Below are 57,671 nucleotides of genomic sequence, written 5' to 3'. Positions count from 1 at the left end.
CGAATGAAAGGATGGATATACTTAATTTCTTTAGCATGTATATAGCTCCTCCTTCATTTATCCATACAATTAAAAGTTATAAAATTATGTTTTAATTCACTTTTCTCTAAAACACAAATAAACGGAATGATTGGCGCGTCCATTCCGTTGTGCGATTAAATAGAAATATCAATCGCTTTCCCTAAAGTTGGGTGTGGTGCATCAACTGATTGCATCGTTTCAACCATTTGTTGTGTTTGTACTTGTTGTTGCTCCATTGCCATATCAGAAACAGCTAATGATACATTTTGCATTAGTTGTGACTGATTCATAGCAATTGATAATGCTGCGATATCCATAGTAGTGGCACCTCCTACTCTCTTTATCGACAAGATTATCTATTCATCAAGTAATTATGATGAATTCTTCATAAAAAAATCGCCATTACATATCGTAATGACGATTTTTCAACTATTCCTTAGTTACATACGACCTTCAATTTCAGCCCATGCTTGTTCAAAGCCAATTCCCTTCTCAGATGAGAACACGATTAATGGATCTTGTTTATCCATCTGCAATGTTTCTCGCACAACTTTTTTATGCTTATCCCATTTACCTTTCGGGATTTTATCGCATTTTGTTGCAATGACGATACATGGGATATTGTAATGCTTTAAAAAGTCGTACATCATGCAATCATCACTCGTTGGTTCATGACGTAAATCAACAATGAGTACAACCGCTTTTAATAAATCACGGCCGGTAAAATACTTTTCGATCATTTTGCCCCAAGCTGCTCGCTCGGTTTTTGATACTTTTGCATAACCATAACCCGGTACGTCCACGAAAAATAATTGTTCTTCAATTTTGTAGAAGTTCAATGTTTGTGTTTTACCCGGTTTTGAAGATATACGCGCTAATGCCTTACGCCCTATCATACGGTTAATGAATGAAGATTTCCCGACGTTAGAGCGCCCTGCTAGCGCAAATTCAGGAAGTCCATCTTCAGGGTATTGCTCTGGTCTAACGGCACTAATGACCATTTCGACATTATGGACTTTCATTTTTTCTAAAACCCTCCATCAAGCGCCAGTTCAAGCACATCCTCCGCTTGTGACACTAATTTAAATGACAACTGCTCGCGAATAATTTCTGGAATATCATCAATATCTCGCTCATTGTCCTTTGGTAAAATAATGGTTGTTAAGCCTGCCCGGTGTGCACTTAACGATTTTTCTTTTACGCCACCAATCGGTAATACACGACCGCGCAGCGTCACTTCCCCTGTCATACCCACTTCACGTTTAATCGGCTTTTTCGTGATAGCTGAAACGATAGCTGTGACAATGGTAATCCCAGCTGATGGCCCATCCTTCGGCACTGCTCCTTCTGGCACGTGGATGTGTAAATCATGCTCTTCAAAAAATTCTGCTTTTACACCGAGTTGAGATGTTAATGAACGCACATACGAAAGAGCTGTTTGCGCAGACTCTTTCATGACATCACCCAGTTTCCCTGTTAGTTGTAACTTCCCTTTACCAGGCGTTAACGACACTTCAATTTGCAATGTATCGCCACCAACTGTCGTATAGGCTAAACCTGTTGCTACACCAATCTGATTTTTTGTTTCAGCTTGCCCGTAACGGAAACGATGCTTACCAAGCATTTCCACAAGCACTTTAGAAGAAACCGTTACACGCTTCTTCTCCCCGGTCACAATAATTCTAGCCGCTTTACGACAAACCGTTGCGACTTGACGTTCTAAGCCACGCACACCTGCCTCGCGTGTATAATAACGAATTAAATCAAGGATTGCTTCATCCTTCACAGTTAACTGGGACTTTTTCAAGCCATGTTCTTTCATTTGCTTTGGAATTAAATGATTTTTCGTAATTTCTGTCTTTTCAATCTCTGTGTAGCCAGCAATCGAAATGACTTCCATACGGTCTAAAAGTGGGCCTGGAATTGTACTTAAATCATTTGCTGTCGCAATAAATAATACATTGGATAGATCGTACGGTTCTTCAATATAATGATCGCTAAACGTATTATTTTGCTCCGGATCTAGCACTTCTAGCATCGCTGCTGATGGGTCACCACGGAAGTCGTTTGACATTTTATCGATTTCATCAAGCAAAAATACGGGATTGACCGTCCCTACTTTTTTCATGCCTTGAATAATACGCCCTGGCATTGCCCCAACATACGTGCGTCGATGCCCACGAATTTCAGACTCATCGCGCACGCCACCAAGTGACATACGCACAAATTTACGATCTAAGCTTTCCGCAATTGAGCGCGCTAAACTTGTTTTACCAACACCCGGAGGTCCAGCTAAACAAATAATCGGACCACGCAATGAATTCATCAATTGACGTACAGATAAGTATTCCAAAATACGCTCTTTTACTTTATCTAAACCTGTATGGTCACGATTTAAAATTTCTTCAGCATAGTTGATATCTAAACGATCTTCTGTTTTTACGTCCCACGGAATCGATACTAACCATTCTACATAGTTTCGAATTACGCCACTTTCTGCACTTGCAGCTGGTAATTTTTCATAGCGGTCTAATTCTTTTAACGCTACTTGACGTGTTGATTCAGGCATATTGGCTGCTTCAATACGCTTACGTAAATCAGAGACCTCACCTGTCTTACCATCCCGATCTCCAAGTTCTTGCTGAATTGCCTTCATTTGTTCGCGAAGGAAATATTCTTTTTGCGTACGTTCCATCGCTTGCTTTACTTTTGTATTAATTTTCTTCTCAAGCGCCATTACTTCCTGCTCATCGTGCAAACGAATAATTAAGTAGTCCAAGCGCTTTTTAATATTAAAAATACTTAAAACTTCTTGCTTCTCTGCTACTTTCAGTGGTAAATGAGAAGAAATAACATCTGTTAAACGACCCGGCTCTTCAATATCTTTCACAGATTCAATTGTTTCAGTTGTAATCTTATTGGACATTTTAGCGTACTTCTCAAAATAGCTACCTAATGTACGCATTAATGCTTCTATTTCTGCATCTTTCGTTGTTGAATCTTCGTACAGTTCAATATCAGCAGACGTAAATTGATCTCCTTCTTGATAATTCACCATCTTTGCCCGTACAATGCCTTCAACTAAAATACGTAAAGTACCATTTGGCAATTTCAACATTTGCTTTACATTTGCCACTGTACCTACATCATACAAATCATTTTTCTCCGGCGACTCTACACGCATATCCTGTTGTGTAGCTAAATATATGCGGCTATCGTTTAACATTGCATGTTCAAGCGCTGCTACTGAGCGTTCACGGCCAACATCAATATGTAGCACCATTGATGGAAATACTAGCAATCCCCTTAAAGGGAGTAACGGAACATTTTCTTCGATTTTTTTCACGCGGGTATTCACCTCCATCCAAAATCAATACGCAACAACCCGCAATTGTAGTATGTGTGTAAATACGATTTTCATAATCAAACTATGTATAGCGGACTGGAACAAAAAGCTGACGTCGACTGTGCTAAAAGCGACACGTACGAAGCCAGCTTTTTATAATGTCCATTTTTTAGAGAAAGATTCGAGTAAAATTACTTTTGCATTCATGCATTGTTTTTTTACTGCTATATCAATCCATTGACATAAACCATAACTTTTTATTTATGCAGAAGTTTTTTCATTATCTTTTTTATATACTGTCCCATCCGCTAAAAGAAGTTTGGGTTCAGCTTTGTTCGTAATTGTCTCAGCCGTAATAATGCATTTTACAATATCATCACGCGATGGTAATTCATACATTACATCTAACATTGTTGCCTCAATAATCGAACGTAGTCCACGTGCTCCCGTTTTACGTTCGATAGCAAGTTTAGAGATTTCTACTAAAGCTTCCTCTTCAAACTCTAGTTCAACATTATCCAATTCCAACATTTTTTGATATTGCTTCGCTAATGCATTTTTTGGCTCTGTTAAAATACGTACTAATGCATCTACATTTAGCTGCTCTAAAGAAGCTAATACTGGTAGACGACCAATAAACTCTGGAATTAAACCAAATTTTAATAAGTCTTCAGGAATCAATTGAGAAAGTAATGAACCTTCCACTTCCTCTTGCTTATTGGGATTGGATCCAAAACCAATTACTTTTTCGCCTTGACGACGCTTAATAATTCCCTCAATACCATCAAACGCACCACCTACGATAAATAGGATATTCGATGTATCGATTTGTAAAAATTCTTGATGTGGGTGCTTACGTCCACCTTGTGGAGGCACACTTGCTACTGTACCTTCAAGAATTTTTAATAATGCTTGTTGTACACCTTCACCAGACACATCCCGTGTAATGGATGGGTTTTCTGATTTACGCGCTACTTTATCAATTTCATCGATGTAAATAATCCCTTTTTCTGCACGCTCGATATCATAATCTGCTGCTTGGATTAGTTTTAATAGGATGTTTTCTACATCTTCTCCTACATAACCCGCTTCAGTTAAAGAAGTTGCATCAGCAATAGCAAAAGGTACATTTAAAATTCGTGCTAATGTTTGTGCTAGTAATGTTTTACCGCTACCAGTTGGCCCGATTAACACGATATTTGATTTTGATAACTCTACATCATCGATTTTTGAATTTGAATTAATGCGTTTATAGTGATTGTACACGGCAACGGCTAACGCTTTCTTGGCACGTTCTTGTCCAATTACATACTCATCTAAAATACCAAGAATTTCTTTTGGTTTTGGAATATCTTTAAACTCAATCTCTTCTTCCACACCTAGCTCTTCAACGACGATTTCAGAGCATAGCTCGATACATTCATCACAAATATATACGCCTGGACCTGCAACCAGTTTACGAACTTGTTCTTGTGGTTTTCCACAGAAAGAGCACTTTAAATTGCCTTTTTCATCATTAAATTTAAACAATTTGTTTCACCCCTATTCAAGCAACAATCTTACAAGATTCTGTGACCTTTATCAAATATATTGACTGTCAAAATCATTGCCTCTATGTATACTGTTAAAAATTATGTATAAAAATTGAAGATAAATGTGATAAAACAAGGCACGGGAACTCCGTACCTTGTTTTTTACTTATAAAGTCCATTTTATACAACTTGCTACTAGCTGTCGTATATTTCCAGTCAATTACTCAGAGATTTTAGCGTTCTCTACTAATAATTCAACTGTTTTCTTTGTTTTGATGTCGTTTTCTAGGATAGCAGTGCCACCTAAAGCTGTTTTGATTTGCTCAACTGTCATACCGAATTGAGCAGCCATTGCATCTAATTCTGCAGTGATGTCTTCTTCAGTTACTTCCATGTTTTCTGCTTTTGCGATTGCTTCTAAAGTTAATGCAACGCGTACGCGGTTTTCAGCATCAGCTTTCATTTGCTCACGTAAAGCTTCTTCATTTTGACCTGAGAATTGGAAGTATAAATCTAGGTTCATACCTTGCATTTGAAGGCGTTGACCGAATTCTTGAACCATACGATCTAATTCTGTGTTAATCATACCAGCTGGAATTTCCATTTCAGCGTTTTCTGCTGCTTTTTCTACTAAATCATCACGTAATGCACCTTCTGATTCAGCTTTCTTTTGCTCAGCAGTTTGCTCTTTAATTTTAGCACGTAACGCTTCTAAAGTTTCAACTTCTGGATCGATTTCTTTAGCAAACGCATCGTTTAATTCTGGAAGTACTTTTGTTTTTACTTCTTTAACTGCTACTTTGAACGTAGCTTCTTTACCTGCAAGTTCAGCAGCGTGGTATTCTTCTGGGAATGTTACAACTACGTCTTTAGATTCGCCAGCTTTAACACCTACTAATTGCTCTTCAAAGCCTGGAATGAATGAACCAGAACCGATTTCTAGTGCGTAATCTTCACCTTTACCACCTTCGAATGCTTCTTCACCTAGGAAACCTTCGAAATCGATTACAGCTGTGTCGCCTTCTACGATCGCGCCGTCTTCTTTAATTTCAAGTTCAGCTTTTTTCGCTAATTGCTCTTGAATTTGTGCTTCTACTTCTTCATCTGTTACTTCAGTTGGAAGTTTTGTTACTTCTAAACCTTTGTATGCGCCTAATTTTGGCTCTGGCTTCACTGTTACAGTCGCTGTGAAAGTGAATGCTTTACCTTTTTCGAAGTTTTCTGTTCCAGCGATTTCTGGGTAGTCAACTGGCTCGATACCTGCTTCATCAATTGCATTTGAGTATGCATCTGGAATAACGATTTCTAAAGCATCTTGATAAAGCGCTTCTACGCCATATTTTTTCTCGAATAGTGGACGAGGCATTTTTCCTTTACGGAAACCTGGTTCGTTGATTTGTACTACAATTTTTTTGAATGCTTTGTCTAAAGCTTTATTTACTTCTTCAGCAGAAACTTCAATTGTTAATAACCCTTGGTTTCCTTCTTGTTTTTCCCATTTTACTGACATATAGATGACCTCCAAAATAAGTTTAAGGTTGTGTACCAATTGTTTCGTTTTATACGATTTGACAACCATTTTAGTATAACATAGATGAGCTGAGTTTCAACTTTTTTCACATATGTTGTAATTCTGTTAACTTTTCTAACTGTTGGAGAAAGTCGATTATCTCATAATCCATCTCCTGTACTTTGCCAAACATTTGTCGAACAAAATCAATATAACCTATCGCCACGTCTTCATCATCATAATCGAGCCATTCAAACGGATACGTTGCAATGGCATGTTTTGTGATGAGATGTTGCACAAGCTCTAATGTAGATGGTTCTTGATGTAATTGTTCTAAAATAATCGTTGTAATGGCCTGAAAATGAGGTAATCCTGTTGGCAATTCAAGCTCAACTGGATTGACTATTCGGACTCGATTAAACTTCTTAACCTCAATATCTATTGCCACCTCTTGCTCGACTAATAAAATAAGAAGCAAACTTTTAATAAACGGATGGGTCTTTTCATGTTCAATTACTTCCTTTAGTACCTGTGCAATCGGTCGAACATTGATGGTTGTTAAATCTTGCGCCATGACAAGCTGTTCCTCAGTTGTTTTTTCAAGAAATTGTGCTGTTGACAACTCATTGTCGATGATTTCTTGGGCGGTTATTTGTTCTTCTTGCACGCGCTTCTTTTCCACAATATCAGCATTTAAATTTTTGAGCCGTAGAAATTTGTCAAGTTGTTCGTTTGGGATTACTTCTTCTTCTAACAACGATTCAATAATCTTTTCTACTTGTTGAAATTCGCGTAATTGCATACAAATCGTTAAGTATAACTCCATCGCCTCAAAGTACATAGAAGGACCTATTTCTAAAAGACGTTCACAAATTTCTTTTGCCTTCTCGAAATCACGCGCTTCATATAATGAATAGGCATACACACTTAACGTCGTTTCATCTCCGTACGTATACTGCAAGGCTTCGGCAAATTTTTGGTTCGCTAAATCATATTGATATTGTTCTGCGTATTCATGTGCTTGTGACAACAATTGCTCTACTGTGCCAGGAAACATTACGACATTTTCAAACACTTGCAGCCCTTTTTTCTTCTTCTTCAAAACGTCTTCACTCCCGATCCTGACCTTTATATGTACCCATTTTACAAAGGAATGCCCGATTGAACAATTATTAGTCACAATCTCGTTCTTTTTATTTCCCTCAACGCTTCGTATTTGGTATACAGGCAAAAATATTACTGTGCTATAGTCTACGAGATTAAAAGGAGCAAAACAATACATTACGGATTTATTGATCTTAATAATATAGTAATAGGCAGTACAAAAGGCATGTTTAAATTATAGCTCTTAATGATCAAAAATTTATCCTAAAAACACCATTTAAATAGTAAAAGGTTTGTATCATAGCCTCCGCGCTTTGCCACAGCCTACACAGGAGCTAAAACAGGCGCGGCCTGTTTGGATCTCCTGTTACGGCTCCTGTGGCGATGTCGCGCTACGGCAAAAGTCAACGCTTCTTGATGTCCTAGAAAAATATTTCTCTTATCTAAAAGAAATCATTTTGTCTCTATTTGCAATTATAATTACCCAGTCTCTACCGTCATGCATGAGCATCTTTCTTTATTTTTAGCCAAGTGTGTTGATTAACAAAATATTTCCTTTATAGAAGCGTGTTTTTTAGCAAAACGTGATCAAAAATGACTTGCCAGTTGATTGTAGCGGAATCGGCGAGACTCCTACGGGAATAGCAATAAAGGAACGAAGGCTAAAACCGTCACGTCCTGTGACAACGCCTTCGTGACCAACATCGTGTTGGCCTGAAGACCCCGCAGGAAATTTATTTGCGACGAAAGCGTAGCGACAGGAGCACCGAGGTACGAGCGACGAGGAGGCTGAAGCCATGCCCGTGGAAAGCGAGCCGAATGGAGCGGAAAGCAACGGTTACCCAAATGGTAATATATTTCAAGGTTTGCTCATTCTAAGTTATAGTAAAAACTTATGCAATTCAAACTTGCACATTGCTGTAACAGCCGTAATGAAAAAAGACGATCATTTACAATAAATCGCTACCCGTTAATGCGGGATAAATAAAAGGGTGCTACTTCAATGACAAAGTGCACCCTGATTTTAGACAGATAGAAAATATCCATCATTATTCGTATAATGTATCATCGATAAAGCCAATATTTTTCTTAAATTTTTCACGCCCTAAAATACCTACATATAGTGCGAGTAATAATCCCATAAATAGAAGAGAAGAGAGTTCAAAATAATTCAGTGCAGTTTGTTGAACAAAATCTGCAATTTGTCTTTCAACCCTTCCTGGTACACCTACTTGGGGTAATGCGTTCATACAAAAATACGTAAAGAGTTGAACCGTCGAAAGGGCAATTAAAAATCCAAATGTTGATAATTTAACAATATACTTCCCCTCTACGATGACCCGATAAATAAAGTTAACCATTAATACCGTGACAATAACATGTACTAATATGCTCATCAGTAACAGTGGTAAATACAGGGGATGCATTACTTCAGCAAAGCCTTGAAGTGCTATTTTCGGAATAATATTTCCCGTACTTACACTAACCATGACAAAAAATAAAATAAAAACTGTGTAACTTAAAGGGTTAAGCATTCGACTTAAAATAAAACCTAACATAAACACTCTTGACATCCTCATCACCTTCTTTTCGTATTAATAGGTTACATATGGGGGATTCTTTTCATGGTATTTTACACTTTATGCTCTACTGCTTTTTTCAACAACTCGTAGTACTATACAAAAGCCGAAAACGAACATTTTCACTTTCGTTCTTTATGTACGTTTTTTTCTGTATTATACAATATTTTTCTAAAATTTTTCCAGTTGTTTTTCTTTTTATTATTGGCTTTTCACTACTAAAAATACACCTATTTTTTGTTGGTAAAAAATCATTGCTAGCACCGTAAGTATTCTGTATAATCAATCTTGTTTTAAATACTGACACACTAGGGAGCGTGACAAGAAATTGGGTAAAGCATTGATTATTGGAGCTGGCGGTGTTGCTAGCGTAGTGGTACACAAATGTGTGCAAAACTCTGAAGTATTCGAAGAGATTATGATCGCGAGTCGAACAAAATCAAAATGTGATGCTTTAAAAGAAAAATTAGACGGCGGTAAAACAATCATCCATACTGCACAGGTGGATGCGGACAATACGGACGAGCTAATTGAACTAATCAATGGATTTAAACCAGATGTGGTAATTAACGTAGCTTTACCATATCAAGACTTAACTATTATGGATGCATGTTTAGCAACAAAAACGCACTACGTAGATACTGCTAACTACGAGCCGTTAGATACTGCTAAATTCGAATATAAATGGCAATGGGCTTATAAAGAGCGCTTTGAAGAAGCAGGCATTACTGCACTTTTAGGCTCTGGTTTCGACCCAGGTGTAACAGGCGTATTCACAGCGCATGCACAAAAACACCATTTCGATGAAATTCACTACATCGATATCGTTGATGCAAACGGTGGCGACCACGGTCTTCCGTTCGCAACAAACTTCAACCCAGAAATTAACATTCGCGAAATTACAGCAAATGGTCGTTTCTGGAAAGAAGGAGAATGGGTAGAAACTGAGCCATTAGAATACAAAATGGTATACGATTTACCAGAGATTGGTCCAAAAGATTGCTACCTTCTGTATCATGAGGAATTAGAATCTTTAGCGAAAAACATTAAAGGCTTAAAACAAATTCGCTTCTGGATGACATTTGGTGAAAAATATTTAACGCACTTACGCGTGTTAGAAAACGTTGGAATGACTTCAATTGAGCCAATCGAATTTGAAGGTCAAATGATTCAACCAATTCAATTCTTAAAAGCGGTTTTACCAGACCCAGCAACACTTGGACCACTTACAAAAGGTAAAACAAACATCGGATGTATCGTTCGCGGTATTAAAGATGGCAAAGAAAAAACGTATTACGTATATAACGTATGTGACCACCAAGAATGTTACCGTGAAGTTGGTTCGCAAGCGATTTCTTACACAACGGGTGTACCAGCAATGATTGGTGCAATGCTTGTTATGAATGGCGAGTGGCAAAAACCTGGCGTGTGGAACGTAGAAGATTTCAATCCAGACCCATTCATGGATGCGTTAAACAAATGGGGTCTACCATGGCAAGAAACTGAAAACCCTGAACTAGTCGACTTAGACTTCACTTCAAAAGAAGAGGCTAAATAAGATGAAGCAAATCGATTGGAAAGCAGCTCCATCTCCTTCTTTCGTAGTAGATGAGCGCTTATTAAAACGCAACTGGGAAATTTTAAAATCTGTCCAAGATCGAACAGGCTGCGATATTTTACTTGCTCTAAAGGGCTTTTCAATGTGGTCGACTTTTCCGCTAGCACGTAATTATCTGGCTGGTATTACATCGTCTTCTTTATTTGAAGCGCGACTAGGGTTTGAGGAATTCGGTAAAGAAGTTCATGCCTATGCACCTGCATACGCTGAGCATGAAATTGATGAATATTTAACTTATGTTGACCACATTGTATTCAACTCATTCGACCAATTAAACAAGTATAAAGAAAAAGTGTTAAATCATGAAAAAAATATCTCAATTGGTTTACGCGTAAACCCTGGATATTCCGAGGTAGAAACACCACTTTATGATCCTTGTTATATTAACTCTCGTCTTGGGATTCCGTTCGAGTCGTTTCGTCCCGATGAGCTTGATGGTGTTGAAGGCATTCATTTCCATGCAATGTGTGAACAAGGTTCAGATGTACTAGAACGTATTTTAGTACACTTCGAGGAAAAATACGGGCAGTACTTACATCAAATGAAATGGGTAAACTTTGGTGGTGGTCACCATATTACGCGCGAAGACTATGATGTAGAATTATTAGTCCAACTGATTAACCGTATTCAGGACACATATGATGTCAAGGTGATTTTAGAGCCTGGTGAAGCTTGTGCCTTAAATACAGGGTACCTTGTTGCTACTGTACTTGATACGATAAAAAATGGTATGGATTTAGCGATTTTAGATACATCCGCTACTTGTCATATGCCAGATACGCTTGAAATGCCGTATCGTCCGATGATTATCGGTTCTGGCATGCCAAACGAGAAAAAGTATACATACCGTTTAGGTGGTATGACTTGTCTTGCTGGTGATGTAATTGGCGATTATTCATTCGATGAACCATTAAAGCCTGGCGATCGCTTAGTATTTACAGATATGGCCCATTATACAATGGTAAAGACACATATGTTTAATGGTGTTAACTTACCAAGTATTTGTTTATACAATGAAGAAGAAGGCATGAAAGTCATTCGTACATTCCACTACGAAGATTATCGTAACCGCCTTTCATAATTTAAAACCAACCTCGTTTGATGCGAGGTTGGTTTTTTAGTTTTCCATCATGCTACAAGCTGTATTCCTCTACATTTTGCAAGTAAATACGCCCTATTCGCTTGCATTTTTGATTAAAATAAATGTTTTTCATTCAAAATAGGATGCTCTACGATTAGCTATTGTGATAAAAAAGATAGAAATATACTAAAAAGGAATCGCGTGCGGAAGGAGAAATTCAGTGGAAACACGTATCTTTTGGGAGGAAAAATGAAAAAAATCAAGCTGTTTTTTGAAAATACACAGTGTCATTCACCGTAGTTAATATAGATCTTTATAATGTGAGTATCTATTAAAATCATAATCTTTTCTCTATAACGATTAAAATAAATCAAAAGAATTATAAGGTTCAATACTAGAATCTGTTCTTGATATTGATCTAAAAGCACATGCAGTAAAGGGCGGCGACTCCTGCGGGAATAGCTTGAGCTGAAGACCCCGCAGACGAGCATTTGCGAGTCGAGGAGGCTGAAGCCAAGCCCGCGGAAAGCGTCCGCCCGTAACGGAATGTGCGGTCAAGTACATATTTTGGTGAAGAGCCAATTATAAACTTGTTTTAAAAAAACGCTTAAATATACATTCATCGTTTTGGATATACAACTTAATTAAGAATAAGCGCCATTTAAGTAAATAGACTCCATTTGACACTTATTTAAAATTAAGTTGTATATAAATTTTGTGATATACCCTAATCATGGCTTACAAAATCATTCATTTTGATAAATAGAAGTAACAAAATCTACTCCTGTTATTAAAGCTGTAGGCACAAAAAACTTTGTAAAAATTTCATTCAATTACGTCAAAAAAGCTTTACTCTTCTTTAATTGTCTCTGTAAATTCTTTACGTGCTGCACTGAGCTTCTCAATGTATACTTCAATCGAAGCAATAGAATCCGCATCAAGTGGTACTTGCCCATCTTTCTCTACCTGTTTCCAATGCTTCACGTTTTGTTTATATGCGTAATTGGATAAATTATAAATATCGATATTATTTTTCAATGCATGTTGATACGTTTCCTCCACCTTTTTTTCAACTTCTTTTATGACGGTTTCTTGTATTTGTTTTTTCGTAATCTCTGTGTGAAAGTCACTCGCAATCGCATCTAGCTTAATTGTAACATCGAACACAAACTTTTCATTTTTGGGCGTTGCTTTCACATTCACTTTAATGTTTTCTACGACTACTGTTACAGGCTTATCATTAATGGAATATGTTAACTGTCCTCGCTTTGTTTCGTTGTTCATAAACCGTAAACCTTCAATTTCTTCCTCTTTAAAAATTTCTTTTAGTCCGTCTCGTGCCGTAATCGCCACACCTTCGAATTCGATTGCCTTTTGTGTTTCCTTTTGAGATTTCCAATCTTTAGATAATTTTATATAGGGTATCGCAATACTATAATTTGGCTCGTTTAATGCAATATTAAATTGTCGAAAATCAATCGGTACAAGAAATGAATCTTGGGAGAAAGAGTTAAATGGTATCGTTAATTTAGAAAGAGAAATCGGTTTATTTAAAACAGGTGCCACTAACATCAGTTCTGATAAATCATCGCCTGTTCCATATACCCAAATTTCATACCTTGTTTCTCGGTAACGATTAAAAGAATCCACTACTAAATTGGCTCTACCTTCTTTAAGTGCCTCATTTGACAATACAACAAACGATAAATGCCCCCAAAATAGACGCATATCTAATGAATGGTACATATTAAAAAATGCCTTTGCTATCGTTGCACCACGAGCAATCCCAATCTCCGTTTGAACTACTTCTGGGTTGGGCTGTTCCGTTTTCGCAACATTTGTAAAATCAATCAGTTGCATGTAGACTATATACTCTTCATCCACATAATCTACACCTACACCAAAAACATAATACATTCTTTCCGGCTCCCTTACATCCCAGCAACCCGACATTATTATTGCACTTAATACAATACTCCACCATTTCTTCATTTTGTATGATCACTTCTTATATTTGCTTTTATTTTGAATATCATCAATCACTTTGATAGCCCCTATCACCGAAATCAATTATGGCTCGGTGTGATTGCATCCAAATTTCACTTTGCACTAAAGCTCACAGGATGTTGGAGGGCAGTTGCTACAGTCTTTTTTTTACAATAAGAGCCTACCTTAAACCTCGGTAACCTTGACATATGGAGCACTATACAAAATTTTATAATTCACAATTATTTGTAGTAAGGGTTAGCAAAAAGATTAATTTTCTTTAATCGTTTCTGTAAATTCTTTACGTGCTGCGCTAAGCTTTTCAATGTATACCTCAATTGAAGCAATTGAATCCTCATCAAGTGGTACTTGCCCATTTTCCTCTACTTTTTTCCACTGTTTTACGTGTTGTTTGTATGCATAGTTAGATAAATTATAAATATCGATTTCCTTTTTTACCGCTTTTTCATACGTTTCCTTTACTTTTTTTTCTACTTCTTCTATCACTTTTTTCTTGATTTGCTTCTTTGTAATTTCTGTATGAAAGTCACTCGCAATCGCATTTAGCTTAATTGTAATATCAAACAGAAACTTTTCATTTTTTACGGTAGCCTTCACATCCACTTTCACATTTTCTATAACTACTGTGACAGGTGCACCGTCAGTGAAATACGTTACTTCTCCCCGCTCCGTTTCATTCTTCATAAAGCGTAAACCACTAATTTCATCCTGTCTAAAAATGCCTTTTAGCCCGTCTCGTGCCGTAATAGCAACACCTTCGAATTGGATTGCCTTTTGTTTCTCTTTTTCCGTTTTCCAATTTTCGGATATTTTTATATAAGGTATCGCTACACTATAACTCGGTTCATTTAGTGCTACAATAAATTGCCGGAAATTGACGGGTACCAAAAAGGACTCTTGGGAGAAGGAATTAAGCGGTATAATTAATTTAGAAAGAGCAAACGATTTATTTAATACAGGTGTTGCCAACATGACCTCTGATAAATCACTCCCTGTCCCATATACCCAAATTTGATACCTTGTTTCCCGGTACCGATTAAACAGATTAACAACCGTATTGGCTCCCCCTTCCTGAAGAGCCTCTTCCGACAATACAACAAAGTTTAAATGTCCCCAAAATAGACGCATGTCCAACGACTTGTACAAATTGAAAATTGCCTCATCTAACGTTTTACCACGAGCAATGCCCCGCTCATTTTGAACTGCTTCTGGATTCGGCTGTTCTGTTTTCGCGACATTGGTAAAATTGCCTAACTGCATGTAGAGTACGTATTCTTCGTCAACATAATCTACACCTACACCCAAAACATAATACATCCTTTCAGGCTCCTTTGAGTCCCAACAGCCTGCTAGTATGGTTGTGCTTAGAACAATAATCCACCATCTCTTCATTTTGCATCATCACTTCTTATAATGTCTTTTAGTTTTAACATATTAGGTACTCTTTTTATAATCCCTCTGTTGCGAATTGAGATCATGTCGTTACAATATAAGCCTTTGTATTCATCACTCAAAGAAGCATTAATTTTCTTTAATTGTTTCTGTAAATTCTTTACGTGCTGCGCTGAGCTTTTCAATATATATGTCAATCGAAGCGATCGAATCTTCATCAAGTGGCACTTGCCCGTCTTTTTCTACTTTTTTCCACTGCTTCACATGTTGTTTATAGGCATAATTAGATAAATTGTAAATATCAACATTCTTTTTTAGTCCGTTTTTGTATGTTTCCTCTACTTTTTTTCGAATTTCTTTTATGACGGTGTCTTTGATTTGTGTCTTTGTAATTTCTGTATGAAAGTCACTCGCAATCACATCTAGCTTGATGGTAATATCAAACACAAACTTTTCATTTTTGGCTGTTGCCTTCACATCTACTTTAATATTTTCTACAGTTACGGTTACCGGCTTATCTTTAATGGAATATGTTAAAATTCCTCGCTCTGTTTCGTTCTTCATAAACCGTAAACCTTCAATTTCTCCCTCTTTTAAAATTACTTTTAGCCGGTCTCGCCCTGTAACGGCAACACCGTCAAATTCGATTTGCTTTTGCGTTCCCTTTTCGGACTCCCAATTTTCAGACACTTTTATATAAGGTATTGCTACACTATAATTTGGTTCATTCAATGCAATAATAAATTGCCGAAAATTAATTGGTACAACAAAGGACTCTTGAGAGAAAGAATTGAGTGGTATCGTTAATTTAGAAAGAGAAATCGATTTATTTAGTACAGGTGTCACTAACATTATTTCTGATACATCATCCCTTGTTCCATATACCCAAATTTGATACCTTGTTTCTCGGTAACGATTGAAGGCATTTACGACTGTATTTGCTCCCCCTTGTTGAAGAGCGGCTTCTGAAAATACAACAAAGGATAAATGCCCCCAAAATAAGCGCATATCCAACGAATGATACAAATTAAAAAACGCCTCATACATTGTTTCACCATATGCAGTCCCAATCTCAGTTTGAGTTGCTTCTGGATTAGGTTGCTCACTTTTAGCGACATTCGTAAAATCAATTAACTGTACATGAATTTTATATTGACTATCAATATAATCTACACCTACACCATAAATATAATATATTCTTTCAGGTTCTTTCGCGTCCCAACAGCCTGCTAGTATCATTGTAATGACAAAAATAAACCACCATCTCTTCATTTTGCATCATCACTTCTCGTACTATCATTGGGCTTTAACATACTCGGTCTCTTTTTATAGCTTGTTGGTCCTAATCGAAATAATGTTTTTGCAATGGATTGTATACTTAAATCCGCTGAAATGTTAATATACGGAACACCGAACACCTTAATATGGCTTACATACATTAATGTAAAAAAAAGAGAAGCAAAAAACCCAAAGAGTCCAAAGAATGCTGTAACGATTACAAAGGCTATACGAAGTAAACTCATTGTTGCCATAATGGATTGGTTAGAAAGGGTAAAAACAGCAATAGTTGAAATAGCAATCACTACAACCATGGCAGGGCTCGTAACACCCGCGCGAATCGCTGCATCCCCAATGATTAACCCTCCTACAACGCTAATTGTTCCACCAATCACGGATGGTAACCGTAAACCGGCCTCTCTGAACAACTCAAAGAACAAAAGCATCATTAGCATTTCAAGCGAAGATGGAAACGGCAAACCTGTATTCGCTTGTACGATTGTCGCGAGTAACTGAAGTGGAATTTGATTTTGATGAAACGTCGTAAGTGCCAACCAAAACGAAGGAAGTAATAAGCCTATAAACAAACCTAATAAGCGTAACACACGTTCAAACGAGCTATACAGGACGGTCGTTTCATTATCTTCTCCCGATTTAAGAAGCACGAAAAAATTGATTGGTAAAATAATGGCGTATGCTGTGCCATCAACGAAAATAATATAGCGACCCCTTGTCAACGCTTGTATAACAGAGTCTGGACGACCCGTATAATCACAGCGCGGGAACGCAAACATGCCATTATTAATACTTTCCATCAGGATATTACCTGAAAAAATAACATCTACATCGATATTTTGTATTTGCTGTTTAATTTCTGTTAAAATTTTTTTATCGACCACATCATCGAAATAGAGGATAGCAATATTTGTCTTTGATCTTACCCCAGCTTGAACCTTTTCAACAATAAGGGAATTGGTAGGGAGTCGCTTTCGAACAAGCGCGATATTCGTACCAATATCTTCAATAAAATTATCCCGTGGTCCATTGATTGCTACCTCAAGATTCGTCTCTTCCGGCGTCCTGTTTGGTTTATTTGCAATGTTAGTAGCTAACAATAATTGATTGCTTGTCAGCATGATTAAACAATGTCCGCTAAATAATAAGGAAATACAACTGTCAATATCTGATACTTTCTGCAATTGGGGAAGTGGCAATATCTCTTCAATATTTGGATTACCTTTATTATTCTTGCTGCTCTCTTCTAAGGTAGTCTTATTTTGTTGAGTATCACTAATATTTTCTACCGTTTTTTTTAACTCAGGAATGACAAATTCATACAGTAAACGCTCATCGATCATTGCTTCACACGTGACGATATGCACCGTTTCATTTTGAAAAACAAAATGCTGGAACTTCACATCACCAGAATGTTGAAATGTTTGCTTCAGCTCATTGAACGTAATTGCCTTGTTTTGGTTTTGCATCGCTTATATCCTCCTGCCTACGTCCCTTTTTACGCCCCGTAAGTAAAGCAAAAATAAAGCCTAGCAGTAGTAATAAAATACATGTTGAAATTAAAATATGATAATTATTGATGTTTAAAAATGTTTGCTCATCTACCAACATTAGCATGAGACAAATAATACCAAAAGGAGGTGCTATATAATACCACACCTTTTTAGTTTCTTTCTGTACACCCCAAAGCTCTGTCACAATATATAAATAAAAACCGATCCGTATAAATGCCCCTGTCATCCATTGATACACGGACAAGAAATCCATATGACTAATAAATTGACCAATACTCGCTAATCCCCATTCTTCATAAGCGGGATAGCGCTGTTTAGATGCTTCTTCAGGACCAAATTCAACAATGGCCCCGATTAATGGCCCCATCGTCAGACCAACAAGTATAAGTAACATAAGGACAAAATGCTTATACTTTATTTGGCTCTTCACGTGGTGCTGAATAAAAATTAACAATAAAAGCTCCGTAAATCCTGCCGCCGGAAAAACGACGGCTAATAACACCGGTCCCATTCCATGCTCTAGCATCGGTTGAAGTAAGCTATAATCCTTTACTTTGATATTGACAAAGGCGACTAGAAATCCGAATATAATGACACCAAACAATACGACAACATTTAAGATGACCATTGTTTGTAAGCCTCTTGTAGCAAGCGTGATACAAAGAATAAAATATACACCAAATAAAATTAACATCGGTGTTGTCGGTAAAAATGTGGTGTTGATCCATTGAAGCATTTCAACCATTGTAAAAGCACCTAACACTAAAACCAATAAACTAATGAGCCATTTAACAAACACTGCGATAGACTTACTTTTTTTTTCTAACAAGCTCATAAATGACTCATTCTCTAGCCTTTTTGTAATAATAGCTAAGAGCAACAACCATGGAATGAGAATGCCCGCCGCGATTAAGACACTCATCCACCCGTCACGCTTTGCCTGTTCTAAAATAGGAGGTAAAATCGTCACATGATTTTTCAACCCAATCACAGTCATACATAAAAAAATAACGTGTAACATACTAAATTTCACAGATTTATTCATATTATCTACCTAACATTCATTTTCGTTTTAGTATTGTCAATACATGGAGATAATATTCGATATCCAAAAAATCAACTAGTATCCATTTCTATGCACATCAAGTACAATAGCGCCTTTCATTTTAGATCGGCTATAGTAAAACCGGGGCTAAAAGCGATGTTAGTGTACATGAATAGTAATGATACTTTTCAACAAAACAGGGGCTTTTCACGATTTACTTTTCCCCCTATACCGTCGCTACTTATTGTGCATCTGCGATAATCCAATCAACTGCATCGATGAGACTTGGAAACACCGCATCTGCAAGTGGATCACTTTTCCCTAAAAACACCCCTTTTGTTCCAGCATTTTTCCCAGCAATAATATCGGTATCTGTATCCCCCACCATGTAAGAGCGCGATACATCCACCTCATATTTTTGGGCAAGATCGATAATCAACTTACTTTTAGGTTTACGACATTCACAATTAGCACGGGGCTTATGAGGGCAATATACCGCTTCATCGATAATCGCGCCTTGCTTTTTTAATTGGAAGATCATAAATTGATGGATTTCTTGTAGCTGAGACTCCTTCATAAACCCTAAACCAACGCCACCTTGATTTGTCACGACAAATACATAATCAAAGTATTTATTTAGTTTTTTGATTGCTTCTGGCACGCCTGGTAAAAAATACAAATCTTCTGGCTTATTAACAAATTTCACACGATCCGTTAACACTTCATTTATGACACCATCACGGTCTAAAAATATCGCTTTCTTCACTTACTTCACACCTTTTTCTATTTATGAAATGAAAGAACTTCATTACCTTTATGTCTATTTTTTAATAAAAGCTCCTTCATTATGCATAAGAAAAAGAAAATGTATATACTTTTTAGTCGTTACTTCACTTCTTGCTATCCAATGCGTTATTTTCTCCAAAAAAAACTACACGCTCACTGTTAAAGTCGCTTAACAATGTACGTGTAGTTGATGAAAATTTAACGTTTTTTAGGTGCCAGCATAACATCCGTTAAAAACTTGACGCGGGATAATGCACCGATGTAAAAGGCTAATACATACCCTGTAAAAAATAATGCTACTAATTCTACAATGTATAATTTATAACCGAAAAATACTTGTTGTAAATTTGTTAATTGCTCTGTATTGGTAAATGCCTCTAGTGGTATGTTTGTATAACAAAAGAAACTCAATAGCTGAATCAAGCTAGCTGCTATGACAAATGATAATGTTTTTTTACGAATGGCATAACTTTGATATTGTAAATACTTCCATAAAAACCGAAATACTATGAAACACATCACGATATTTACAACTATACTTACGTAACGAATTGCCACATAATACGGATTAACTGCCTCTGCCACAAAGTCCACGAATTGAGAAGGAAATACGTTTAAAATCATTATATAAAATATAGCGTAATATAGAGTAAATGCAATAAGCCCCCAGCGACTAAACGCGAAAAATAAAATCGTAGCAAATCTTTTCATCGTTGATTTCCTTTCCTTCCGTCTATCAAACAATCTGATTATTTTATTATAACGTGATGTTAATAGGTTAGAAAAGTACATCTTTAGTGTACGAAGAAACATTAAAAAAGTTGCGTAGAAATTCCACGCAACTTCTTTATCATGACTATGGCATAAAAGTTGGCTGCCAAATTCCATCCTCATTTTGCATCATATGAAGACTCATTTGTCCAGGAGCGTTATAAGTTGGTGTGAATTCAATATAGCCGTGACCATATTTCGCCTCACTGAACTTCCCATTTTCTAGTCCATTATATTTATACGCATTCGACAGTTTTGTCTCAAGTGAGCTAAAGAGCGGTCGCCCCTCATCAGTTCCCACAACCTCCTCTAGCCACTGTGTAAAATCCCCTTTTTTATTTTTTAACAATGTATAATTCGTTCTCCAATCGTGTTCTGAAGCAGCGATGAGATGTATTTTTGCAATAGTAAGAGGAGATATATCACGTAATAATTCAAGTTGATAGCTTTCTTTAAATTGTGTATAAAGTTGTTGCTCTTCTGCTGTTAGTGTATACGTTGGTGTAATTTGCTGAATGGCTACAACTTTCCCTTTCACATGATTTAATGTCCACTTTTCTAATGTTCTATCTGTTACAATAACGAATTCATCGCTCGCTAATTTGTCAAAAGTTACATGCTGTTCATTTATAGAAGCTAATGGACTTAAATAAACGTGCCATTCTGTTCCTGTAATCTCTTTTTCATAAGAAACTTTCCCCACTAGATTCGGCAAAGCAAGTGGTTGACCATTCACGGTTACCCGCCCTTCTTCCAATGTCACTGTATCTCCAGCTGTTCCAACGATTTGCGCTACCTTCATCATTCCATGTTCATCCAACATCACATAGTCACCAATTTCATAGGTTAACGATCTTTCCACAATCATCGGTAAATGTCCAAACTTTTGCTGATAACCATTTATATAGGAGGTCACAGGCGTGATTACTTCCTCATTATAATTTTCTTCCATATATGGAAGAATGGTTTCGTTTTTCTTTAATAACCTCACCAGTTCACCTATGTCACTAGGTAGTGCTGAAACAGTATACGGTGTGACTGGTTGCCGATTAATCGTAAGGAAAATAAATAGAGCAATTACTCCGATAAACATAGAGGAAACCGCTGGAATATGCCATCTACGTTTTCGTAGTGGCTTTCTCAGCAGGATTCGCCCTTTTACTTCTTCTGTAAATGGGGCATCTTGCCGCAATTCATGGCGTAACTGTTCTTTAAAATTGCCCATCTAGTAACACTTCCCCTTCGTTTGTCAATTGTTGCTTCAATAGCTCGCGCCCTCTTCTTAACCTCGTCCGAATCGTATTTTCTGAAATGCCAAGTAGACTTACTATTTCATTTATCGTAAAGTCCTCATAATAATAAAAAATCATTACTTCTCTATAATGCACAGGCATATTCCAAACCGCTTCCTTTAATGACTCCCCCTGCACTTTGGCTAATACTTCTTGCTCTGCTGAACGCACAGTTTTCATAAATGGCAAGATAGCCTGTAGCACGGTTTGTCTTTTCATCTTCCGCAATTCATCATGACTTTTGTTGATCACGATACGCGTTAAGTATGTTTTAATCGATGCATCCCCACGAAACTGATTTCTTTTCACACTGTATGTATAAAATACATCTTGGGTAATCTCTTCTGCGACTTGCTTATCTTTTACATATAGGTAAGCAAGGTGATAAATATACTCACCATATTCTTCGATTAGCACTCTCAAATTATGTCACCACCTTTGCTTTTACTGCTTAGACGACTATAATCCAAAAAACCGTTCAAGTTCCTTTAAATTTTTTTACAGTTTCCTGTTAACGCATTTTTATACACAACCTTTTATAAACTTCATCTTACTTATATGTCTCTCCTACCTATACCTTTCAAAAAAAATTTATTTTTTATATAAAGACATTATTTTCTCTTTTATTCAGAAAAAATTTTTTTCGTTCCATTTTTTTGTTTTTTTATTACTACCACCTCTGTTATATATACCCTATGTAACAACTAAACCCTTTTAAAATCAGCATTTTAAAGCCCTGTCTCTCTTCTGTTATAAAACAACTGGACACTCAAATTATTCTACAAAAGGATCACTTTTTTCTATTCCACGAAACTATTTTATGTAAAAAAACTATTGCGCAATTATTACACTTGATGGTATCTTGATATCTAGAATTATTCGCGAAAAAATTCAGGCAACTATAAAATAAAGGGGAAAACGAGAAATTATGAATAAAAATAGATGGTTAATTGCGCTTTCGGCTATCGCCATCCATTTGTCAATCGGTGGGGCTTATGCATATAGCGTTTATAAAAATCCAATTACAACACAAATGGGTTGGAGCGAAACAAATGTAACAATCGCCTTCACAATCATGATGGGACTTGCAGGGTTTTCTGCCGCTCTATTTGGTAGCTTCGTTGAAAAACAAGGTCCTCGAAAATCTGCGATGCTTGCTGCTGTATTATTTGGTTTAGGGCAAGCAGGAGCTGGTGTAGCGATTGCCATTGACTCTGTTGTACTTTACTGGTGTACTTACGGCTTACTAAGTGGTCTTGGGATGGGGATTGGTTATATCTCACCTGTTTCAACGCTTGTGAAGTGGTTCCCAGATCGCCGTGGTTTAGCGACAGGAATGGCCGTTTTAGGATTTGGTTCAGGGGCCCTGATTACAGCACCAGTGGCGACAAGTTTAATGGAACAGTTTGGTATTTCAAACACATACTTTATTTTAGGAATTAGTTATTTTACATTAATGTTACTAGGTGCTTTATATATTGCACCACCAAAGCAAGAAGGAGCATTAAACGTATCGAAATACGGTACAACAGGCAAAGCACTGGCACAACTATCTGCTCGTGAAGCAGTTCGTACAAAACATTTTTGGATGCTTTGGGCCATGCACTTAATTAATGTAACAGCGGGGCTCATGATGATTTCAGTAGCTTCTCCAATGGCACAAGAAGTTGTTGGTTTATCTGTTGCAGGAGCAGCAGCAATGGTTGGGTTAATGGGTCTATTTAATGGTGGTGGTCGCTTATTATGGGCAGCGGCTTCAGACTATATCGGTCGTCATAATATATTTGTTATTTTCTTTATCATTCAACTCGTTGCATTCGTGTCATTACCATTTACAACGAATGTATTAGTATTCCAAGCATTGATTTTCTTAGTTGTTAGTTGTTATGGTGGCGGATTCTCCAACTTGCCTGCCTTTGCGAGTGACTTATTTGGTACAAAGCAACTTGGTGTTATTCATGGCTACTTATTAACAACATGGTCACTTGGTGGCATTTTCGGTCCACTCATTGTATCAACAATTCGCAATGCAACAAATAGCTATACGCCAGTGTTCTATACATTTTCAGTTTTAATTGCGATTTCACTATGCATTTCATTATGGATTCGTCGTGATGTTGCTAAAAAGAAACAGCAAGTAGAACAATTACAAGAAGCTTCAGCTGTATAAGTAGATGAGGAAGCTAAAATGGAACATAAGAATGCTGTAATTTTGCCTCCTACAGCATTCAGCGAACAATAGTAGCTGCTAACTATTGTTCGCACTTAAATAGATGAGAAATTCCCTCTAATTTAGTTCCTTTCGCATTCGCTTCCTCATTATTTATGATTTCGTCTCATATACTTCTCTTCTAATGTGAGACGCTCGAGTAATTCATTTGTTTCTTCTTGCTCTAATTGACGGAACTCTGCTTGGATAGTACGAATCACATGCTGAAGTAGTTCAATCGACTTCATGAATACGGCGTTAGCGCCTTCTTTCTGTTCCGCTTCATTTAGCACATGATAAATATTTTGAATTGTTTCCTCGTATTCAATTACACTTTCAAAATGCTCTATATCGTGCTTCGTTGTTTTCATTTTTTGCAATAGTGGCGTTAGTTCATTCATCGCAAACTGAATGATTGGCGACGCATAAACATCACGAAGTTCTTTAATAGAACCTTTCCACACGATGCCACCCCGCTTTTTCTTATACATGACAAGTGATGTGATCCATGTTTTTTCACGCATTTGCTCCAATGAATACCCATGCTCCGTATGAAATTTAAAATCATTGCGCAAGAAGAATTCACTATATTGATAATCCTTTGGGTTAATGCTTGGTCTTACTAAAGCATCGATTTTCTCTAAATAATCCATAAACGATAGTTCTTCCTCTGGCGTTTGAAACAAACGTTTAAAAAACGACATAAAATTCACCTACTTTTTATACTGCGTTATATGTACATTCTATTATAAAGTAAAATGGAACTTCATAGTCTAACTCCCTTTAACAAATGACCGTTAAAATAAAAACGACTGTCCTGTAAGTAGATACTTACAAAACAGTCCTTCGATTAAATATAAAGATAAATGCTCATAAACATTGCCACGCAACCCGCAAGGACAAATAAATGCCAAATTGCATGATTATATGGGATTCGTTTATTTTTATAAAAATACGTACCAAACGTATAAAAAATACCGCCAGCCAATAATGTTAAAAAGCCTTCTGTTCCAATATGGGCAAGCACTGGTTTATACGCAAATATAACAAGCCATCCCATCCCTATGTAAATAAGTAAAGATACGGCTTTAAAACGATGTACAAAAAATTGTTTCAAAATAATGCCGATTAGCGTTAAGCCCCACTCAATCCCTACAATTGTCCAACCAAGCTTTCCGCCAATCGCAATAAGAGCAATTGGTGTATATGTGCCTGCGATTAATAAAAAAATGGCACTATGATCAAGCTTTTTAAATAAATTTTTATTCACTGGAATACTATGATATAACGTAGAACTTAAAAACAACAGTAACATGGAGATACCAAATATCATATAGCTGACCAATTCAATGACTGATCCGTTGCCACTCGCTTTTACAATTAACAGTACGATTGCAGGTATCGCTAATATACAACCTAAGCCATGTGTTATAGCATTCCAAAACTCCTCTTTTCTGCTATACCCTGATTCCATTACGATTGCTTGTGTCATCGTCTATCACCTCTTACATATAGTATGCAAAAATGCGCGGAATCAGAGTACCGCCACATGTCACTAAAAACAGATGACAACTATAATGGTTTTAAACTAATGTTTATCATCAGGGACTCTTCACCAAGATATGTAATCAACCGCATATTCGGATACGGGTAGACGCTTTCTACGGGTTTTTGCTCGGATACGGCAAGGTTTTGCTCGCTCCGGGTGGTTTTGACCGTTCAATGTCGACAGTTTCAAGATAATTTCTCAAATAATTGAACTAAAAAGAAAATCATCTTCACTCAAATGACTGTGAAGATGATTTTTGTTGAAAAGAAGGCTTTATTTTTATCAAACGATTACACTTGTATGGAACGGATTCATTTTAAAAACACAATGTCGCTTTGCCTGAACCGACTACTGTTTGATCTTGCTTTTGTGCAGTTAGCTCTAATACTACTTCACGTTCATGTATCTCTTTTACTTGCGCGATACATGTAATCGCGTCACCTGGTAATGTCATCGCACCAAAGCGCATCGAAAACTGTTTGACTTGTGCGACGTCTCCGGCTAGCTTCATCACATACTCACCTAAAAAGCCCATCACAAGCATACCGTGTGCAATGACACCTGGCATCCCGATTTTTTGGGCAAAGGCATCGTCTGTATGCAACGGATTAAAATCACCTGATGCTCCTGCATATTTGACAAGCTGCACTTTCGTAATCGGTGGCTTTGTATAACTCGGTAATAATTGATCTACTTGTAACTCCTCAAAAACGACAACATCAATCGATTGTTCTGTAATTGCCATATCGTTCCCTCCTTACAGTGCACGGTAAATAATATTTGTACGACTCACAACAGCGAGCTCCTCATCGGCATCACGCAGTTCCGTATCTAATACGATAAATTGCATAGTGCCACTTTTTCCTTCACGCTCATATATATCCGCTACTTTCATTTGCGCTGTGTATGATTCTCCTGGGCGCAACGGTTTATAGTAAATAAACTCCTGTTCCCCGTGCAGCATACGACGGAAATCTAGTTCCAGTGGTAACTGTGCGGATTCGTCGCTTAACGCAACTGGAAATGTGAGCGGTGCAATCATACCACCATAGGCACTTTGCGAAGCGTGTTCTTCATCTAAAAAGAGTGGATTTGTATCACCGATTGCCTGACAGAAACGGCGAATATGCCCTTTTTCAATCTCTACTTGATAACGCTCGGTTGCAAGACCGATATGTTCCTTTGTCACGTCCATACCTGTTCCCCCTTATTTCGCTTTTGACGCCTCTAGCTTTTGTAAAGCAATGCGCGAAATTTTCCCTGCTGCTGTCATTGGTAATGCATCTAACTGCTCGATTTCACGAATTTTTGCATAGTGTACAACACGGCTATTCACAAACTCTTGAATATCCGTTAGTGAAGCCGTTGCACCAGGCTTTAAGACAACGAAAGCTTTTGTTGTCTCCCCTACTCGGTCATCTGGTACACCGATGACGACACAACTTTGAACAGCCTCATGCTCATATAATAATTCCTCTAATTGACGTGGATACACATTATAGCCGTTATAAATGAGCATATCTTTTTTGCGATCGACAATCGTGAGAATACCATCTTCATCACGCACCGCAATATCGCCTGTCCGAAGCCAGCCATTGCTAAATGTTTTAGTCGTTGCTTCAGGGTCATTTAAGTACCCTTTTGCTATTTGCGGACCTCGTACCCATAACTCGCCCTTCTCACCTATTGGTACTTCTTGCTCACTACTGCCATCTACTGGCACGAGTCTCACTTCCGTATTCACAATCGGTAGACCAATTGATCCGGGCTTCCGAACTCCCGATTTAAATGCAACCGTTTGCACACAGGAACCCGTAGCTTCTGTTAAGCCATACCCTTCCGAAACGATGGCATTTTTAAATAACTTTTGAAGTTTACGCTGCATTTCAGCAGACATTGGTGCTGCACCCGAACCAACATTTCTAACGGACGATAAATCCGTTGTTTGGAGCTGTGGTATCAGTAGTAATCCATTAAATAACTGCGGTGCGCCTGCCACTTGCGTTACTTTATATTTTTCAATGTTTTCGATGAATGTTACAGGATGTAACTGATCAATTAAAATCACTGTGCAGCCCTGTACTGTCCCAACCCCGATAGAACCCATTAAACCTGAAACATGGTAGAGGGGAGCAGGACTCATCAGGACGCTTTTACCTGGTACAATCGCATATTCTTTTACAAATTCCTCTTCCGATGTATACGCTCTCACCGTGACGCCACCATCTGCATCGATATGTGGTAACATTCCCATACTCGCACTCGAGGCTAAGCAGCTACTGACAAAGTTATAATGCGTGCTTAATACACCTTTCGATTTCCCTGTTGTACCACCCGTATACGCAATTGTGGCGATATCTTCTTTTGGCTGAATCGCTACTTGTAGTTCCCGCGCTTCGTAGCGTGATTTCAATTCGTTTAAGCTATACCAATTCGCATGAAATGAGCTGATATCCGTACGTCCATTGATGCCATCGATTTCATCTGTACCTGTCACAATGACATCCTTTAACTTCAATTGTACTGTTTTGTCGAGTAAATTTTTTGCACAGGATTCATGTGCGATTACTGCCACTGCATTGGTATCTTGTATTTGGTATACTACTTCGCTCGCTGGATTAAATGGATTAATCGGAGAATACGTTGCACCTGACAACAAAATACCGTAGTAAGCAATCACGTATTGAATGCTATTTGGTAAATACGTTGAAATGACATCGCCTTTACCGTATCCAAGATCGTGTAGTGCATTGGCAAGCTTTAAAGACTCTGCATATAACTCTTTATATGAAATTTGCACATCCTGGAAAATAAGCGCGCAGTGATCTGCATATTCCGTTGCAGCTCCTTTTAACATATTACCGATTGGTACTTCCGGTATGTCAATCCTCTCCGGAAGCGCATTGTTAAAAAATCTCGGATCCTTTTGTCCTGCCATTTTATCCACTCCATTTCATAAAATGCCTGCCAAAACCGATGCAGCAAAGTCTACAAAACTACCAACCTAGAGCAAGAGCTGCACGTTCGCGAACATCATACTGAGAACCTAGATAGTTTTCAAAAACACGTGAACGTTTTACGTATAAATGGCAGTCTAATTCTTCTGTGAAACCGATACCGCCGTGAATTTGTACACTCTCAGCTGCAATTTTTATATAACTATCTGTTAGCAATGCCTTCGCACTATACACAACTTCTACGCAGTCCTCACTTCCGTTTTCAACTGTCCATGTTGCATAATGGCTTAATGCACGTGCGGTTTCTAGCATGACCTTTAAGTCGGCAAGGCGGTGCTTAATCGCTTGGAAGCGTCCGATTGGTTGACCGAACTGCTCGCGGATTTTGGCATACTCTGTTGCCATATCGACTAAACGATCCATACTACCAATCATCATCGAATTGATGGCTACAAGCAGTGATACTAACGCTTTTTCTATTACTTCCTCCGCATTCACATTTGCCGCCAGTTGCTGTTCTGCTGAGAGCGTGACATCATCAAATGTTAATTGGACAAATCTTTGTGTCTCATCAAAGCTCTGTTGTTCTTCGATTTTCGTCACTTGTTCTTTCGGGACGATAAACATACGTAGTTCATCCTGATTATCTTTCGCAAGTACGATAAAATCAGTCACTTGGGCTGTATAACGGACAAGTGATTTTGTTCCATTTAAAACGAAACCATCCGCTGTCTTTGTGACAGTTGTTTTCACTGTATCAAATGAATACTTCCCTTTCGGCTCGAGCCAAGCAAGAGCAAGTAAACTAGCACCTTCTGCAATGGATGATAAATAATTTTCTTTTTGTTGCTCTGTCCCATGCTCAACTAATACTGGCACGGCAAACGCTAATGTCTCTGCATAAATATCGGGCATAACGGCACGACCGAGCTCTTCCATTACAGGAATTAAGTCAATGACACCTAGTTCAATGCCTCCATAATTTTCAGGAATCGAAATGCCCATGACACCGAGCTCCGTTAATTTATCGTGTGCCTTTGTGAGTGTCGTTTCATCACCGCTTGCAAAATGACGGGCAATTTGTGTAATACTTTCTTGTGTTAATACTTTCCGCACATAGCTACGGAATTCTTCTTGTTGTTCTGTTAATGAGAAATCCATATCCATTCCCCCCTTTATCCGACCTGATTGCCTGCTTTTTCACGGCTTATATCTTTTGGTAACCCTAAAATGCGTTCCCCAATCGTATTGCGCTGAATTTCGCTCGTTCCGCCACCAATCGTCATGCCGAATGATGTTAAGAAACCATTTTGCCAGTACGTATCATACGGTGCACTTTCCTTCCAAAGTACAGCTTCTGGACCTTGTACGGATTGAATAAATGCAAATAATTCCTTCGTTAACTCTGCTACCATGAGCTTATCCATTGAACTTTCAGCACCTGGATACCCTTGCTTTAACTGCTTCGTTAAGTTTTTATAGTAACCAAATAAGGCACCTTTCGTTTTCGCATATAACTCAATCATTTTTTGACGTACAATCGGATTTTCAATAATAGCAGGCGTTGTTTTAGCCATTTTCACAAAATCTTCGAACTGCTGTTGCAATGTGAAAAGTTGACCGCCAATCCCCGTACGTTCATGCATGAGTAGTGACATCGTAACACCCCAACCTTCATCAATTGTCCCGACAATTTGATGATCATGGGCTACAACATCCGTAAAGAACACTTCATTAAAATCGTGCTCACCGTTCATCGAAATAATTGGTACGACTTCAATACCTGGCTGGTGCATGTCTACTAAAAATACAGTAATGCCTTTATGTTTTTTTTCGGGCACATTACTTGTGCGCGCGAGTAAGAAGCAATAATCCGCCACATGTCCGAAACTCGTCCAAATTTTTTGACCGTTAATAAGCCATTTATCGCCTTGTTTGACAGCACGTGTTTGAAGGGCCGCTAAATCGGAACCTGCATTCGGCTCAGAATAGCCCTGACACCAAATGGTTTCACCAGTTAAAATTTTTTCGATATGCTCTTGCTTTTGTTGTTCCGTCCCGAATTGCATTAATATAGGACCTACCATATGTGTCCCTACATAGTTGATGAGCGGAGGTGCTTTGACACGGGCCATTTCTTGTTGGAAAACAATTTCCTCCATTAATGTCGCATTACGCCCACCAAATTGTTCTGGCCAAGCAATGGCCGCTAAACCGCCTTCATGAAGCTTACGTTGCCAATCTTTTAAAAATTGAATACGGTCTTCTTCTGTTGCTGGTTGTTTATATGTGCCATCTAACCATCCTTGTGGTAAGTTTGCTTCAAGCCATGAGCGAATCTCTAAACGAAACGCTTCTTCTTTTTCTGTAAATGCAAAATCCATGAAAACCCCTCCTCTTTATCCAATTAACTCCCACTGTGGTAAAGCACGATCTTCAGTTATATCAAGCCATGTCATTTTCACCGCTTTACCAATGGCGATATCTTCTGGCTTGGCGTTAATAATATTCGCTGTAATTTGGACGCCTTCTACTTGATCCACCGCTACTTGTGCAATAATCGTTGGCAAATCATGTTGAAAGCCTGGTAACATCGGTACGTATGTCATGACAAAGGAATAAATTTCCCCCGTAATGTCATTGCCATAATTCATCCACTCCAGTGTTGGCGAACCACAATGTGGACAAGCTGGGCCAGGTGGATGAATGGCCTGTTGACAATCTCCACAACATTGAATCGCCAGTTCATGATTGTCCGCTGCATCCCAATAAGGCTGATTATCAGGTGTTTTTAGCGGAATTGGTTTTTCATATTTCGTGCTCGTTTTTTCAATCGTCATTGTGTTTTCCCCCTTAGTTACTTAAAATTAACGCACCCGCGCCATCTGGTCCTAACCACCCTGTACATAAACCGAGTTCGCACCCTTCCACTTGGCGGTCTGTTCCTTTGTATTCATGACGCAATTGGCGCGTGATTTCTAACACATTATTCATGCCATGTGTATAACCTTCTGATAACATACCACCCGCTGTATTGGATGGCAGTTTACCACCCATTTTTAAATTACCTTGTGCCACAAACTCGCCTAAGCCTTCACGCGGTGCGATTTTATAGGCTTCAAGCTGACGAAGCACTACCCAGCTATAGCAGTCATAAATTGAAGCTACATGTAAATCTTCTGGTTGAATACCTGCACTTTCATAAATACGTTCACCCACATAATCTGCTGCAACTTGCGTTAAATCGGCCCAATAATGTGAACGTGGATGCATTTCACGTGCAACTAACCCTTTAATATAGACAGGACGCGATTTACAATCTTTCGCTCGCTCTGCCGATGTAACGATAATGGCATTTGCCTCATCTGTTTCTAAACAAAAATCATGCTTTGTAAATGGATAACTTAAATGTGCGGTTTGTAAGTAGTGCTCCATCGTGAGTGGCTTCCCGTGTAGCATGGCTTTCGGGTTACGTTGTGCATGCTCATAAAAACTCACACATACATGGCCTAAATGCTCTTGTGTAAGACCTGTTTCATGCATATGGCGTGTCGCAAACATACCAAACCACTGGGATGGACTTGCCATACCGTATGGAATAATGAAGCTTCCACCGTCGATCGCATTTTGCAGCAAATCAGTACTCCAGTTCCCTCCACCCATGCGTATACCCGAACGACCGTTCATAGCACGGAAAATTAATACTGTACTCGCTTGTCCCGCTTCAATTAATGCAATCGCATCACCAATTAATAACTCCGTACTACTACCGCCCCCAACAATGTCTTTCACGTAACGTGGACGGACACCTAAGTATGTAGCTACTTGATGTGATGTACAGGAATCATGCTCTGAATAACTCATCACAGCATCGATATTTTTTGCTTCTAAGCCTGCATCGGCCAGTGCATTACGAGATGCATGTAATGCTAAGTGAAGAGGGGTTGTCCCAGAATTTTTAGAGCGTTCGCTTTCACCAACGCCAACAATTGCATATTTACTTGATAGATCCCACATAGAAAAACCTCCCGTTTGTTCATATTTTCGTAACATTCAAGTTTCTAAATTCATTATATTCAGTAAATTAAGTTTTCTTCAAACATCAATAACATAATATTTGTCTTTAAATAGACAGAATGTTTATAATTGTCTATATAAAGAAGATACATAGACAGTTTTAGAGGAGTGAGAGAATATAATGTCTAGAAAAACGATGAAAAAAAAGACGGTTACAAAACCATTAATTCGATACGCACTGATTACATTGTTAAAGGAAAAGTCATTTGAGGACATTACAGTGCATGAAATTGTAGATAAGGCACTCATTAATCGTTCGACATTTTACCTCCATTACCAAGACAAGTATGATTTATACGATGCCATCGCTGCAGATTTATTGTTGGAGCTTTCCACAACATTAGAACAAGCTAATATATATTCCTTTAAAAAGTTACTAAAAGATTACTATTATCAAAACAAACCACTCGATATTACGGTTCAATTTTTAGAACATATTCATGCCAATGCTGACTTCTATGCTGTGCTTCTGAAGCAACACCATTTCCAAATGCAATTTACGAACATCCTTTCAAATTTTATTCATAAAGGGAATGGACTACCGCGTATTATGACAAACCATATTGCTTATGGTACGGTCGGCACCATTATGGAATGGTTAACGAGAGATACCCCTTACTCGATTCACTACTTAGCGAATCTCATCAGTCGCCTTACAATTAGTGAAATTCTAGAGTACAAAAATTTGCAAATCGATTAAAAATAAAAATAAAAATAAAAATAAAAAGCAAGTTGAGTGAACGTCATCGCTTCACTCAACTTGCTTTCATTTACTTTTTACGTCCCACAAAATGTTCGATACGGACCTTCATCTGTATGAGGTGGTTCCGCAAATCGCTCATTTTCTTTCGACAGTTCATAAGGATTGGATAAGACTTCTAGAAGCTTATCCATCACTGTATAATTACCGTCGTGAACAGCAGCTGTCAGCGCCTCTTCTACGCGATGATTGCGCGGGATTACGGCTGGATTAATGCGCTTCATTACTGCTTGAACTGCTTCAAATGTTGTGTCTTGTCTTGTTAGACGTTCTTGCCACGTTTGCTCCCACGTTAAAAATTCACTGGATAAGAAAAATGGTGTAGCAGGACGATGATTTTCTGCTAATGCACGAAATGTATTTGTATAATCTGCTTCATATGTTTGCATCGCATCTAATAGCGATTTTATTAATTGTGCATCTTCACTTTCTTCCGTCATAAGCCCTAGCTTATGACGCATTCCTGCAAGCCACATTGTATAAAAATAATTTGAATAGTTGTCTAGCTTTTTTTGAGCCATGTCAGCTGCCTGTTCAATATCATCATGAATTATTGGCAATAAGCTTTCCGCAAAACGCGCTAAATTCCAGCCCGTGATTTGTGGTTGATTACCATATGCATAACGCCCTTGTGCATCAATTGAGCTAAAAACCGTCTCAAGGTGATACGTATCCATAAAAGCACATGGACCATAGTCAATTGTTTCACCACTAATCGTCACATTATCCGTATTCATCACACCATGAATAAATCCGACAAGTTGCCATTTTGCAATGAGCTCTGCTTGACGCTGCATTACTTGTTCAAACAACGCTAAATATGGATGTTCACGTTGAGCAAGCTCTGGGTAATGACGCGCAATCGTATAGTCTGCTAACTTGCGTAAATCTTCCACTTCTCCATACTTCGCCGCATATTCAAATGTTCCAACCCGAAGATGGCTTGATGCGACCCTTGTTAAAATCGCCCCTTCAAGCTCTTGCTCACGGAAAACAGGCTCACCTGTCGCGATTACGGCAAGACTACGTGTTGTTGGAATATTCAGTGCATGCATCGCTTCACTAATAATATATTCACGTAACATCGGCCCTAGTGCCGCGCGACCATCCCCGCGACGCGAATACGGTGTTCGACCCGAACCTTTTAATTGAAGATCGAAACGTTTTCCTTCTGGTGTTAATTGTTCTCCTATTAATACTGCACGCCCATCCCCAAGCATCGTAAAATGACCAAATTGATGCCCTGCATATGCTTGTGCAATTTGCGCGGCCCCTTTTGGCATCTCATTTCCTGCCAAAATAGTGACTGCCTCTGCTGTTTGCAATTGCATAGGATCAAGACCAAGCTCTTTTGCTACTGCTTCATTCAGTACAACTAATGCTGGTGCTGATACAGGATTTAGCGCGATGTTTGAATAGAAAAAATTTGGTAATGTTACATAACTATTGTCAAAATGCCAACCAACACTTGTTTCTTTATTTGTCATTTAAGCCTCTTTTCTGCTAACATGAATAGCTACCTTTTCTTTAGTCTATTTAAACTGATCCGTATAGGACAAGCATTTTGTATTGCACGTCAACGAAATCCATCACCCGGTTAGTATCCCTTCACTTCGTCAAACCCATTCACATAGAAATTTTTAACTTGTAATGAGCAAAAATACATCCTAAAAACACCAGGTAAATAGTAAAAGATATTAAATGAAAGCGTAATCGTAGCCTCCGCGCTTTGCCACAGCCTACACAGGAGCTAAAACAGGCGTGGCCTGTTTGGATCTCCTGTTCCTGCTCCTGACGCTGCGCTTTCGTCGCAAAGAAAATCTTGGCTCCTGTGGCTATGGCGCGCTACGGCAAAAGTGGATACTTCTCAATATACTAGAAAAACATTTATCTTCTTTAAAAGAAACTATTTTCTTTCCATTTGCACATATCGTCGCCTAACTTCTACTATAATCAATGAGGATATTTCATTATTTTTTAGCAACTCATTTTTTATTGAACACTAGTTGCTTGTAGCGTAGGCGCGAGAGTGTAGCTGACGGCATGCGCCTTTCGCTACAGAGCAATGTTTTTCTGCACCGAAAGCGGAGCGGCAGGTGCAAAGCTTCCTACGGGAAAAGCGAGACAATCAAGACCCCGCAGGAGCGAAGGATGAGCGACGAGGAGGCTTGATCTCGCCCGTGGAAAGCGAGTGCCGAAGCGGAAAGCAACGGTTCTCTTCGATGGTAATATATTTACTCACCATGAGTTTTATTTCATTTTCTGTCCATTTCAGCAGGATTAATTCCATTATATGGAGAAGTTAAATAGCGTATCATATTATTGGGAGGCGTGGATGATGAGTAAAAAGGTTTTAATTATTGCTGGTGATGCAGTAGAAGCACTAGAAGTGTATTATCCATATTACCGCTGCTTAGAAGCAGGCTTCGATGTAACAATTGCTGCACCTTCAGTAAAAAAGCTACAAACTGTTGTACATGACTTTGTGGATGGGATGGATACTTATATTGAACGTCCAGCATACGGACTTGAAGCACATGAAGCATTTGAAAACATTAAGCCAGAACAATATGATGGACTCATTATCCCAGGTGGTCGTGCACCTGAATATATTCGTTTAAATGAGCATGTGCCGGCAATCGTCAAACATTTCTTCGAGGCCAATAAACCAATTGCAGCCGTGTGTCATGCAGCTCAAATTTTCGCTACGATTCCAGAAGTACTCAATGGTCGTGAGCTCACAGCGTATATCGCTTGTAAGCCAGAAGTAAAAGTCGCCGGAGGTACGTATATCGACACAAACCTGCATGTCGATGAAAATTTAGTAAGTGGTCATGCTTGGCCAGATTTACCAGGTTTAATGAAGGAGTTTATCTCTTTGTTAGAAGGTTCTGTTGTTGAATCTTATTAAGTATGTATAAAAACAGTTGGGGGTAGCTCCCAACTGTTTGTTTATTTTACTATCTATTCGAAGGCTATACTTTATCGCGTATTAATCGTTACGGTCTTAATTGTTGTAAAGAACTCTTTTGCAGCTTGTCCCTGCTCGCGTGCCCCGGTACTTGAATTTTTCATGCCTCCAAAGGGTGCTTGTGGTTCCGCGCCACCTGTTTCATCATTCACCTGCACAAGGCCTACTTCACTACGTTCTATAAAATCAAATGCCTTTTGTATGTTCGTCGTATAGATGGAAGCACTTAAACCAAACTCTGTATCATTCGATAGCTTGATTGCTTCCTCATAATCCTTTACTTTCATCACAGCTAACACTGGGCCAAAAATTTCCTCGCATGCGACAGACATCGTATGGTTCACATCTGTAAAAATCGTCGGATCAATAAAGTATCCTTCTTCCTTTCCTTTAGTAGCCGTACCACCTACTACTAATGTCGCCCCTTCCGCTTTCGCTTTGTCGATTGCTGCTAAAATATTAGTATACTGCTCTTTCGATGAAACAGGACCCATTGTTACGCCGACTTCAATTTTTTTCGCTTCTGCTATTATTTTTTCTAACGCTTTTTCATATACCGCTTCTTCAATATACACCCGGCTCGTAGCAGTACAGCGCTGACCTGTTTGCTTCATCGCACCTTCCACTGTTAAACGAGCAGCTACGTCTAAATCTGCATCGGCTAAAATAATCGCTGCATTTTTTCCACCAAGCTCTAGCTGGATTTTTTTCTTCGTATGACCTACCGTATTTAAAATATTTTGCCCTACCCCATTTGAACCCGTAAATGTAATCGCTTTTACTTCAGGCGCTTCTACTAACACTTGCCCTACTGTCGAACCTCGGCCTTGAACAACTTGCAGCACATGTTTTGGCAAGCCCGCTTGCTCAAATAATTCGCCGAGTAGCTTCCCTGTTAACGCCACTTCAATAGAAGGCTTCCATACAACGGTATTTCCATATACGAGCGCAGGTGCAATTTTCCATAATGGAATCGCTACAGGGAAATTCCAAGGTGTAATGGCTACAATCACGCCCAGTGGTACACGTTTTGTATACAATAGCTTGGCTTCACTTACGGATGGCAGTACTTCACCTGTAGAACGCATCCCTTCTTGGGCAAAGTAACGTAAAATCGAAGCGCCACGTTTTACTTCTCCGATCATTTCATTTTTTGTTTTTCCCATTTCTTTAGACGCTGTTTCTGCAACGATATCTATATTTTCTTCCAGTAATTGTGCCATCATACGTAAAATGTCCCCTCTTGCAACAGATGACGTATTTTTCCATCCTTCAAATGCTTCTTGAGCCACAGTTAAAGCTGCCTTTGTTTCCTCAATTGACATGAGCTCTACTTGCCCTACACATTCAGATGGGCATGCAGGATTAAACTGCTGACGAATTTCTTTCACAATTGTAGTCATAAAACTCCTCCTTTACACTGCTACAGTTTGGAATAACTCTTTTAATGGTGTATATAGCAAATTATGTGCTTTCGCTACAGCTTCACATGTGATCTTTCCACTCGTGACATTGATTCCTTTCGCTAACGCCTCATTATCCATGGCCGCTGTTTTATAGCCTTTATTTGCGATTTGCAATGCATAAGGTACCGTGACATTCGTTAAAGCAATCGTAGAAGTACGAGCTACTGCACCTGGAATATTCGCTACAGCATAATGAAGAACGCCGTGTTTCTCATATACCGGATGACTATGTGTTGTAATGCGATCAATCGTCTCAATCGAGCCGCCTTGGTCAATCGCGACATCAATAATAACCGATCCCTTTGGCATTTCTTGCACCATTGTCTCTGTCACTAGACGTGGTGCACGTGCCCCTGGAATTAATACCGCACCAATTAATAAATCAGCCTCTTTCACTTCTTCCGCAATATTAAATGTGTTAGACATGCGCGTCTTTAAACGGCCTGAAAATTGATCATCTAATTGGCGAAGACGCTCTATGTTTGTGTCTAAGATTGTGACCTCTGCTCCTGCACCAACAGCCATTTTAGCCGCATTCGTTCCAACAATTCCGCCACCTACAATGACTACTTTCGCTGGCGGTACACCTGGCACTCCCCCTAACAAGATCCCTTTCCCACCTTCATGCTTCTCTAAAAAATGAGCCCCTAACTGTACCGACATACGACCCGCTACCTCGCTCATTGGCATCAATAACGGTAGCGCCCCGTTTGGTAATTGAATAGTTTCATAAGCAATGGCTGTAACGCCTTTTTCCATTAACTGCTTTGTTAACTCTGGCTCTGGTGCTAAATGTAAATACGTAAATACGATTAAATCTTTCTTAAAGAAGCCATATTCTTCTGGTAACGGCTCTTTCACTTTGATGACCATTTCTACATCCCATGCTTCCTTAGCCGAGCCCACAATTTCAGCCCCTACTTCTTGATAAGCTTCATTCGTAAAGCCACTGCTAAGCCCTGCATCTGTCTCCACTTTTACCGTATGACCGTTTTTTACTAATTCAAAAACCCCACTTGGTGTCATCGCCACTCGATTTTCATTATTTTTTACTTCTTTAGGGATCCCAATAATCATTTAACCTTCGCCTCTTTCTGAACATAATTTTTTTGTACATATTCAAATGTTTCATCTAATATACGTAACATTTCATCTACTTCTGCTTTTGATAATATTAACGGCGGAGAGAATACGACTGTGTCCTGATCGTATGTGACCGTTCTTAAAATGAGCCCGCGCTTCATCGTTTCCTGTACAAAAATCGGGCTTAGTGGCGTATCAAATAACTCGCCCGTTTCACGACTCTTTGTTAATTCAATTGCTCCTAGTAAGCCAAACGTACGTACACCGCTAATAAAGTCATACTTTTCTTGGAGCATTTTAAAGCCTTCGAGCAGTGCGTCGCCCATTTTAGCTGCATTTTCAACTAATCCTTCTTGCTCAACAATTTCAATGTTTTTTAGCCCAATTCGACAAGCTAAGGCATGCCCGCTATACGTATAACCATGCATTAATGTCCCTTTGGATAATTCACAAAAATCTTTATGCATCTTTTCGGAAATAATGACACCGCCTAACTGGACATATCCACTTGATACGCCTTTAGCAAATGACATCATATCCGGTACTACCCCAAAATGCTCCATGCCGAACATTTTCCCCGTACGACCAAATCCAGTAATCACTTCATCCGCGATAAATAAAATGCCGTATTCATCACAAATTTGGCGAATTTCTTTAAAATAATCTTTTTGTGGAACATTTACGCCTCCTGCCCCTTGTACTGGTTCAGAAATAAACGCTGCTACCGTTTCAGGTCCTAAAGCTTCAATTGTTTCACGTAAATGCTGTGGTGAATCTTTATAAACATAATGGAAGTCAGGTGCAGGTGAATTCGTAAAATCACGAAATGCTTGTAATCCCGTTGCATTTGTTGCACCCATTGCTACACCATGATAAGAATGCGTACGGGAAATAATTTTTTGGCGTTGCGGTTGGCCTTTTAGTAACCAGTAATGACGCGCTAATTTAATTGCTGTATCATTTGATTCAGAGCCACCTGACGTGAAAAATACCGTGTTTAAATCACCTGGTGCTAATTCGGCAATTTTCGTTGCCAATAAAATAGCTGGTTCATTACTAAATGTTGCAAAGCATGAACTGAATGCTAGCTTAGCCATTTGTTCTTTTGCGACTTCGGCCATTTCCTCGCGACCGTGCCCTATGTTTACATTCCATAAAGAGGACATCCCATCAATGTACGTTTTGCCTTCTATATCCTTTAAATAAATCCCTTTACCTTCTGTAAAAATTGCTGCTGGTCCATCCAGTTGCTGTTGTGCAACAGATGTAGTCGGGTGCAGAAAATGCTTTTGATCTAATTTTTTTAAATCTTCTTTTAATTGAATCGTCAATGTAACCAACCCTCTTTCTAAAAAAGTTTTTACATTGTTATAGAAGCAATTATCGTGCCAACTGTTTATAAAAATGATTTTTTTATGAATTTTTTTATTTATTCTGATCGGAAAGCATTTTCGCCAACCGCAAATGCAAATGCAAAAGGCACTTACTTCTGTAAAGAATAAACTGTACTTTTATATACTTGTAATAAGTAAAAATATATCCTAAACATATTAGAGAATTAGTAAGAGAGTAGTATCGCAGCCTCCACGCTTTGCCACAGCCTACACAGGAGCTAAAACAGGCGGGGCCTGTTTGGATCTCCTGTTACGGCTCCTGTGGCGATGGCGCGCTACGGCAAAGGTGAATACTTCTTAATATTCTAAACAAGTATTTACCTTCGCTAAAAGAAATCATTTTCTTTTCGTTTGCACTTATAACCGCCCAGCCTCTACCGTAATGAATGAGAATCTTTCATTATTTTTAAGCAACCGATTATTGTATTGAACAATAGTTGCTTGTAGCGGAGGCACGAGACTCCTACGGGAAAAGCGAGACAATCAAGACCCCACAGGAGCGAAGGATGAGCGACGAGGAGGCTTGATCTCGCCCGTGGAAAGCGAGTGCCGGAGCGGAAAGCAACGGTTACTTAAATGGTAATATCTGTTTCAGAATTTGCTCATTATGAGTTCTTAATTAAAAAGAGCAGCACTCTAAAAGCACATGAAGTGACGGGCAGCAAGTGTAGCTGAAGACATTCGCCTTTTGCTACAGAACAAAGCTTCCTGCGGGATAACCTTGAACGGAAAGCGACCGCCCGTAGTGGAATGTACGGTCAGGTACATATTTGGGTGAAGAGCCATTTTTATGATGCAATTTTGCTTATTAATTCGTAATAATTCATTATCCGTAATGCGTAATTGCATTCTTTGATGTAGTTACGCATATGTGATGCAAAAACACATCATTTTATCATTCCTCATACGATACTTGCTTCATTAATTTATACCGTTGAATTTTACGAACTAAGGTGGATTGATCACAGCCTAGCACTTTGGCTGCTTGTCGCACACTTTTACTTTCAGATAACGCTTTTTTAATCACTTCCTTTTCAAACATAGCCACCTGCTCTTTAAGTGTTCCAGCGTAATGATCAAGCATGGGCTTTTCCATGCACTCGTTTCGTTCGCGATGATTTTCTTTATTTTTAGTAATCAACATACTCTTGTCTAATTCTTCTTGTATCACATTGACCCCAATTTCTGGTTGTGTAGCGAGTAAACAAATACGTTCGACCATATTTTTTAATTGCCTTACATTACCTGGCCAATTATATTGTTCTAACATCTTTAATGCCCTACTATCGATTGTGCGATGAATACCGTATTTTTCTTCAATCAGTGCTACAAAATGATTGATCATCGGGATAATATCCTCTCGCCTTTCACGCAAAGGAGGAATATCAATCGGAATAATATTTAATCGATAATATAAATCTTCTCTAAAGAGACCTTGTCTTACCATATCTTCTAAATTTCTATTCGTAGCAGCTATAATCCGAACATCAATCGGAATAGGCTTTGTGCTCCCGATCCGCTGAACTTCAGATTCTTGTAGCACCCGTAACAATTTAGCTTGCAATGGTAAAGACATCTCCCCAATTTCATCTAGAAAAATCGTTCCACCTGAAGCAATTTCAAATAGTCCAAGCTTCCCTCCTTTAACGGCACCTGTAAAGGACCCTGCTTCATAACCAAAAAGCTCCGATTCAAGCAGTGTTTCAGGAATGGCACTACAATTGATTGTCAGCATTTGCTCATCGCTTCTTCTACTATTCGCATGGATGAGTTTCGTAATTTCTTCTTTCCCTACCCCAGATTCTCCACCAATTAAAATCGTTGAATCTACTTCAGCCACACGCATTACTCGTTTGACGACTTGTATCATAGCTGGAGATATCGCAATTAAGCTCGGTTTCATTGATTCTTTATGATGTAACGCATGGATTTTATTTTTGAAGTTTTCATTTTGAATTTCTAGCTTTTGTACTTCTGACTCTAGACGCTTTAGCTGTGTCATATCACGAGTAATCGCTACAACATATTGTAAAGTCCCTTCCGAATCAAATATCGGTTTACCTGTGACTAAAAAGCATCTACCATTCATGAACGTTTGCAAAATGGTGACTTTTTCTTTCAGTTCAATCACTTTTAAAGAAATAGAATCACTCATTATACCTTCTTCGATGACGTCCTTCGCATACCTACCCATTAAATTAATGCCTACTATTTCAATATCAATATCGTTTTGAAATAAAATTTTCCCGTTGCGATCACAAATAGTGATTCCCTCAGAAATGGAATTCAGCACGTTTTTAGATAATCGTGTGATAGCGTGTATATCACTTAATGATTGCAAAGGCCTTAAAGTAAATAGGGTGCCTTTTGTCGATTCAACTACATGCACTAAGTAACCTTCTGCTTCGTATATTTCGATACCCTTTTTATAATTGTTCACAATTTTGTTCATCAACTCGAGTGGAAGTTGGCTAGAAATTGTAATTTCATCATTATTCACAACGAAAAAATGTTCCTTTTTATATAATTCTAGTGATTTCAACCTTTGCCACATCCTATCATGCAAAATTTGAATACCCTTAGATAGATAAACTATCTAAGGGTATTCATCATCTATCTAGTTCAGTTCTTAAAATCTAATTCGATTCAGGTGTTAAATTCTCCTCTATGTTTTCAGATTTTTCAGAAACAGGAGAAGATAATTTTTTCATAAGGAAAAACAGCACGATTGAACCGACGAGTACCCCTGTACTTAAATAGAACTGCGCACGTAAAGATTCAATGAGCATCTGACATAAGTACACAACAGCTAATAGCGCAATCGTTACATATGATAAGTATGGAAATGCCCACATTTTAATCGCTAACGGCTTTCCAGAAACTTGATTATAATGTTTCCGGAAACGAATTTGTGAAATCGCGATAAAGATATATACCGCGATCATTAGTCCACCTACACAGTTTCCAAGAAAATAGAAAATAACGTCTGGTGAAACAAAGTATAACATGGCACAAATATATGCAACGACTGTACTCCCGATAATTGCTGGAACAGGTGCACCACGTTTGTTTTTAATTTGCGAGAAAATTTTCGGTGCATCTCCTTGTCTCGACATTTCTAGTAGCATACGAGAGCTCGTATACAGTGCAGAATTTAATACAGATATTAACGAGACGAAAATGACAACTTGTATAATTTGGGCCGCAATTGGCAAGCCCGCCATTGATAAAATATTAGCATAAGGTGCCGCTAAGTTATCCATATCATTCCAAGGTAAAATCATGACCATGATCGCCACTGAGCCTACGAAAAACAATCCTAGACGGAAGACAACATTCCGAATAGCTGTCACAATATTTTTTGCTGGATTTTCTGATTCAGCAGCCGCTATTGCCGCTACCTCTGCCCCACAAATAGAGAAGATAACAAAAACAATAGCCGTTAAGATCGGGACAATCCCGTTTGGTGCAAATCCACCATACGCTGTTAAAATACCTAGCCCCTGTGGTTCATAGTTTGGCCAAATGCCTAAAATCATTGCTGTACCAACAACTAAAAATACAATAATTGCCGTCACCTTAACAAATGATAGCCAATACTCAAACTCTCCAAATGATTTAACAGAATATATATTGATAATCGTCATTAACAATGTAATACCGACGCCACCTGCCCATACTGGGATAAAAGGGAACCATCCGTTCAGTATACCACCAATTAATGCCGCTTCTAAACCAACGATAAATACCCAACTCGCCCAATAAAGCCATCCTACTGTAAAACCTGCCCATGGGCCAATATATTTCCCTGCATAAGACGCAAATGAACCGAGCTCGGCAGAACCATTCGATTTCTCTCCCATCGCTATTTCTCCCGAAGCCATTTCCCCTACCATTTGCATAATTAAGACAATGAGCAAACACGCAATGGCATATGATACGACTGCAGCTGGACCTGTACTTAAAATATTTTTACCTGTTCCAACAAATAATCCTGTACCAATTACCCCACCAATCGAAATCATTGTAATGTGCCGTGACTTTAGTGATTTTTGTAACGCCCCCATTAAACCACCCCTTAATATTTAGTATGTTGACAGTTGCTAGCTCTTCACATCTAGACAACGCCTTAATGTTTAACAAGCAACTTCGATGCCAAAATCTACTTAAAGAACAAAAAAAATTAAAATTAAACAAACTTTATTACCCTATGATGCATTTTATTTTGTATTTTTTTAAATCTATGGGGGTCTAACAAGTCTATACTCCATTCATATGCTAAAAGATTTTACACTAGTGTTTTCTTTAGTAGCACGAGTATGTGTACAGCATCTAGTTTGGATAGACAATAATCGAGAAATGATGTTTTCCATCAACAACGATGCAAAAACACATCAAAATATGCAATTTCACACAACGCTATCATGGACCCGATTAAACGAGCTGACAATATTCATCTCTTCACGATACTTCGCTACTGTTCTTCTTGAGATTTGAATCCCTTCTTCACATAAAATTTGCGTAATATGCTGATCTGCTAACGGGCGCTGTTTGTTTTCATTTTCGATTAATTGTTTAATTCGTTTTTTTACATAAATGACGGAATCCATTTTCCCTGACGCATTAATTAAGCCTTTTGTAAATAAGGATTGTAGCGCATATATACCATGTGGCACTTGAATATACTTCCCGCGAATCGCACGACTAATAGTAGATTCATGGACATGCAATTGATCCGCAATATCCTTTAAGCGCATCGGTTTTAACGCTTCCATTCCTGTACTAAAAAAGTCAGCCTGTATTTCTAGTAACATACGAATTAACTCATAAATTGTTTTATCGCGTTGCTCAATTCCTTGTATTAACGCAAGAGCATCTTTCATCGACTGCTTATAGTAATATTTATGATTGGCATCATTTTTTAAAAGACGTACATAGCTTTCGTTAATGGAAACGGATGGTAAATGATGATCATTTAACAATACAATCCATTCACCCTCTACTTGTTTGACTTCTACATCTGGAAACACATAAGGAATCTTTTCAAACTGATCCTCTGTTACTATCGGTTTTAACCTTTGAATATAGGCAACCGTTTTTTTTACTTCGTCCATCTTACATTTATATTTTCTACTTAATTGCTTAAACGATTGTGTCGATACGAGCTCTAAATCATTCGAAATAAATGGAATGGCTAGTGCAGGTGCCAACAAATCTTGATCGACTTGAATGAGTAAATATTCTTTAAAATTTCGCGCGCCTACACCAATCGGTTCAAATGTTTGCAGTAATTGGAGTAACACTTCGACATGGGCATATGTCGTTTTAAATTGGTGAGCAACTACTGTTAAATCCACATCTAAAAATAACCGCTCATCCAATGATTGAATTAAAAAAGTTAAAATCTTCAAATCGATTGGACTTAAATTTTTGTGCAGTGGTATTTGCTCTAATAAATAATTTTCATAACTTTCCTTTTGAGCAAGCTGCATTTCTATAAAATTAAATGATGGGTCATGAGGGGTATATGCCTTTCTACTCGTTGGATTAGAAGGGATCGATGCTAGTTTCATAATTTCCTCATAATTCTTTTTCACTTTCGCATCTTCAACGATTAATAGTGGATTTTCGTTTGCCTTTTCATAAATGTATTGCTCTAATTCGTTGCTAGAATATTGGAGTATTTCTAAGTGTTGCATCAGCTGTGCCGTTAAAACTTGCGTTACTTGCTGTGAAGTGTTGATCATCATTTGCATTCCACATACCTCCAAACAATATTTTCTACATCATAACAATCTATTTCTTTAAATTTCAATTTTTTTCTAAAAAAACCTTTTTATTTTTTTCACCTTTATGCAATTAAACGATCCCAAATACCGTTAAATCCCTCTCTTAAACAAAAAATTCTCCCCTACTGCCGCGTAATTCTCGAACATACATATATTCTAAAAATAAAAAAATTCAGATTTTTCTAAAAAACATTTGACCGTTTACTAATTTTGATTATAAAATACACATATAAAGTAATAGTTATTACAATACGGTAAAAAGAGGGGGAGCTTTACTATGTTGCAATTGCCAACTGTGCAATTTACAGAAGAACAACAACAATTCCGTTTAGAAGTTCGAAGTTTTTTACAAAACGAGTTAAAGAAAGGGACATTCATTCCAAAATGTGACTCATGGTTAAGTGGAGATGATCCAGCATTTTCAAAATTAATTGGGGAACAAGGCTGGATCGGCATGACGTGGCCCAAAAAATATGGTGGGCAAGAACGCAGCACCATTGATCGCTATATTTTAACAGAGGAGTTTTTAGCGATTGGTGCACCTGTTGCGGCTCATTGGTTTGCTGATCGACAAACAGGTCCCCTTCTACTTCGCTTTGGGACGGAAGAACAACGCGCATTTTTCCTGCCAAAAATTATTAAAGGTGAATGTTACTTCGGCATTGGCTTAAGTGAACCGAATAGTGGTTCTGACTTAGCTTCCGTCAGTACGCGAGCAGAAAAAGTAGAAGGCGGATGGATTGTGAATGGGCAAAAAATTTGGACGAGTAATGCTCATTTATGCGACTACATGGTCACTTTAGTACGTACTACTCCATTCGATGGAAAAAATAAACACGCAGGCTTAAGTCAACTCATTGTGGATTTAAAAGCGGAAGGCATTACGATTGTACCGATTAAATTTTTAACAGGCGAGCATCATTACAATGAAGTATTCTTTGAAAATGTTTTTGTACCAGATAACATGGTCGTCGGAGAGTTAGGAAATGGATGGGCGCAAGGATTAGCTGAGCTCGCATTTGAGCGCAGTGGTCCTGAGCGAATTTTAAGTACATTTCCGTTAATGGATGAATTAATTCAAGAGCTAAAACGTCAAAACAACAAAGAAGGTTTAAAGCAAGCCTCGAAAATCATTGCGCGTTTATGGGGACTCCGCAACCTCGCAATTGGTGTAGCACAATTATTAGATTCAGGTAAAGGCGATGACGTCTCGATTCCAGCGGCTTTAATAAAAGCAGTTGGAACGAAATTTGAACAAAGCATCCCTGAAATTACACGATTGCTTGTACAAACGTATCCAAGGCTTGATGCGGAAAGAAAAATTGATCGCTTTATGGCTCAATCGATTTTACATGCACCTGGTTTTACAATACGTGGCGGTACGTCAGAGGTTCTATACGGTATAGTGGCGAAAGGAGTTGTAGCACAATGAGTGAAATGAAAGATATGATTTTGGACGTTGTCGAACGGATGGTAAAAGAAAATGTAGATAAAGATTTAGTCGATATAGTTGAGCAAGGAAAGTGGTCCCCTGAAGTATGGGAGCTATTTGAAGAAAACGGTATGACAGTTGTAGCCATTTCCGAGGAAAATGGCGGTGCAGGTGGCGATTTAGACGATTTATTAAACATCATTCGCTTAACAGGCAAATACGCCGTCCCGATTCCATTTGCAGAAAATACCTTTGCTAATTATCTATTAGAATATGCAAATTTAAATATTGTTGAAGAGTTGGCGACTTATATGGTTTCTACCAATCAAGCATTTACGCTAGAAAATAATCAATTAAGCGGTACAGCGCTCAACGTGAACTGGGCAAGACATATGAATCGCTTAGTCACGATCGCCAATAGCGGAGAAGGTATGCGTTTAGTAGAAGTGAGCTTAAGTGAAGCAGAGATTACACATCATACGAACTTAGCTAGTGAGCCGCGCGATACTGTCACATTTCACAATGTAACCGTCTCACAAGTATCCAACGTATTAACGGCGGATCAAATTCATTATATCACTACTTTAGAAACCGCTATTAAATTGGCTTTAATGGCAGGAGCCATTGATAAAACGAATGAACTAACGATTCAATATACAAAAGAACGCGAGCAATTCGGTCGACCAATTCACCGATTCCAATTAGTGCAGCAGCATATTGTGCAGCTCGCTGGTGAGACAGCTATCTCACTAGCCGCTTTTAATAACTTTACCGCTGCTTTACTTTCTAATACGCATAAAAATGAAGTAGCCTATGCTTGTCTTCGCATGGAAGAAGCCATTACAGCAGTAGCGGCGATTGCTCATCAAGTACATGCGGCGATTGGGACAACACATGAACATAGCCTCCATCAATATACACGCAGACTATGGGCTTGGCGTGATGAAGGAGCAACTAGCGCATACTGGAGCGATGTGTTAGCAACCGAATTATTAGAAAATGGCAGTGATAGTCTGTGGACGTACTTAACTGATTCAAAAAATACCGTTACTTTATAAGGAGAGATGAACATGACTGATTTATTATTTGAAGTGCAAGATCATATCGCAACGATTACATTAAACCGCCCTGAAGCATATAACGCGTTCAGTGAAGAAATGATTACACAATGGATTCAATCATTAGAAATGATTCGAGATGATGATGACATTCGTGTTGTTATCGTCAAAGGAAACGGTAAATCGTTCTGTGCGGGAGGAGACATTAAGGCGATGCAAGCTGGGGAAGGATTCTTTAAAAGTGAGGAAGATATTTCTTCAACAGGCTTAGCCCGAAAAAATTCATTATGGAAAAAAATTCAGCGTATCCCCCTTCTCTTAGAAGAAATTGATAAACCCGTTATCGCTCAAGTGCATGGCTTTGCAATGGGCGCCGGACTCGATATGGCCCTCATGTGTGATATTCGGATTGCTGCCAAATCTACTAAAATTTCTGAAAGCTATATCAATGTGGCGATTGTTCCAGGAGATGGCGGTGCTTACTACTTACCGAAACTAATCGGTTTAGATAAAGCACTCGATTTATTTTGGACAGCACGCGTTTTAACAGCGGACGAAGCAAAAGATATGGGCATTGTCACATTTGTTGTGGACGACGAGGAGCTCGATCAATATACATGGAATTACGCTAAAGAATTAGCGAATCGCCCACAAACAACGCTTCGTTTTATTAAACGGGCTGTCTATCAAAGTCAAAAAATGGACTTACGCTCAGCCTTAGACTACATCTCATCCCAAATGGCCATCGTGACAGAGCTCGATGACTTCAAAGAAGGTGTAAATGCTGTAGTAGAAAAACGCAAACCTATTTACAAATAAGGAGGTCTTCATCATGCAACCGCTTGAAAATATTAAAGTTTTAGATTTATCCCGTGTTTATGCGGCACCTGCTGGGTCAATGATACTTGCGGATTTAGGCGCAGAGGTCATTCGTGTTGAGCACCCAAATGGCTCTGACAGTATGCGGGACTGGGGACCTTTCATTCATGATCAAAGTACGTATTACCTATGTGCCAATCGAAATAAAAAATCGATTACGATCAACTTAAAATCCGAAGAAGGACGCGAACAATTCAAAGAATTAGTAAAGGACGCGGATATCTTACTGGAAAACTTTAAAACAGGTGATATGGCGCGCATGGGGCTTGGGTACGAACAATTAAAACAAATAAATCCGCGCCTTATCCATTGTGCGGTCACAGGGTTTGGTCAAACGGGCCCCCTTGCCTATGAACCGGGCTTCGATCCTGTCATTCAAGCAATGAGCGGATTAATGGATGTCACAGGTAGTCCTGGTGGAGAGCCTACAAAGGTCGGAGTACCCATTGCAGATATTTTAACCTCTCATTATGTTGTCATGGGGGTGTTAGCCGCTCTTCGTATGCGCGACCAAACAAATGAAGGGCAATTTATCGATTTATCTTTACTCGATGTACAAATGAGCAGCTTAGCAAATGTAGCCAGTGCTTATGTAAATACTGAGTTTGTTTCTGAACGACTTGGCAATCGTCATAATAACGTAGCCCCTTATCAAGTATTCCATTGTGCGGATGGCTTATTAATGATTTGCGCAGGAACAGATGCACAGTTCCACAAGCTTTGTACCGTACTTGGGCATGAGGAATGGGCTACAGATGAACGCTTCCTTACAAACTCGTTAAGAAAACAACACGAATCTGTACTTGTGGAGATGATTACAAACATTACAATGACCAAAACACGTGACGAATGGATTGAGCTATTGCAACAATTCAAAATACCAGGTGGGCGTGTGAATACCATTGCCGAAGCATTGGAGCAACCTCAATTTATCGCACGCGATATGGTTGGAGAAATTGAGCATCCGCAATATGGGAAAGTAAAATTCATCAAAAATCCATTACAATTTTCAAACTTAAATGTGCAATATAAGTTAGCTCCCCCCGTGCTTGGTGAGCATACAGAGCAATTTCAAAAACCCTCTCTTGCAAAATAAAAGTACGCTATAATAAAAGTAATTTTGTTTGAGTAGGTGACGAGATGAAAAAAGAAACATTCGAAAAAAACTATACAATGTCGTCGCTACACAAAGCGATTAAAGTGTTAAAAGCTTTCACGAAAGAGGAGCCTAGCCTTTCTTTAACAGAGTTAAGTAAAAAGACTGGGATTACGATTTCAAGTTTACAACGCTTCGTATCCACCTTTGTGTACGAAGGATTTTTGCATAAAGATGAACGAACAAAGCGCTACCAGCTGGGGCATTCGCTATTATATTTAGGCAATTTAGTGAAGGAAGAGTCAAGTTTAATCATTGTAGCGGAGCCTATACTTAAAAAGCTAAATGAGGAAATCGGTGAAAGTGTTTCGATGAATATAATTGACGGCCTCGAAAGAAGATGTATTTTAAATTACGATTCAACCTACCCACTCTCTACTAAAATGTTTGTAGGTGATACATCTCCTCTTTATGCAGGGGCCTCGTCGAAAACATTGTTAGCGTTTATGCCTAATGTAGAACGCTACATTGACAATATAACACTGGAGCCTATTACACATGAGACCGTGTTATCAAAGGAACAGCTTTTGCAAGAGCTAGAGGACATTCGAAAGCAACGCTATGCTAAAAGTCGAGGCGAACGCGTACGTGGTGCATGTTCCGTAACCGCCCCTATTTTAAACGCCTCGCATCATATTTTAGCTTCTATTACAATCGTTATTCCGGAAGTCCGGTACAACGATTATAGTGAACAACAATTAATCGATCAAATCAAAAAAGCTGCCGCTGATATCGAAAAGCAGCTGTATTAATAGACAACAGCTCACCAAAAAGTAAGCCTTTAACCCGCATATCACTTGTTAGATTTTCTCTAACATTGTGATATGCGGGTTTAAACAATTAGATTGACTAGGCTTTTATTTTAATAACTTATAACGAGTAAATTCACAAATATTTTATTTAAGGCTGAATGATTTGGTATATATAAAACATTTCATCTTTATTCATAATTTTAGGCACGGGGTATAGTGGGTTTGCTTCTTTTAACGCACGCTCCACCATTAAAGGGATATCACGGTTTACAATGCCTTCGATTTTGTCTGGAATGTGCATATCTCGATTTAGTTGTTTAATTGCTTCAATAAATGCCGTCGATTTTTGGGCTACCGACTGATAAGATGCCCCGATGCCGATGACATCCGCCAGCTCGGCTAACGGTTTATGCACCGTCTCCCCATAAAACTCAAGTAAGTATGGTAATAATACGGCATTTGCTAAGCCATGTGGAACACCGTAAAAACCACCAAGTGTATGGGCAATGGCATGGACATTTCCTACATAAGCACGGGTAAATGCAACACCTGCTAAGTAGGACGCTTTTTGCATGTTTTTACGTGCTTCCATATTTTCTCCATCGCTATACGCTGTATATAAATTGTCAAAAATAAGCGTCACCGCTTCACGACTATATCGACGCGTTTCCTCCGTATTGCTTAACCCGATATACGCTTCGACGGCATGTGTTAATGCATCCATGCCCGTTGTCGCCGTAATAAATGGTGGGAGCTTTACCGTTAATAATGGATCCAGCACGGCCACATGCGGAATTAATACTGGGTCCATTAATGCATACTTTTCATGTGTCTCACTGTTTGACACAACGGCGGCCACCGTTGCTTCACTACCTGTACCAGCCGTTGTCGGAATCGCAAAAAATGGCGGCATTTCTTTTCGAATTTTAAGTAAGCCTTTCATTTGTGGGATAGTCAAATTGGGACGTGCAACACGTGCCGCAACCCCTTTTGCACAATCCATCGGTGACCCACCACCAAATGCTATTATCCCTTCACAGTGACTTTGCTTATACAGTTCATATGCTTCTTCAATGTTTGTAATGGTTGGATTAGGCACCGTTTGATCGTATATTGCATACCGAATTTGCTGTGCATGAAGCCCTTCTAATAACGGCTGCATTAAACCAAGTGCTGTAATTCCTTGATCCGTTACAATTAACACATGATGTATTCCTTGCTTTCGTACAAGCTCAGGTAACTTTAATACACTATTTTTCCCTTCTACTACTTTGGGTAATCGATAGTTCATCCATTTCGATGCTAACTTTAATGTGTGCTGGTATGTCCGACAAAACGTTTTATACATTATCCCATTACCCCCATAAATACCCTTTACCTTTTTATAAAGGAGTGTAGAAGAGAATGTCAAATGATTGTATTTGCTGAACGTGTATTAACTAAACTGCTGAATCAACTCACTTCATTAGGAGAGGAAAATATGAAAAAGCACGATAACCACTCCGAAAGTCACTAAAATTGTATGCGTTGTGCGAAGACTTTTAACTTTTTTATTTTTAAATAAAACCGCCCCCATGATAGCAGCGATGACCATAATTATAACGGCTCCTAATCCAGTAATGCCTTCGCTCTCCAATTCCCCTTCGTGCAAGTACATCAGCACTCCATGACATATACTTAACACTAGGGCAGCTATTCCAATCAGTATATGGTATTTACCTAACCACTTTGTAAATGATACATATAACTTTTTAGACTGTGGGAATGTTGTAATCACCGACTTCATTATTTTTCTTGTAGGAAATAGTAACGCTGCAACACCGATAGTTACCAATGTAGACCAACCAATCAGCTCCCCTATGTCCTCATAACGCTCATCTTCGTGTTCTTCTCTGTCACCATGCCCGTCGTCATATTCATAGTGCTCTTCAAAATCGTCATCAGCAAATACAGTCGTTCCATACGGAATTGAAAAAATAAATGTCAATGCGATGCATAGTATTTTCAAATATCTCATAAAAAAGCTCCTTTTCATATCGATTGTCCACTTTAATGTAACCAATCAATATGAAATATGTCTGAAAAAACAGTACCTTATTTATTACTTTTGGAAAATGGAGTTAAAAACTTTTTTCTAGAGTAGAATAGACAGTAGAGATATTAATCTTACGATGCTATTTTTCAGATTAATTTCATGTTATTTTCATAAAATGTTAATATGAATCACGAAGTAAAGGTGGGAGTATATTGAGAATATTAATTGCAGAAGATGATGATCGTTTAAGAAAAAATATTGTGCACATTATTCAAAAAGAATTTCACCAAGTGGATGCCGTCGATAATGGTCAGGATGCATTAGAATACATACATGTTGACCAATACGATCTTGTCATTTTAGATTGGATGATGCCGGAAATAAGTGGTATTGACGTATGTAAAGCAGCTCGAAAGAACGGATATTCAGGTGGCATTTTAATATTAACAGCGAAAGATGATAGTTCTGACATTATTCAAGGATTAGATGCAGGGGCTGACGATTATGTCGTGAAACCATTCAAGATGGAAGAGCTTTTAGCTAGAATCCGTGCTGTTTTAAGAAGAAAAGATAAACCGGTTAATCAATTCATTCAAATTGATGATTTAACACTTGATGTAAATGCAAGGACACTTTTTAAAGATCAGGATGAAATCGTGTTAACCAAAAATGAATTTCTTTTATTAGAATATCTTTTTGTCAACAAAGGAATTGTGCTAACACGAGAGCAAATTTACTGTCATGTCTGGGGATTTGACTATGAAATAACGAACAATAACCTCGATGCATTAGTAAAGCTCGTTCGTAAAAAAATTGATGCTGGGCGACCAAAATCAATGATTGAAAATATTAGAGGCATCGGCTACAGAGTGAGAGCGACCTATGTTTAAGAAAACACGAAAAAAATTAACTGTATTTTACTCCACTTGTTTTTTAGGCTTTTTCTTCGTTTTTCTTGTCATTCTTTATTTTTCACTTGTTCAACTCATGGATCATCAGCAAATGGAAGAGCTTGAAACCTATTATACTGAACAATACCATGACTTTTTTGAGCATATGTATGATCAAGACCGGAAACTAGAATTTAATCCGAATCGCCTGTATTTTTATTATATTTATACAAAAGAGCAAAGGTTAGTTCACGGCGATGAAACTTATAAAGGTTTATACAAAGAAATCGAAAGCATCTATTCAGTGGAAGATACATCTGAAAGTTTCGTAAAGAGATTACATTGGCATGACGAACATTTTCTTCTCTTATCCAAACCGATACACTTTGAAGAGGAGTTACTTGGCTATATTGTTTTAGGGAAATCTACCACATCGCAATATCATTTTTTTCAAAAGATGCTTTTGCTATTTGTTGTGTTAGTAATCATTTTTACTTTATTTATTGGCTTTTTAAGTTATTATATGGCCGGAAAAGCAATGGTTCCGATTGAAAATGCGCTCGAAAAACAAAAGAATTTCGTTTCGGATGCTTCTCATGAATTACGAACGCCACTCAGTGTTTTTTATAGCTCTCTTGATATTTTAGCAGCTGATGAATCCAAAAATGTAAGTGATTTTGGCAAAGAATTAATTCAAGATTTAAAAGATGAAGCTGAACTAATGAAAGAACTACTAGAAAAACTATTATTTTTAGCACGACATTACCAAAATCGTTTAGAAGTAAAAAAAGAAAGATTCTCCCTGACAGATTTGCTAGGAAGCATTAGCGAGAAGTTTCAACGAACATTACGAGAAGAAATTGTTTTCCAAACAGACATTGAAAAGGATGTCCAATTGATTGGAGATCCGAAAAAAATCATTGAGCTAATTTATATACTTTTAGAAAATGCCGTACAATATACACCGCATGGCTCTATCTCTCTAAAGCTTTCACAAACAGATGAGAAAATCAAAATAGTTGTTGAAGATACAGGGATCGGTATTGCTAAAGACGAACTTCCTCTTATTTTTGACCGATTTTTCCGTAGTGATGCTGCGCGAAAAAGAGACGGTACAGGGCTAGGACTGTCTATTGCAGAAGCAATTGTGAAAGAACATGGCGGCATGATACAAGTACAAAGTGAGTTAGGAAAAGGTACAACATTTTGCACCCTATTCCCTTCCATCAAACACTAAAAATGGCGTTACCTGTTCAATCGTTGAATGGGTAACGCCTTATTTCTACAATCAAGATGCGATTACATTACGGTTCATAAAAAACACAACGCCTTGGAAGTTTATCATTATTCAGTTACAGCTTTCGTGGCCGTCTCATTCTTTTGTTGAAGTTTTTCCTTTTTCTTATACTCTTCACTAATGACTCGTATAAGGAGCATGATGGCAACAATTGTTACTGTCGCGCCATAAAAAAGCAGGACGACCGTATTTTTAGAATCTGTTCCGATGAATAGTCCATGCATCAAGGATAATATCCAAGCGGGTAAAACAAGCATATGCACCTTCTTCCAGATGGAAAAATCCATTTTTCGAATCAAAAGATCGGATGTGACAAAGACGATTAAAAATAAATAAAAGGCGATCGTTCCAAATCCAGAAAATACGGCATGATAGTCCGATAAAAACGGTATTAAGATTTCTGCAATTTGATACGGCTCGTATTGATCAATGATTAATAAAAGCATATGTGCAATAACAGCTATAAACCCCATCCATCCTGCATTTTGGTGCAATTGAAAATACAAGTTTTTATTGGATTGGATAGCTGGTGTTTTTCTTAATAAGCCAAAAATAAGTGACACAGTGAAATAAAAATACGCTAAAAACCCTAATAATCGAATCCATTCCCACGTACTAAGAAACATCTATTTGTTCGCCTCCTTTCAGCCAATAGCTATTTCCATCTTCTTTTACGATAAAGCAAGCACATGGAAGCTTCTGTTTGTCAAACCATTGTTGAAAATCTGCTTCATGTAGTAAAAAACAAAGCTTCGTTGCCACTTCAGCTACACATAATGAATTTGTCACAACCGTTGTTTGGAGGATAGCACTATCGATGACCTCTCCCGTTTGTCCATTTAATAAGTGATGCTTTGCCTTTCCGTCTTGTCTCCAGCTTCTAAACACTCGATTTGACGTGGCAATGGCACCGTTTCTCATTTTGATATAGTGCATCTCTTCGTTATTTTTAGATGGATGAGCGATTCCAATGGTCCATACTTTTTCTCCTGATGACCACATTTTCATATCTCCCCCACCATCAACAATCCCGTATTCAGGGGCCACTTCATGCTGTAGCCACTGTGCAATTTTTTCAACGACATATCCTTTTGCAAAACCACCTAGGTCAACTTGTTGGTCATCCATTTTCAAAACGCGCTGTTCATTTAAAAACAGCAATGGTTTACCGTCTGTCTGATCTATTTGTATGGATGTCCTTGCTGCTTCTTTAAAAGGAAATGATTGATTGTATCCATGTCGTTCTAAATCGTACTTTAAATACGGGGAAAATAATTGATTTGTTAACATGTAATACTCATCTGCTAGTTTTAAACAATCATATAAATCAGCCGAAAGCTGCAATGTTTCCCCTATTTTTAATTGATTTAACGTATCTAGCTCATTATTTTGCTCGAACCTAGACCATTCTTTCGCAACATAACATAACCATTGCTCCACTTTTTCTTGCCAATTTACGTTGCGCTGTCCAGAAATTTCGATATAAAAGTTTGTATTCATTATGTTTAATGAAAGAGTATCCAAGCTGCTTCATCTCACTTTAAAATTTAAGATCTTCTCGTTCTTCGGTCCACTTGTATACGATCCGGTTGCGGTTGGTTCACTCCAACAATCTCAAAATTGGTCCAATCCAATTGAGCAAGCTCTTTTTCACGCGCTGACATGTTTTCTGTTTGCTCATTTGCCAAATTGAGCGCCGTGATTGTGGATTCCGATTGTACATCATCATTGAATTGGGTTAAAAGCACTGCAGACAATACTACACCGGATGTACCTAATATCCATTTTGATTTCTTTTGATCTTTCATTGTATCCCCTCCCCGTTCTTTACATTGCTAACGACTTACATACGACCGTGTCACTCTCTTCCTGCCATTCTGCTACATACCCTAACCCATTGGTAATAACACTAATCGGTATATATACATGATCGTTCATATAAAAAGCAGTAGCTGGCATAGGTGATTTTAGTTTGTTATCATAGACCACATTTGTCCCGGCACGAAATAGTAATTCCGTATTCCT

At 38.3% G+C, this 57,671-nt stretch carries 53 protein-coding genes (2 of these 53 only partly in view); 14 read left to right on the top strand and 39 right to left on the bottom strand.

The genetic code is table 11. The features are described from left to right. From AAGS61_RS06985 to AAGS61_RS06955, 7 genes are all read right to left on the bottom strand, one after another. On the bottom strand, positions 1 to 37 hold the beginning of the coding sequence (locus AAGS61_RS06985; RefSeq protein WP_391369260.1) for a hypothetical protein. The gene continues 1,652 nt to the left of window position 1, outside the view; 37 of the gene's 1,689 nt are visible here — the first part of the coding sequence; its start codon is at positions 35 to 37; its stop codon lies beyond the left edge, outside the window. 118 nt (positions 38 to 155) lie between these two features. Then, the gene (locus AAGS61_RS06980; RefSeq protein ID WP_391369257.1) at positions 156 to 338 is read right to left on the bottom strand and encodes a YjfB family protein; all 183 of its coding nucleotides are present in this window, start codon (positions 336 to 338) and stop codon (positions 156 to 158) included. A gap of 123 nt (positions 339 to 461) precedes the next feature. Next, positions 462 to 1,043, bottom strand: a complete 582-nt coding sequence (gene yihA / locus AAGS61_RS06975; protein ID WP_391369254.1) for a ribosome biogenesis GTP-binding protein YihA/YsxC — start codon at positions 1,041 to 1,043, stop codon at positions 462 to 464. Positions 1,044 to 1,048: 5 nt separating this feature from the next. After that, the gene (lon, locus tag AAGS61_RS06970) at positions 1,049 to 3,385 is read right to left on the bottom strand and encodes an endopeptidase La (RefSeq protein ID WP_391369251.1); all 2,337 of its coding nucleotides are present in this window, start codon (positions 3,383 to 3,385) and stop codon (positions 1,049 to 1,051) included. A gap of 243 nt (positions 3,386 to 3,628) precedes the next feature. Beyond that, a complete protein-coding gene (gene clpX, locus AAGS61_RS06965; RefSeq protein ID WP_391369248.1) occupies positions 3,629 to 4,897 on the bottom strand; it encodes an ATP-dependent protease ATP-binding subunit ClpX in 1,269 nt (422 codons plus the stop codon). Positions 4,898 to 5,119: 222 nt separating this feature from the next. Next, entirely contained in the window at positions 5,120 to 6,409 is a 1,290-nt protein-coding gene (gene tig / locus AAGS61_RS06960) for a trigger factor (RefSeq protein WP_391369245.1), read from the bottom strand. 106 nt (positions 6,410 to 6,515) lie between these two features. Next, positions 6,516 to 7,511: a tetratricopeptide repeat protein gene (locus AAGS61_RS06955; RefSeq protein WP_391369242.1), complete on the bottom strand. Its 996-nt coding sequence runs from the start codon at positions 7,509 to 7,511 to the stop codon at positions 6,516 to 6,518. A gap of 799 nt (positions 7,512 to 8,310) precedes the next feature. On the opposite strand from AAGS61_RS06955, the gene AAGS61_RS06950 reads away from it, so the two are divergent. Continuing rightward, entirely contained in the window at positions 8,311 to 8,472 is a 162-nt protein-coding gene (locus tag AAGS61_RS06950; protein ID WP_391369239.1) for a hypothetical protein, read from the top strand. Positions 8,473 to 8,562: 90 nt separating this feature from the next. Here the strand turns inward: AAGS61_RS06950 and AAGS61_RS06945 are convergent, their stop codons facing one another. Next, positions 8,563 to 9,087, bottom strand: coding sequence for a hypothetical protein (locus tag AAGS61_RS06945; RefSeq protein WP_391369236.1), 525 nt, complete (start codon positions 9,085 to 9,087; stop codon positions 8,563 to 8,565). 334 nt (positions 9,088 to 9,421) lie between these two features. Between AAGS61_RS06945 and AAGS61_RS06940 the strand changes: the two genes are divergently transcribed. Together AAGS61_RS06940 and nspC are read left to right on the top strand one after the other, a co-directional pair. Continuing rightward, positions 9,422 to 10,651, top strand: coding sequence for a saccharopine dehydrogenase family protein (locus tag AAGS61_RS06940; protein WP_391369233.1), 1,230 nt, complete (start codon positions 9,422 to 9,424; stop codon positions 10,649 to 10,651). A 1-nt stretch (position 10,652) separates the two neighbouring features. Then, positions 10,653 to 11,792 carry a carboxynorspermidine decarboxylase gene (gene nspC / locus AAGS61_RS06935; RefSeq protein ID WP_391369231.1) on the top strand — a complete coding sequence of 380 codons (1,140 nt, stop codon included), beginning with the start codon at positions 10,653 to 10,655 and terminating at the stop codon, positions 11,790 to 11,792. Positions 11,793 to 12,641: 849 nt separating this feature from the next. Here the strand turns inward: nspC and AAGS61_RS06930 are convergent. The 9 genes from AAGS61_RS06930 to AAGS61_RS06890 form a co-directional block, all read right to left on the bottom strand. Next, a complete protein-coding gene (locus AAGS61_RS06930) occupies positions 12,642 to 13,784 on the bottom strand; it encodes a Ger(x)C family spore germination protein (protein ID WP_391369228.1) in 1,143 nt (380 codons plus the stop codon). 264 nt (positions 13,785 to 14,048) lie between these two features. Further along, complete coding sequence (locus AAGS61_RS06925) at positions 14,049 to 15,191, bottom strand: Ger(x)C family spore germination protein (RefSeq protein WP_391369225.1); 1,143 nt, start codon at positions 15,189 to 15,191, stop codon at positions 14,049 to 14,051. 129 nt (positions 15,192 to 15,320) lie between these two features. Next, positions 15,321 to 16,463 carry a Ger(x)C family spore germination protein gene (locus tag AAGS61_RS06920; protein ID WP_391369222.1) on the bottom strand — a complete coding sequence of 381 codons (1,143 nt, stop codon included), beginning with the start codon at positions 16,461 to 16,463 and terminating at the stop codon, positions 15,321 to 15,323. Next, complete coding sequence (locus AAGS61_RS06915) at positions 16,460 to 17,953, bottom strand: spore germination protein (protein ID WP_391369220.1); 1,494 nt, start codon at positions 17,951 to 17,953, stop codon at positions 16,460 to 16,462. The genes AAGS61_RS06920 and AAGS61_RS06915 overlap by 4 nt, the downstream gene beginning before the upstream one ends. Next, positions 17,919 to 19,043: a GerAB/ArcD/ProY family transporter gene (locus AAGS61_RS06910; protein WP_391369217.1), complete on the bottom strand. Its 1,125-nt coding sequence runs from the start codon at positions 19,041 to 19,043 to the stop codon at positions 17,919 to 17,921. The genes AAGS61_RS06915 and AAGS61_RS06910 overlap by 35 nt, the downstream gene beginning before the upstream one ends. Before the next feature lie 241 nt (positions 19,044 to 19,284). Further along, positions 19,285 to 19,809: a D-glycero-alpha-D-manno-heptose-1,7-bisphosphate 7-phosphatase gene (locus AAGS61_RS06905; protein WP_391369215.1), complete on the bottom strand. Its 525-nt coding sequence runs from the start codon at positions 19,807 to 19,809 to the stop codon at positions 19,285 to 19,287. 218 nt (positions 19,810 to 20,027) lie between these two features. Further along, positions 20,028 to 20,540, bottom strand: a complete 513-nt coding sequence (locus AAGS61_RS06900; RefSeq protein ID WP_391369213.1) for a hypothetical protein — start codon at positions 20,538 to 20,540, stop codon at positions 20,028 to 20,030. A gap of 145 nt (positions 20,541 to 20,685) precedes the next feature. Continuing rightward, positions 20,686 to 21,825 (bottom strand): hypothetical protein, encoded by a 1,140-nt coding sequence (locus tag AAGS61_RS06895; protein WP_391369211.1) that lies wholly within the window; start codon positions 21,823 to 21,825, stop codon positions 20,686 to 20,688. Then, the gene (locus AAGS61_RS06890) at positions 21,812 to 22,309 is read right to left on the bottom strand and encodes a sigma-70 family RNA polymerase sigma factor (protein ID WP_391369350.1); all 498 of its coding nucleotides are present in this window, start codon (positions 22,307 to 22,309) and stop codon (positions 21,812 to 21,814) included. Before AAGS61_RS06890 ends, AAGS61_RS06895 begins: the two co-directional genes overlap by 14 nt. 511 nt (positions 22,310 to 22,820) lie before the next feature. On the opposite strand from AAGS61_RS06890, the gene AAGS61_RS06885 reads away from it, so the two are divergent. Next, positions 22,821 to 24,062, top strand: a complete 1,242-nt coding sequence (locus AAGS61_RS06885) for an L-lactate MFS transporter (protein WP_391369208.1) — start codon at positions 22,821 to 22,823, stop codon at positions 24,060 to 24,062. A gap of 149 nt (positions 24,063 to 24,211) precedes the next feature. On the opposite strand, the gene AAGS61_RS06880 is transcribed toward AAGS61_RS06885, so the two are convergent. The 9 genes from AAGS61_RS06880 to AAGS61_RS06840 form a co-directional block, all read right to left on the bottom strand. Next, positions 24,212 to 24,805, bottom strand: coding sequence for a hypothetical protein (locus tag AAGS61_RS06880; RefSeq protein ID WP_391369205.1), 594 nt, complete (start codon positions 24,803 to 24,805; stop codon positions 24,212 to 24,214). Positions 24,806 to 24,951: 146 nt separating this feature from the next. Continuing rightward, the gene (trhA, locus tag AAGS61_RS06875; RefSeq protein ID WP_391369203.1) at positions 24,952 to 25,593 is read right to left on the bottom strand and encodes a PAQR family membrane homeostasis protein TrhA; all 642 of its coding nucleotides are present in this window, start codon (positions 25,591 to 25,593) and stop codon (positions 24,952 to 24,954) included. A 373-nt stretch (positions 25,594 to 25,966) separates the two neighbouring features. Further along, entirely contained in the window at positions 25,967 to 26,395 is a 429-nt protein-coding gene (locus AAGS61_RS06870; protein ID WP_391369201.1) for a MaoC/PaaZ C-terminal domain-containing protein, read from the bottom strand. 12 nt (positions 26,396 to 26,407) lie between these two features. After that, a complete protein-coding gene (locus AAGS61_RS06865; RefSeq protein ID WP_391369199.1) occupies positions 26,408 to 26,845 on the bottom strand; it encodes an FAS1-like dehydratase domain-containing protein in 438 nt (145 codons plus the stop codon). A 12-nt stretch (positions 26,846 to 26,857) separates the two neighbouring features. Beyond that, complete coding sequence (locus tag AAGS61_RS06860) at positions 26,858 to 28,588, bottom strand: class I adenylate-forming enzyme family protein (protein ID WP_391369196.1); 1,731 nt, start codon at positions 28,586 to 28,588, stop codon at positions 26,858 to 26,860. 58 nt (positions 28,589 to 28,646) lie between these two features. Beyond that, a complete protein-coding gene (locus AAGS61_RS06855; protein WP_391369193.1) occupies positions 28,647 to 29,768 on the bottom strand; it encodes an acyl-CoA dehydrogenase family protein in 1,122 nt (373 codons plus the stop codon). A gap of 14 nt (positions 29,769 to 29,782) precedes the next feature. Then, complete coding sequence (locus tag AAGS61_RS06850) at positions 29,783 to 30,991, bottom strand: acyl-CoA dehydrogenase family protein (RefSeq protein ID WP_391369191.1); 1,209 nt, start codon at positions 30,989 to 30,991, stop codon at positions 29,783 to 29,785. A 15-nt stretch (positions 30,992 to 31,006) separates the two neighbouring features. After that, a complete protein-coding gene (locus AAGS61_RS06845; protein ID WP_391369188.1) occupies positions 31,007 to 31,447 on the bottom strand; it encodes a Zn-ribbon domain-containing OB-fold protein in 441 nt (146 codons plus the stop codon). A gap of 13 nt (positions 31,448 to 31,460) precedes the next feature. After that, positions 31,461 to 32,624, bottom strand: a complete 1,164-nt coding sequence (locus tag AAGS61_RS06840; RefSeq protein ID WP_391369185.1) for a thiolase C-terminal domain-containing protein — start codon at positions 32,622 to 32,624, stop codon at positions 31,461 to 31,463. 181 nt (positions 32,625 to 32,805) lie between these two features. Between AAGS61_RS06840 and AAGS61_RS06835 the strand changes: the two genes are divergently transcribed. Next, a complete protein-coding gene (locus tag AAGS61_RS06835; protein WP_391369182.1) occupies positions 32,806 to 33,384 on the top strand; it encodes a TetR/AcrR family transcriptional regulator in 579 nt (192 codons plus the stop codon). A gap of 77 nt (positions 33,385 to 33,461) precedes the next feature. Here AAGS61_RS06835 and AAGS61_RS06830 read toward each other — a convergent pair whose 3' ends face one another. Then, a complete protein-coding gene (locus tag AAGS61_RS06830) occupies positions 33,462 to 34,931 on the bottom strand; it encodes a protein adenylyltransferase SelO (RefSeq protein WP_391369179.1) in 1,470 nt (489 codons plus the stop codon). A 274-nt stretch (positions 34,932 to 35,205) separates the two neighbouring features. Between AAGS61_RS06830 and AAGS61_RS06825 the strand changes: the two genes are divergently transcribed. Together AAGS61_RS06825 and AAGS61_RS06820 are read left to right on the top strand one after the other, a co-directional pair. Next, entirely contained in the window at positions 35,206 to 35,385 is a 180-nt protein-coding gene (locus tag AAGS61_RS06825; RefSeq protein ID WP_391369177.1) for a hypothetical protein, read from the top strand. Positions 35,386 to 35,782: 397 nt separating this feature from the next. Then, entirely contained in the window at positions 35,783 to 36,355 is a 573-nt protein-coding gene (locus tag AAGS61_RS06820) for a DJ-1/PfpI family protein (protein ID WP_391369174.1), read from the top strand. Positions 36,356 to 36,426: 71 nt separating this feature from the next. On the opposite strand, the gene AAGS61_RS06815 is transcribed toward AAGS61_RS06820, so the two are convergent. The 6 genes from AAGS61_RS06815 to rpoN form a co-directional block, all read right to left on the bottom strand. Further along, positions 36,427 to 37,818, bottom strand: a complete 1,392-nt coding sequence (locus tag AAGS61_RS06815) for an aldehyde dehydrogenase family protein (RefSeq protein WP_391369172.1) — start codon at positions 37,816 to 37,818, stop codon at positions 36,427 to 36,429. A 12-nt stretch (positions 37,819 to 37,830) separates the two neighbouring features. Further along, positions 37,831 to 38,958: an alanine dehydrogenase gene (ald, locus tag AAGS61_RS06810; RefSeq protein ID WP_391369168.1), complete on the bottom strand. Its 1,128-nt coding sequence runs from the start codon at positions 38,956 to 38,958 to the stop codon at positions 37,831 to 37,833. Beyond that, positions 38,955 to 40,295, bottom strand: coding sequence for an aspartate aminotransferase family protein (locus AAGS61_RS06805; RefSeq protein WP_391369166.1), 1,341 nt, complete (start codon positions 40,293 to 40,295; stop codon positions 38,955 to 38,957). The genes ald and AAGS61_RS06805 overlap by 4 nt, the downstream gene beginning before the upstream one ends. Before the next feature lie 958 nt (positions 40,296 to 41,253). After that, complete coding sequence (locus AAGS61_RS06800) at positions 41,254 to 42,900, bottom strand: sigma-54 interaction domain-containing protein (RefSeq protein ID WP_391369163.1); 1,647 nt, start codon at positions 42,898 to 42,900, stop codon at positions 41,254 to 41,256. Positions 42,901 to 42,994: 94 nt separating this feature from the next. Further along, entirely contained in the window at positions 42,995 to 44,425 is a 1,431-nt protein-coding gene (locus AAGS61_RS06795) for an amino acid permease (RefSeq protein WP_391369160.1), read from the bottom strand. A gap of 342 nt (positions 44,426 to 44,767) precedes the next feature. Further along, on the bottom strand, positions 44,768 to 46,114 hold the full coding sequence (gene rpoN, locus AAGS61_RS06790; protein ID WP_391369157.1) for an RNA polymerase factor sigma-54: 1,347 nt from the start codon (positions 46,112 to 46,114) through the stop codon (positions 44,768 to 44,770). Positions 46,115 to 46,424: 310 nt separating this feature from the next. Between rpoN and AAGS61_RS06785 the strand changes: the two genes are divergently transcribed. The 5 genes from AAGS61_RS06785 to AAGS61_RS06765 are packed head-to-tail and all read left to right on the top strand — an operon-like array spanning position 46,425 to position 51,424. Further along, positions 46,425 to 47,579, top strand: coding sequence for an acyl-CoA dehydrogenase family protein (locus AAGS61_RS06785; protein WP_391369154.1), 1,155 nt, complete (start codon positions 46,425 to 46,427; stop codon positions 47,577 to 47,579). Further along, positions 47,576 to 48,637 (top strand): acyl-CoA dehydrogenase family protein, encoded by a 1,062-nt coding sequence (locus tag AAGS61_RS06780; protein ID WP_391369151.1) that lies wholly within the window; start codon positions 47,576 to 47,578, stop codon positions 48,635 to 48,637. Before AAGS61_RS06785 ends, AAGS61_RS06780 begins: the two co-directional genes overlap by 4 nt. Before the next feature lie 12 nt (positions 48,638 to 48,649). Further along, positions 48,650 to 49,456, top strand: coding sequence for an enoyl-CoA hydratase/isomerase family protein (locus tag AAGS61_RS06775; RefSeq protein ID WP_391369148.1), 807 nt, complete (start codon positions 48,650 to 48,652; stop codon positions 49,454 to 49,456). A gap of 13 nt (positions 49,457 to 49,469) precedes the next feature. After that, a complete protein-coding gene (locus AAGS61_RS06770) occupies positions 49,470 to 50,612 on the top strand; it encodes a CaiB/BaiF CoA transferase family protein (protein WP_391369145.1) in 1,143 nt (380 codons plus the stop codon). 44 nt (positions 50,613 to 50,656) lie between these two features. Beyond that, a complete protein-coding gene (locus tag AAGS61_RS06765; RefSeq protein ID WP_391369142.1) occupies positions 50,657 to 51,424 on the top strand; it encodes an IclR family transcriptional regulator in 768 nt (255 codons plus the stop codon). Positions 51,425 to 51,572: 148 nt separating this feature from the next. On the opposite strand, the gene AAGS61_RS06760 is transcribed toward AAGS61_RS06765, so the two are convergent. Both AAGS61_RS06760 and AAGS61_RS06755 read right to left on the bottom strand, forming a co-directional pair. After that, on the bottom strand, positions 51,573 to 52,772 hold the full coding sequence (locus AAGS61_RS06760; RefSeq protein ID WP_391369139.1) for an iron-containing alcohol dehydrogenase: 1,200 nt from the start codon (positions 52,770 to 52,772) through the stop codon (positions 51,573 to 51,575). A gap of 117 nt (positions 52,773 to 52,889) precedes the next feature. After that, a complete protein-coding gene (locus tag AAGS61_RS06755) occupies positions 52,890 to 53,441 on the bottom strand; it encodes a hypothetical protein (RefSeq protein WP_391369136.1) in 552 nt (183 codons plus the stop codon). A 230-nt stretch (positions 53,442 to 53,671) separates the two neighbouring features. On the opposite strand from AAGS61_RS06755, the gene AAGS61_RS06750 reads away from it, so the two are divergent. Then, the gene (locus tag AAGS61_RS06750) at positions 53,672 to 54,349 is read left to right on the top strand and encodes a response regulator transcription factor (protein ID WP_391369133.1); all 678 of its coding nucleotides are present in this window, start codon (positions 53,672 to 53,674) and stop codon (positions 54,347 to 54,349) included. Then, positions 54,342 to 55,586: a sensor histidine kinase gene (locus tag AAGS61_RS06745; protein WP_391369131.1), complete on the top strand. Its 1,245-nt coding sequence runs from the start codon at positions 54,342 to 54,344 to the stop codon at positions 55,584 to 55,586. Before AAGS61_RS06750 ends, AAGS61_RS06745 begins: the two co-directional genes overlap by 8 nt. A gap of 107 nt (positions 55,587 to 55,693) precedes the next feature. Here the strand turns inward: AAGS61_RS06745 and AAGS61_RS06740 are convergent, their stop codons facing one another. The 4 genes in view from AAGS61_RS06740 to AAGS61_RS06725 are tightly spaced (at most 23 nt apart) and all read right to left on the bottom strand, a layout consistent with a single transcriptional unit that may run on beyond the window. Further along, the gene (locus AAGS61_RS06740) at positions 55,694 to 56,272 is read right to left on the bottom strand and encodes a ferric reductase-like transmembrane domain-containing protein (RefSeq protein WP_391369128.1); all 579 of its coding nucleotides are present in this window, start codon (positions 56,270 to 56,272) and stop codon (positions 55,694 to 55,696) included. Then, a complete protein-coding gene (locus tag AAGS61_RS06735; protein ID WP_391369125.1) occupies positions 56,262 to 57,170 on the bottom strand; it encodes an FAD:protein FMN transferase in 909 nt (302 codons plus the stop codon). The genes AAGS61_RS06740 and AAGS61_RS06735 overlap by 11 nt, the downstream gene beginning before the upstream one ends. A 23-nt stretch (positions 57,171 to 57,193) precedes the next feature. Next, positions 57,194 to 57,454 carry a hypothetical protein gene (locus AAGS61_RS06730; protein WP_391369122.1) on the bottom strand — a complete coding sequence of 87 codons (261 nt, stop codon included), beginning with the start codon at positions 57,452 to 57,454 and terminating at the stop codon, positions 57,194 to 57,196. Positions 57,455 to 57,473: 19 nt separating this feature from the next. After that, on the bottom strand, positions 57,474 to 57,671 hold the 3' end of the coding sequence (locus AAGS61_RS06725; protein ID WP_391369119.1) for a copper amine oxidase N-terminal domain-containing protein. 447 nt of this gene lie beyond the right edge of the window; only the last 198 of its 645 coding nucleotides appear in the window; the start codon falls outside the window, past its right edge; the stop codon is at positions 57,474 to 57,476.

It is taken from the genome of Lysinibacillus sp. KU-BSD001 (assembly GCF_042920265.1).
Taxonomy (GTDB): Bacteria; Bacillota; Bacilli; order Bacillales_A; family Planococcaceae; genus Lysinibacillus_B.
This window is presented reverse-complemented; position numbering and strand designations above follow the sequence as displayed.

Excerpts from the sequence above, each read along its gene's own strand:
- AAGS61_RS06830 (WP_391369179.1), bottom strand. The coding sequence starts at position 34,931 with ATGACAAATAAAGAAACAAGTGTTGGTTGGCATTTTGACAATAGTTAT.
- AAGS61_RS06745 (WP_391369131.1), top strand. The coding sequence starts at position 54,342 with ATGTTTAAGAAAACACGAAAAAAATTAACTGTATTTTACTCCACTTGT.
- rpoN (WP_391369157.1), bottom strand. The coding sequence starts at position 46,114 with ATGCAAATGATGATCAACACTTCACAGCAAGTAACGCAAGTTTTAACG.
- tig (WP_391369245.1), bottom strand. The coding sequence starts at position 6,409 with ATGTCAGTAAAATGGGAAAAACAAGAAGGAAACCAAGGGTTATTAACA.
- trhA (WP_391369203.1), bottom strand. The coding sequence starts at position 25,593 with ATGACACAAGCAATCGTAATGGAATCAGGGTATAGCAGAAAAGAGGAG.
- AAGS61_RS06815 (WP_391369172.1), bottom strand. The coding sequence starts at position 37,818 with ATGACTACAATTGTGAAAGAAATTCGTCAGCAGTTTAATCCTGCATGC.
- AAGS61_RS06915 (WP_391369220.1), bottom strand. The coding sequence starts at position 17,953 with ATGCAAAACCAAAACAAGGCAATTACGTTCAATGAGCTGAAGCAAACA.
- lon (WP_391369251.1), bottom strand. The coding sequence starts at position 3,385 with ATGGAGGTGAATACCCGCGTGAAAAAAATCGAAGAAAATGTTCCGTTA.
- AAGS61_RS06845 (WP_391369188.1), bottom strand. The coding sequence starts at position 31,447 with ATGACGATTGAAAAAACGAGCACGAAATATGAAAAACCAATTCCGCTA.
- AAGS61_RS06770 (WP_391369145.1), top strand. The coding sequence starts at position 49,470 with ATGCAACCGCTTGAAAATATTAAAGTTTTAGATTTATCCCGTGTTTAT.
- AAGS61_RS06840 (WP_391369185.1), bottom strand. The coding sequence starts at position 32,624 with ATGTGGGATCTATCAAGTAAATATGCAATTGTTGGCGTTGGTGAAAGC.
- AAGS61_RS06910 (WP_391369217.1), bottom strand. The coding sequence starts at position 19,043 with ATGAATAAATCTGTGAAATTTAGTATGTTACACGTTATTTTTTTATGT.
- AAGS61_RS06880 (WP_391369205.1), bottom strand. The coding sequence starts at position 24,805 with ATGTCGTTTTTTAAACGTTTGTTTCAAACGCCAGAGGAAGAACTATCG.
- AAGS61_RS06795 (WP_391369160.1), bottom strand. The coding sequence starts at position 44,425 with ATGGGGGCGTTACAAAAATCACTAAAGTCACGGCACATTACAATGATT.
- AAGS61_RS06760 (WP_391369139.1), bottom strand. The coding sequence starts at position 52,772 with ATGTATAAAACGTTTTGTCGGACATACCAGCACACATTAAAGTTAGCA.
- AAGS61_RS06775 (WP_391369148.1), top strand. The coding sequence starts at position 48,650 with ATGACTGATTTATTATTTGAAGTGCAAGATCATATCGCAACGATTACA.
- AAGS61_RS06895 (WP_391369211.1), bottom strand. The coding sequence starts at position 21,825 with ATGGGCAATTTTAAAGAACAGTTACGCCATGAATTGCGGCAAGATGCC.
- AAGS61_RS06870 (WP_391369201.1), bottom strand. The coding sequence starts at position 26,395 with ATGGCAATTACAGAACAATCGATTGATGTTGTCGTTTTTGAGGAGTTA.
- AAGS61_RS06950 (WP_391369239.1), top strand. The coding sequence starts at position 8,311 with ATGCCCGTGGAAAGCGAGCCGAATGGAGCGGAAAGCAACGGTTACCCA.
- AAGS61_RS06860 (WP_391369196.1), bottom strand. The coding sequence starts at position 28,588 with ATGGCAGGACAAAAGGATCCGAGATTTTTTAACAATGCGCTTCCGGAG.
- AAGS61_RS06850 (WP_391369191.1), bottom strand. The coding sequence starts at position 30,991 with ATGGATTTTGCATTTACAGAAAAAGAAGAAGCGTTTCGTTTAGAGATT.
- yihA (WP_391369254.1), bottom strand. The coding sequence starts at position 1,043 with ATGAAAGTCCATAATGTCGAAATGGTCATTAGTGCCGTTAGACCAGAG.
- AAGS61_RS06780 (WP_391369151.1), top strand. The coding sequence starts at position 47,576 with ATGAGTGAAATGAAAGATATGATTTTGGACGTTGTCGAACGGATGGTA.
- AAGS61_RS06945 (WP_391369236.1), bottom strand. The coding sequence starts at position 9,087 with ATGTCAAGAGTGTTTATGTTAGGTTTTATTTTAAGTCGAATGCTTAAC.
- AAGS61_RS06920 (WP_391369222.1), bottom strand. The coding sequence starts at position 16,463 with ATGAAGAGATGGTGGTTTATTTTTGTCATTACAATGATACTAGCAGGC.
- AAGS61_RS06930 (WP_391369228.1), bottom strand. The coding sequence starts at position 13,784 with ATGAAGAAATGGTGGAGTATTGTATTAAGTGCAATAATAATGTCGGGT.
- AAGS61_RS06765 (WP_391369142.1), top strand. The coding sequence starts at position 50,657 with ATGAAAAAAGAAACATTCGAAAAAAACTATACAATGTCGTCGCTACAC.
- AAGS61_RS06855 (WP_391369193.1), bottom strand. The coding sequence starts at position 29,768 with ATGGATTTCTCATTAACAGAACAACAAGAAGAATTCCGTAGCTATGTG.
- AAGS61_RS06925 (WP_391369225.1), bottom strand. The coding sequence starts at position 15,191 with ATGAAGAGATGGTGGATTATTGTTCTAAGCACAACCATACTAGCAGGC.
- AAGS61_RS06820 (WP_391369174.1), top strand. The coding sequence starts at position 35,783 with ATGAGTAAAAAGGTTTTAATTATTGCTGGTGATGCAGTAGAAGCACTA.
- AAGS61_RS06980 (WP_391369257.1), bottom strand. The coding sequence starts at position 338 with ATGGATATCGCAGCATTATCAATTGCTATGAATCAGTCACAACTAATG.
- AAGS61_RS06730 (WP_391369122.1), bottom strand. The coding sequence starts at position 57,454 with ATGAAAGATCAAAAGAAATCAAAATGGATATTAGGTACATCCGGTGTA.
- AAGS61_RS06740 (WP_391369128.1), bottom strand. The coding sequence starts at position 56,272 with ATGTTTCTTAGTACGTGGGAATGGATTCGATTATTAGGGTTTTTAGCG.
- AAGS61_RS06785 (WP_391369154.1), top strand. The coding sequence starts at position 46,425 with ATGTTGCAATTGCCAACTGTGCAATTTACAGAAGAACAACAACAATTC.
- AAGS61_RS06835 (WP_391369182.1), top strand. The coding sequence starts at position 32,806 with ATGTCTAGAAAAACGATGAAAAAAAAGACGGTTACAAAACCATTAATT.
- ald (WP_391369168.1), bottom strand. The coding sequence starts at position 38,958 with ATGATTATTGGGATCCCTAAAGAAGTAAAAAATAATGAAAATCGAGTG.
- AAGS61_RS06885 (WP_391369208.1), top strand. The coding sequence starts at position 22,821 with ATGAATAAAAATAGATGGTTAATTGCGCTTTCGGCTATCGCCATCCAT.
- nspC (WP_391369231.1), top strand. The coding sequence starts at position 10,653 with ATGAAGCAAATCGATTGGAAAGCAGCTCCATCTCCTTCTTTCGTAGTA.
- AAGS61_RS06900 (WP_391369213.1), bottom strand. The coding sequence starts at position 20,540 with ATGAAAAGATTTGCTACGATTTTATTTTTCGCGTTTAGTCGCTGGGGG.
- AAGS61_RS06865 (WP_391369199.1), bottom strand. The coding sequence starts at position 26,845 with ATGGACGTGACAAAGGAACATATCGGTCTTGCAACCGAGCGTTATCAA.
- AAGS61_RS06755 (WP_391369136.1), bottom strand. The coding sequence starts at position 53,441 with ATGAGATATTTGAAAATACTATGCATCGCATTGACATTTATTTTTTCA.